General features: G+C 38.8%; 65 protein-coding genes and 1 riboswitch (2 of these 66 cut by a window edge). Of the genes, 44 read left to right on the top strand and 21 right to left on the bottom strand.

Annotated elements, in window-relative coordinates:
• A protein-coding gene (gene yicI, locus IGK77_RS00270; protein WP_074801048.1) for an alpha-xylosidase crosses the window boundary here: on the top strand, nt 1–2,072 show its 3' portion. Its footprint begins 190 nt before the window's first position; 2,072 of the gene's 2,262 nt are visible here — the last part of the coding sequence; the start codon falls outside the window, past its left edge; it ends in the stop codon at nt 2,070–2,072.
• 148 nt (nt 2,073–2,220) lie between these two features.
• Here yicI and IGK77_RS00275 read toward each other — a convergent pair whose 3' ends face one another.
• The 10 genes from IGK77_RS00275 to IGK77_RS00320 all read right to left on the bottom strand — a co-directional run bounded on the left by IGK77_RS00275 (nt 2,221) and on the right by IGK77_RS00320 (nt 10,970).
• Nucleotides 2,221–2,736, bottom strand: coding sequence for a YjbQ family protein (locus IGK77_RS00275; protein WP_019722787.1), 516 nt, complete (start codon nt 2,734–2,736; stop codon nt 2,221–2,223).
• A complete protein-coding gene (locus IGK77_RS00280) occupies nt 2,737–3,432 on the bottom strand; it encodes a triose-phosphate isomerase (protein ID WP_074801045.1) in 696 nt (231 codons plus the stop codon).
• Nucleotides 3,433–3,444: 12 nt separating this feature from the next.
• Nucleotides 3,445–4,278 carry a class II fructose-bisphosphate aldolase gene (locus tag IGK77_RS00285; protein WP_074801042.1) on the bottom strand — a complete coding sequence of 278 codons (834 nt, stop codon included), beginning with the start codon at nt 4,276–4,278 and terminating at the stop codon, nt 3,445–3,447.
• Nucleotides 4,279–4,290: 12 nt separating this feature from the next.
• Nucleotides 4,291–4,575, bottom strand: coding sequence for a PTS sugar transporter subunit IIB (locus IGK77_RS00290; protein ID WP_019722790.1), 285 nt, complete (start codon nt 4,573–4,575; stop codon nt 4,291–4,293).
• A gap of 12 nt (nt 4,576–4,587) precedes the next feature.
• Nucleotides 4,588–5,934: a PTS galactitol transporter subunit IIC gene (locus IGK77_RS00295; protein WP_071867754.1), complete on the bottom strand. Its 1,347-nt coding sequence runs from the start codon at nt 5,932–5,934 to the stop codon at nt 4,588–4,590.
• Nucleotides 5,935–5,946: 12 nt separating this feature from the next.
• Nucleotides 5,947–6,402: a PTS sugar transporter subunit IIA gene (locus tag IGK77_RS00300; protein WP_074801040.1), complete on the bottom strand. Its 456-nt coding sequence runs from the start codon at nt 6,400–6,402 to the stop codon at nt 5,947–5,949.
• On the bottom strand, nt 6,392–8,347 hold the full coding sequence (locus tag IGK77_RS00305; protein ID WP_074801037.1) for a BglG family transcription antiterminator: 1,956 nt from the start codon (nt 8,345–8,347) through the stop codon (nt 6,392–6,394). The genes IGK77_RS00300 and IGK77_RS00305 overlap by 11 nt, the downstream gene beginning before the upstream one ends.
• 762 nt (nt 8,348–9,109) lie before the next feature.
• On the bottom strand, nt 9,110–10,126 hold the full coding sequence (locus IGK77_RS00310; protein ID WP_438712847.1) for an ImmA/IrrE family metallo-endopeptidase: 1,017 nt from the start codon (nt 10,124–10,126) through the stop codon (nt 9,110–9,112).
• A complete protein-coding gene (locus IGK77_RS00315; RefSeq protein ID WP_256209299.1) occupies nt 10,123–10,290 on the bottom strand; it encodes a helix-turn-helix domain-containing protein in 168 nt (55 codons plus the stop codon). The genes IGK77_RS00310 and IGK77_RS00315 overlap by 4 nt, the downstream gene beginning before the upstream one ends.
• Nucleotides 10,291–10,319: 29 nt before the next feature.
• A complete protein-coding gene (locus tag IGK77_RS00320; RefSeq protein ID WP_256209298.1) occupies nt 10,320–10,970 on the bottom strand; it encodes a hypothetical protein in 651 nt (216 codons plus the stop codon).
• Between the two features lie 403 nt (nt 10,971–11,373).
• Here IGK77_RS00320 and IGK77_RS00325 point away from each other — a divergent pair, with 403 nt between their 5' ends.
• Both IGK77_RS00325 and IGK77_RS00330 read left to right on the top strand, forming a co-directional pair.
• The gene (locus IGK77_RS00325; RefSeq protein WP_071867750.1) at nt 11,374–11,745 is read left to right on the top strand and encodes a hypothetical protein; all 372 of its coding nucleotides are present in this window, start codon (nt 11,374–11,376) and stop codon (nt 11,743–11,745) included.
• Between the two features lie 903 nt (nt 11,746–12,648).
• Nucleotides 12,649–13,323 carry a hypothetical protein gene (locus IGK77_RS00330; RefSeq protein ID WP_438712848.1) on the top strand — a complete coding sequence of 225 codons (675 nt, stop codon included), beginning with the start codon at nt 12,649–12,651 and terminating at the stop codon, nt 13,321–13,323.
• A 255-nt stretch (nt 13,324–13,578) separates the two neighbouring features.
• Here the strand turns inward: IGK77_RS00330 and IGK77_RS00335 are convergent, their stop codons facing one another.
• Together IGK77_RS00335 and IGK77_RS00340 are read right to left on the bottom strand one after the other, a co-directional pair.
• Complete coding sequence (locus tag IGK77_RS00335) at nt 13,579–14,487, bottom strand: IS3 family transposase (protein WP_218150058.1); 909 nt, start codon at nt 14,485–14,487, stop codon at nt 13,579–13,581.
• Nucleotides 14,478–15,161, bottom strand: coding sequence for a transposase (locus IGK77_RS00340; protein WP_438712849.1), 684 nt, complete (start codon nt 15,159–15,161; stop codon nt 14,478–14,480). The genes IGK77_RS00335 and IGK77_RS00340 overlap by 10 nt, the downstream gene beginning before the upstream one ends.
• Before the next feature lie 212 nt (nt 15,162–15,373).
• On the opposite strand from IGK77_RS00340, the gene IGK77_RS00345 reads away from it, so the two are divergent.
• Together IGK77_RS00345 and IGK77_RS00350 are read left to right on the top strand one after the other, a co-directional pair.
• Nucleotides 15,374–15,883, top strand: a complete 510-nt coding sequence (locus IGK77_RS00345) for an RNA polymerase sigma factor (protein ID WP_218150062.1) — start codon at nt 15,374–15,376, stop codon at nt 15,881–15,883.
• Between the two features lie 4 nt (nt 15,884–15,887).
• Nucleotides 15,888–16,901 (top strand): DUF4179 domain-containing protein, encoded by a 1,014-nt coding sequence (locus IGK77_RS00350; RefSeq protein ID WP_074799958.1) that lies wholly within the window; start codon nt 15,888–15,890, stop codon nt 16,899–16,901.
• 331 nt (nt 16,902–17,232) lie between these two features.
• Here the strand turns inward: IGK77_RS00350 and guaA are convergent, their stop codons facing one another.
• From guaA to IGK77_RS00375, 5 genes are all read right to left on the bottom strand, one after another.
• Nucleotides 17,233–18,798, bottom strand: a complete 1,566-nt coding sequence (gene guaA, locus IGK77_RS00355; protein WP_071867748.1) for a glutamine-hydrolyzing GMP synthase — start codon at nt 18,796–18,798, stop codon at nt 17,233–17,235.
• A gap of 58 nt (nt 18,799–18,856) precedes the next feature.
• A complete protein-coding gene (gene coaA / locus IGK77_RS00360; protein WP_019723173.1) occupies nt 18,857–19,780 on the bottom strand; it encodes a type I pantothenate kinase in 924 nt (307 codons plus the stop codon).
• Nucleotides 19,781–20,156: 376 nt separating this feature from the next.
• Entirely contained in the window at nt 20,157–21,077 is a 921-nt protein-coding gene (locus IGK77_RS00365) for a LysR family transcriptional regulator (RefSeq protein ID WP_074799962.1), read from the bottom strand.
• Between the two features lie 153 nt (nt 21,078–21,230).
• Nucleotides 21,231–22,031 (bottom strand): ABC transporter ATP-binding protein, encoded by an 801-nt coding sequence (locus IGK77_RS00370; RefSeq protein ID WP_074799965.1) that lies wholly within the window; start codon nt 22,029–22,031, stop codon nt 21,231–21,233.
• 11 nt (nt 22,032–22,042) lie between these two features.
• Nucleotides 22,043–23,797 (bottom strand): ABC transporter permease subunit, encoded by a 1,755-nt coding sequence (locus IGK77_RS00375; RefSeq protein WP_074799968.1) that lies wholly within the window; start codon nt 23,795–23,797, stop codon nt 22,043–22,045.
• 79 nt (nt 23,798–23,876) lie between these two features.
• Nucleotides 23,877–24,044, bottom strand: a riboswitch (M-box (ykoK) riboswitch).
• Nucleotides 24,045–24,374: 330 nt separating this feature from the next.
• Between IGK77_RS00375 and IGK77_RS00380 the strand changes: the two genes are divergently transcribed.
• From IGK77_RS00380 to deoD, 12 genes are all read left to right on the top strand, one after another.
• Nucleotides 24,375–24,980: a class I SAM-dependent methyltransferase gene (locus tag IGK77_RS00380; RefSeq protein WP_071867746.1), complete on the top strand. Its 606-nt coding sequence runs from the start codon at nt 24,375–24,377 to the stop codon at nt 24,978–24,980.
• 503 nt (nt 24,981–25,483) lie between these two features.
• A complete protein-coding gene (locus tag IGK77_RS00385) occupies nt 25,484–26,500 on the top strand; it encodes a LacI family DNA-binding transcriptional regulator (protein ID WP_071867745.1) in 1,017 nt (338 codons plus the stop codon).
• Nucleotides 26,501–26,641: 141 nt separating this feature from the next.
• Complete coding sequence (locus IGK77_RS00390; protein WP_071867744.1) at nt 26,642–27,943, top strand: pyrimidine-nucleoside phosphorylase; 1,302 nt, start codon at nt 26,642–26,644, stop codon at nt 27,941–27,943.
• A gap of 13 nt (nt 27,944–27,956) precedes the next feature.
• Complete coding sequence (gene deoC / locus IGK77_RS00395; protein ID WP_071867743.1) at nt 27,957–28,619, top strand: deoxyribose-phosphate aldolase; 663 nt, start codon at nt 27,957–27,959, stop codon at nt 28,617–28,619.
• 18 nt (nt 28,620–28,637) lie between these two features.
• Nucleotides 28,638–29,036, top strand: a complete 399-nt coding sequence (locus IGK77_RS00400) for a cytidine deaminase (RefSeq protein ID WP_074799972.1) — start codon at nt 28,638–28,640, stop codon at nt 29,034–29,036.
• Nucleotides 29,037–29,099: 63 nt separating this feature from the next.
• The gene (locus tag IGK77_RS00405; RefSeq protein WP_071867741.1) at nt 29,100–30,185 is read left to right on the top strand and encodes a BMP family lipoprotein; all 1,086 of its coding nucleotides are present in this window, start codon (nt 29,100–29,102) and stop codon (nt 30,183–30,185) included.
• A gap of 248 nt (nt 30,186–30,433) precedes the next feature.
• Nucleotides 30,434–31,996 (top strand): ABC transporter ATP-binding protein, encoded by a 1,563-nt coding sequence (locus IGK77_RS00410; RefSeq protein WP_071867740.1) that lies wholly within the window; start codon nt 30,434–30,436, stop codon nt 31,994–31,996.
• The gene (locus tag IGK77_RS00415; RefSeq protein WP_071867739.1) at nt 31,989–33,122 is read left to right on the top strand and encodes an ABC transporter permease; all 1,134 of its coding nucleotides are present in this window, start codon (nt 31,989–31,991) and stop codon (nt 33,120–33,122) included. Before IGK77_RS00410 ends, IGK77_RS00415 begins: the two co-directional genes overlap by 8 nt.
• Nucleotides 33,122–34,078 carry an ABC transporter permease gene (locus tag IGK77_RS00420; protein ID WP_010734484.1) on the top strand — a complete coding sequence of 319 codons (957 nt, stop codon included), beginning with the start codon at nt 33,122–33,124 and terminating at the stop codon, nt 34,076–34,078. Before IGK77_RS00415 ends, IGK77_RS00420 begins: the two co-directional genes overlap by 1 nt.
• Before the next feature lie 94 nt (nt 34,079–34,172).
• Nucleotides 34,173–35,339 carry a phosphopentomutase gene (gene deoB, locus IGK77_RS00425; protein WP_074799973.1) on the top strand — a complete coding sequence of 389 codons (1,167 nt, stop codon included), beginning with the start codon at nt 34,173–34,175 and terminating at the stop codon, nt 35,337–35,339.
• An 85-nt stretch (nt 35,340–35,424) separates the two neighbouring features.
• The gene (locus tag IGK77_RS00430) at nt 35,425–36,240 is read left to right on the top strand and encodes a purine-nucleoside phosphorylase (protein ID WP_074799976.1); all 816 of its coding nucleotides are present in this window, start codon (nt 35,425–35,427) and stop codon (nt 36,238–36,240) included.
• A 23-nt stretch (nt 36,241–36,263) separates the two neighbouring features.
• Nucleotides 36,264–36,971: a purine-nucleoside phosphorylase gene (deoD, locus tag IGK77_RS00435; RefSeq protein WP_019723069.1), complete on the top strand. Its 708-nt coding sequence runs from the start codon at nt 36,264–36,266 to the stop codon at nt 36,969–36,971.
• A 368-nt stretch (nt 36,972–37,339) separates the two neighbouring features.
• Here deoD and IGK77_RS00440 read toward each other — a convergent pair whose 3' ends face one another.
• Nucleotides 37,340–38,197 (bottom strand): carbohydrate binding domain-containing protein, encoded by an 858-nt coding sequence (locus IGK77_RS00440; RefSeq protein ID WP_074799980.1) that lies wholly within the window; start codon nt 38,195–38,197, stop codon nt 37,340–37,342.
• Between the two features lie 919 nt (nt 38,198–39,116).
• Between IGK77_RS00440 and IGK77_RS00445 the strand changes: the two genes are divergently transcribed.
• Nucleotides 39,117–39,467: a lysostaphin resistance A-like protein gene (locus IGK77_RS00445; protein ID WP_368073470.1), complete on the top strand. Its 351-nt coding sequence runs from the start codon at nt 39,117–39,119 to the stop codon at nt 39,465–39,467.
• A 468-nt stretch (nt 39,468–39,935) separates the two neighbouring features.
• Here IGK77_RS00445 and IGK77_RS00450 read toward each other — a convergent pair whose 3' ends face one another.
• The 3 genes from IGK77_RS00450 to rpiA all read right to left on the bottom strand — a co-directional run bounded on the left by IGK77_RS00450 (nt 39,936) and on the right by rpiA (nt 42,278).
• A complete protein-coding gene (locus IGK77_RS00450; RefSeq protein WP_010734478.1) occupies nt 39,936–40,622 on the bottom strand; it encodes a 2,3-diphosphoglycerate-dependent phosphoglycerate mutase in 687 nt (228 codons plus the stop codon).
• Between the two features lie 276 nt (nt 40,623–40,898).
• Nucleotides 40,899–41,483 (bottom strand): recombinase family protein, encoded by a 585-nt coding sequence (locus IGK77_RS00455; RefSeq protein ID WP_019723066.1) that lies wholly within the window; start codon nt 41,481–41,483, stop codon nt 40,899–40,901.
• A gap of 111 nt (nt 41,484–41,594) precedes the next feature.
• Nucleotides 41,595–42,278 carry a ribose-5-phosphate isomerase RpiA gene (rpiA, locus tag IGK77_RS00460; protein ID WP_071867735.1) on the bottom strand — a complete coding sequence of 228 codons (684 nt, stop codon included), beginning with the start codon at nt 42,276–42,278 and terminating at the stop codon, nt 41,595–41,597.
• 306 nt (nt 42,279–42,584) lie between these two features.
• On the opposite strand from rpiA, the gene rpsL reads away from it, so the two are divergent.
• The 26 genes from rpsL to secY form a co-directional block, all read left to right on the top strand.
• Nucleotides 42,585–42,998, top strand: a complete 414-nt coding sequence (gene rpsL, locus IGK77_RS00465; protein WP_010734475.1) for a 30S ribosomal protein S12 — start codon at nt 42,585–42,587, stop codon at nt 42,996–42,998.
• Between the two features lie 91 nt (nt 42,999–43,089).
• Entirely contained in the window at nt 43,090–43,560 is a 471-nt protein-coding gene (rpsG, locus tag IGK77_RS00470; protein ID WP_010734474.1) for a 30S ribosomal protein S7, read from the top strand.
• A 78-nt stretch (nt 43,561–43,638) separates the two neighbouring features.
• Nucleotides 43,639–45,723: an elongation factor G gene (gene fusA, locus IGK77_RS00475; RefSeq protein ID WP_010734473.1), complete on the top strand. Its 2,085-nt coding sequence runs from the start codon at nt 43,639–43,641 to the stop codon at nt 45,721–45,723.
• A gap of 172 nt (nt 45,724–45,895) precedes the next feature.
• Nucleotides 45,896–47,083 carry an elongation factor Tu gene (tuf, locus tag IGK77_RS00480; RefSeq protein ID WP_010734472.1) on the top strand — a complete coding sequence of 396 codons (1,188 nt, stop codon included), beginning with the start codon at nt 45,896–45,898 and terminating at the stop codon, nt 47,081–47,083.
• Between the two features lie 495 nt (nt 47,084–47,578).
• Complete coding sequence (gene rpsJ, locus IGK77_RS00485; RefSeq protein ID WP_010734471.1) at nt 47,579–47,887, top strand: 30S ribosomal protein S10; 309 nt, start codon at nt 47,579–47,581, stop codon at nt 47,885–47,887.
• A 31-nt stretch (nt 47,888–47,918) separates the two neighbouring features.
• The gene (gene rplC / locus IGK77_RS00490) at nt 47,919–48,548 is read left to right on the top strand and encodes a 50S ribosomal protein L3 (protein WP_010734470.1); all 630 of its coding nucleotides are present in this window, start codon (nt 47,919–47,921) and stop codon (nt 48,546–48,548) included.
• A gap of 27 nt (nt 48,549–48,575) precedes the next feature.
• Nucleotides 48,576–49,199: a 50S ribosomal protein L4 gene (rplD, locus tag IGK77_RS00495; RefSeq protein ID WP_074799997.1), complete on the top strand. Its 624-nt coding sequence runs from the start codon at nt 48,576–48,578 to the stop codon at nt 49,197–49,199.
• Nucleotides 49,199–49,489 (top strand): 50S ribosomal protein L23, encoded by a 291-nt coding sequence (gene rplW / locus IGK77_RS00500; RefSeq protein WP_002290449.1) that lies wholly within the window; start codon nt 49,199–49,201, stop codon nt 49,487–49,489. The genes rplD and rplW overlap by 1 nt, the downstream gene beginning before the upstream one ends.
• A gap of 38 nt (nt 49,490–49,527) precedes the next feature.
• Nucleotides 49,528–50,358: a 50S ribosomal protein L2 gene (gene rplB / locus IGK77_RS00505; RefSeq protein ID WP_010734468.1), complete on the top strand. Its 831-nt coding sequence runs from the start codon at nt 49,528–49,530 to the stop codon at nt 50,356–50,358.
• 42 nt (nt 50,359–50,400) lie between these two features.
• A complete protein-coding gene (rpsS, locus tag IGK77_RS00510; RefSeq protein WP_010734467.1) occupies nt 50,401–50,679 on the top strand; it encodes a 30S ribosomal protein S19 in 279 nt (92 codons plus the stop codon).
• Between the two features lie 22 nt (nt 50,680–50,701).
• The gene (gene rplV, locus IGK77_RS00515; RefSeq protein ID WP_010734466.1) at nt 50,702–51,049 is read left to right on the top strand and encodes a 50S ribosomal protein L22; all 348 of its coding nucleotides are present in this window, start codon (nt 50,702–50,704) and stop codon (nt 51,047–51,049) included.
• Nucleotides 51,050–51,062: 13 nt separating this feature from the next.
• Nucleotides 51,063–51,719, top strand: coding sequence for a 30S ribosomal protein S3 (gene rpsC, locus IGK77_RS00520; RefSeq protein ID WP_010734465.1), 657 nt, complete (start codon nt 51,063–51,065; stop codon nt 51,717–51,719).
• A gap of 2 nt (nt 51,720–51,721) precedes the next feature.
• Entirely contained in the window at nt 51,722–52,156 is a 435-nt protein-coding gene (gene rplP, locus IGK77_RS00525; RefSeq protein ID WP_010734464.1) for a 50S ribosomal protein L16, read from the top strand.
• Nucleotides 52,146–52,334 carry a 50S ribosomal protein L29 gene (rpmC, locus tag IGK77_RS00530; protein ID WP_002288664.1) on the top strand — a complete coding sequence of 63 codons (189 nt, stop codon included), beginning with the start codon at nt 52,146–52,148 and terminating at the stop codon, nt 52,332–52,334. The genes rplP and rpmC overlap by 11 nt, the downstream gene beginning before the upstream one ends.
• Before the next feature lie 24 nt (nt 52,335–52,358).
• Nucleotides 52,359–52,625 carry a 30S ribosomal protein S17 gene (rpsQ, locus tag IGK77_RS00535; protein ID WP_010734463.1) on the top strand — a complete coding sequence of 89 codons (267 nt, stop codon included), beginning with the start codon at nt 52,359–52,361 and terminating at the stop codon, nt 52,623–52,625.
• A gap of 57 nt (nt 52,626–52,682) precedes the next feature.
• Complete coding sequence (gene rplN, locus IGK77_RS00540; protein ID WP_010734462.1) at nt 52,683–53,051, top strand: 50S ribosomal protein L14; 369 nt, start codon at nt 52,683–52,685, stop codon at nt 53,049–53,051.
• A 36-nt stretch (nt 53,052–53,087) separates the two neighbouring features.
• Nucleotides 53,088–53,396, top strand: coding sequence for a 50S ribosomal protein L24 (rplX, locus tag IGK77_RS00545; protein WP_010734461.1), 309 nt, complete (start codon nt 53,088–53,090; stop codon nt 53,394–53,396).
• Between the two features lie 28 nt (nt 53,397–53,424).
• Entirely contained in the window at nt 53,425–53,964 is a 540-nt protein-coding gene (gene rplE, locus IGK77_RS00550; protein WP_010734460.1) for a 50S ribosomal protein L5, read from the top strand.
• An 18-nt stretch (nt 53,965–53,982) separates the two neighbouring features.
• Nucleotides 53,983–54,168, top strand: a complete 186-nt coding sequence (locus tag IGK77_RS00555; protein WP_002356214.1) for a type Z 30S ribosomal protein S14 — start codon at nt 53,983–53,985, stop codon at nt 54,166–54,168.
• A 36-nt stretch (nt 54,169–54,204) separates the two neighbouring features.
• A complete protein-coding gene (gene rpsH, locus IGK77_RS00560; protein ID WP_010734459.1) occupies nt 54,205–54,603 on the top strand; it encodes a 30S ribosomal protein S8 in 399 nt (132 codons plus the stop codon).
• A gap of 31 nt (nt 54,604–54,634) precedes the next feature.
• Nucleotides 54,635–55,171, top strand: coding sequence for a 50S ribosomal protein L6 (gene rplF, locus IGK77_RS00565; RefSeq protein WP_010734458.1), 537 nt, complete (start codon nt 54,635–54,637; stop codon nt 55,169–55,171).
• A gap of 164 nt (nt 55,172–55,335) precedes the next feature.
• The gene (rplR, locus tag IGK77_RS00570) at nt 55,336–55,692 is read left to right on the top strand and encodes a 50S ribosomal protein L18 (protein ID WP_010734457.1); all 357 of its coding nucleotides are present in this window, start codon (nt 55,336–55,338) and stop codon (nt 55,690–55,692) included.
• Nucleotides 55,693–55,712: 20 nt separating this feature from the next.
• Nucleotides 55,713–56,213 (top strand): 30S ribosomal protein S5, encoded by a 501-nt coding sequence (gene rpsE / locus IGK77_RS00575; protein ID WP_010734456.1) that lies wholly within the window; start codon nt 55,713–55,715, stop codon nt 56,211–56,213.
• A 14-nt stretch (nt 56,214–56,227) separates the two neighbouring features.
• Nucleotides 56,228–56,407: a 50S ribosomal protein L30 gene (rpmD, locus tag IGK77_RS00580; RefSeq protein WP_010734455.1), complete on the top strand. Its 180-nt coding sequence runs from the start codon at nt 56,228–56,230 to the stop codon at nt 56,405–56,407.
• A 48-nt stretch (nt 56,408–56,455) separates the two neighbouring features.
• A complete protein-coding gene (gene rplO / locus IGK77_RS00585; protein ID WP_010734454.1) occupies nt 56,456–56,896 on the top strand; it encodes a 50S ribosomal protein L15 in 441 nt (146 codons plus the stop codon).
• Nucleotides 56,896–57,671, top strand: partial view of a preprotein translocase subunit SecY gene (gene secY / locus IGK77_RS00590; RefSeq protein WP_023518901.1) — the 5' portion only. Its footprint extends 520 nt past the window's final position; the window shows 776 of its 1,296 coding nt (coding positions 1–776); it begins with the start codon at nt 56,896–56,898; its stop codon lies beyond the right edge, outside the window. Before rplO ends, secY begins: the two co-directional genes overlap by 1 nt.

Here is a 57,671-nt window from a genome sequence, read left to right on the forward strand (position 1 = left end):
TCATCAAAGTACAACTGGTGCATCATGACAAAGCACAAGCAGGTCCACATTTTCAACTAAACAGGCAATCATCTTCTGTCATGATCGATACAGAAAATGAAGAATTTTATACGTTTCAATCAGGAAAATTAGTCGCACGAGTGCCGAAAAACGCCGCATTCCAGATTGATTTTCTCGCGGAAGAAAAACGTTTGACATCTTCTTTACCAAAAGCACAGGCATTGGTAAAAAGTAGTGACGGCCAGTGTTATATGCGGGAACAGTTGGCATTAGATCCGTATGAATATGTCTATGGCTTAGGTGAACGATTCACTCCATTCATCAAAAATGGGCAAATCATTGATTGTTGGAATCAAGATGGCGGCACTGGTAGTGAACAAGCGTATAAAAATATTCCCTTTTATTTAACGAATCAAGGCTATGGTGTCTTTGTCAATCATCCTGAAAATGTCTCGTTTGAAGTCGGTTCGGAGAATGTTTCACGAACGCAATTCAGTGTTACGGGGGAACGATTGGAATACTATGTCATCTATGGACCCGATATGAAAACGATCTTAAGAAAATACACTGATTTAACTGGCAAACCTGCCTTGCCACCTGCATGGTCGTTTGGTTTGTGGTTATCAACTTCCTTTACGACGGACTATCGTGAAGAAACAGTCATGCGATTTATTGAAGAAATGCAGACACGAGAAATTCCGTTTGATGTCTTTCATTTTGATTGTTTTTGGATGAAAGAATTCGAGTGGTGTGGTTTTGAATGGAATCGCGAGCTATTTCCAGATCCGCAACAACTGATTGAAAAAATCCACCAGAAGGGCTTGAAGGTCTGCGTATGGATCAACCCGTATATCGGACAAAAAGCGGCAGCCTTTCAAGAGTGTAAAGAGAAAGGCTATTTCATCAAAGATAAAGGTGGCGAAGTTTGGCAATGGGATCTTTGGCAAGCGGGTCAAGGAATCATTGATTTTACAAATCCAGAAGCACGTCAATGGTATAAAGAAAGACTGAAGGAACTCATAGAAATCGGTGTCGATTCCTTCAAGACGGATTTTGGTGAACGTATACCTACGGATGTGAGTTATTACGATGGTTCTGACCCGCAAAAAATGCACAACTATTATGCGTATCTTTATAACGAAGTCGTCTTTGAATTATTAGCGGAATTACGCCCAGGCGAAGCAGTCGTATTTGCTCGTTCTGCTTCGGTTGGTTCACAAAAATTCCCGGTTCATTGGGGAGGGGACAACTTATCGGAATATCCGTCCATGGCGGAATCATTAAGGGGTGGACTCTCATTTGTATTATCCGGTTTTGGCTTCTGGAGTCATGATATTGGTGGATTTGAAGAGAATGCGACAGCGGATATTTATAAACGTTGGACACAATTCGGATTATTGTCTACTCATAGTCGCTACCACGGCAATATTGAGTATCGAGTGCCATGGAACTTTGGGGAAGAAGCTGTGTTGGTCAGTCAACGATTTTCCAAATTAAAAAATCGCTTGATGCCTTATATCTATGAGCAAGCGGTAGAAACAGCGCAAACGGGCATCCCGATGATGCGTCCAGTGATGCTGGAATTTCCAGAAGACTATACGTCGCATACAATCGACAAACAGTATATGTTCGGTGAACGGTTGTTGATTGCACCGATTTTCAACGAGCAGGGAAAGGTCACTTTTTATTTACCAGAAGGGCGTTGGACGAATTATTTAGATAATCGTGTATATGAAGGACAACAATGGCACACACAGACCTATGATTACTTCCACTTACCCCTCATGGTCCGTCCTAATTCATTGATCATTGAAGGTTCCGTAGATACGACCGCTGCTTACGACTATACAAAAGACTTGACTGTGCACGTTTTTGAGCTGACTGGAAAAGTGACACAACGAGTGGTAGATCAACAGGGGGTTCCGGTTGGTACGATCACTGTTACCCCTGAAGATAATAGCTATCAGGTCAAGATAGAAGGGTTATCACATGTTCAAGTTGTGCTTAGAAATCGGAAAGTACAAGGATGGACGGAACATCCACTAGGCTGTTCCATCTTCGTTGAACACTAGAAGAGTTGTTTGATTTCAGACAAACAAAAAGACGAAACGACACCTTCACATCAACCAATGGGAGTAGGTAGAGTGTGCGTGTTGTTTCGTCTGTTTAGTCTAGCCATCAATGGTGGTTCCGAATGAATGGGAAATCGAAAGAGAGAATTTACTCTCCCATCACCATGACGTGACAGGTTCGATTTCGTACACGGTTTTGGTCAAAGTCAACGAAGTAAATATAGCCAACAGACCCAATCTCTAATTTTCCTTCGCTCAAAATAAAGCTTTCGCTTGCACCGAAAAAGGAAGAGCGGATGTGGGCATCGCCATTTAAAATCGTTGCAGGATCGGTTGGATAGTTAGGATCATCCAGACCCATCAGGAATTCTAAATGCTTCGGTCCTGGATAACGATAATTTGTGTTCTCAGATAGTTCTCTCGGAATGATTTTATCTAAAATACGATTTAGGTCTACTTGTAGAAATTCATCGCCATTAAAATCGGTATCGTGCATGTACTCTTCAAAAATCACTGAGCAAGTCGTATGAGGAGATTGAACGAGACAAATACCATTCGTGATCTGACTTTTCTCAACAATTGCTTTTACTTGTTCAGTAATATTATGATAAGACACACGATTACCGTTTGAAGTCAAAGTTAATTGGTCTTTTGCAAATTTCATCTATTTAAGCTCCTTTTTCAGTTCAGCTACTTTCTGGATCATATTCGTCAATGTTTGAGCAGGGTCGTCAGCTGCTACGATGCCGCTCGTTCCCCCAGTGCCATCTGCGCCAGATAATAACGCCTTTTCTACATCTTCCACAGTAGAGATTCCCGCAGCTTGTAAGATTTGGATAGTTGGATTAATCGCACGAACAGCCTCATTGGTTGCCTTCATATAAGAGATATCGCTTGATTGCCCAGTACCAATCAACTCAGTTGGTTCGCACACCATCACATCAGGATGAAGTGTTGCCACTGCTTGTGCTTCTGCAATGGAATCTGCACAAACGATTGTAAGGATACCTAGCTCATCCGCACGTTTCACAGCTTTTGTCAGTTCGTTCACAGTCATTGGATGTTCCGCATGATTTAAAAATGTAGCGGTAACACCTGCTTCAGCAAGTGCTTCAGGAAGAATATAGCCCATGCCGCGGCCTACTTGAAGTCCGTCTAAATGTTGGACAGTAATGAATAAATGATCGGTTTCGTTTTTGATTCGTGCAGCATCGACATGCTGGACAGTGAATAAAATGTCAATATCGTGTGTACCAGATAGTTCATCTGCTACCTTGGCTAAGGCAAGTGCTTGGTCGCCATATAAATAAGCTTTTGGATTAACAACAAAGAATGGGGTACGTAAGGTTCTTTTTTGCATAATTACACTCCTTTATTCATGAGAAGCTGTGTGGAAGACATTAAAATAATGCTCTAGAGTTTTAGCGATTGCTTCGTTTGCATCATGGATCAAATCAAAGTAATTTTCTGGTTGCTCTTCACGGATCTTATCCATTGCTGCCGTGATAAAGTCGGTGAAGATATTGATTTTACGAATGCCGTTGAGCGCACATTTCTCAAGATTTTCATCGCCAGAAGAAGAACCACCGTGTAATACTAAAGGAATAGCTAGTGCCTCATAAAGCTGCTGTAGAACATCAAAGTTGATTTTAGGTGTACCTGTATAGTGACCGTGGGCGGTACCGATAGATACTGCCAATGAGTCTACGCCAGTTGCTTCTGCAAATTTCACAGCTTCACTAAATTCTGTATAGATGGAGTCACTCTCCTCTGATTCTAAGCTATCTCCAGCGCCGACGTGACCGATCTCTGCCTCAACAACCACACCGAAAGGATGAGCATAATCAGCGATCGCTTTTGATCGGCGAACGTTCTCTTCGAATGAATCTTCTGATGCGTCGATCATGACCGAAGTAAATCCTAGATCGATTGCTTGCTTGATGATTGCTTCGTCTTGACCATGATCTAAATGTAAGGCGACAGGTGAAGTACTTTTTTCTGCTAAGAATTTACCAATCAAAGCGGCTTCTTCTAACGACATCATATTCATATGAGACTGGGCAAACGCCAAGATCAATGGTTTCTTTAATCGTTCAGCTGTTTTTACGTACGTTCTTGCGCTATCTAAATCGAAGAAATTGGCAGCAGGGATCGCGTAATTGTTTTTATCTGCCTGTTCAAATAATTCTTTTGTGGTAACCAGCATGTGGATTCTCCTTTATTCGTTGATTTTCTTCTCGATTTCAGCATACATCGCTTCGGTACCGATACCTGTCAACAAAGGCAGACCCATAATGACACGATCTTTGATTGAATCTGGCACGACTGTCGTACTGACAACAATGTCATATTCATCGATTTTATTCATTTCGTCGGCTACTTTTGATTGATACAACTTTACTTGCTCCGTTAGCCCTTTTTCTTTTAACCATTCTTTTACTTTGTTCGTTACAACGGTAGAAGTTGCAACACCTGTACCACACATAATCAATAATTTTTTCATTCTAGTTTCCTCCTATTCAGCTGTTTTAGCTGCTTGCTTTTTTGGTAAAATTTTGTTGACGTAGATCAATCCGAAAAGAACAACTGCACCGATGATCGCTAAACCACCCCAGCTTAAAACTTTTGTTAGTCCGACATACATCCAAGTGGTCCAAAGACCACCTTCTGCCATCGCAGTAATCGTTGAGTTTCCTTGTAAATCAAAGTTTGCCGAACGAGCAGCTGTTGTGACTAGTGGGGCAACCCAAGATGTGATGTAAAGAATACTTACCATATAGAGTGTTCCAGCGATTACTGTTCGAATAATGTTTCCTGCAAAGACTGCAGCCATCAAACAGATCAAGAATGGAATCGTTGCTAAGTCACCAAAAGGCAAAGTTGTATTGCCGGGTAGGATAACCGCTAATAAGATCGTAATCGGCACGAGTAATAAGGAAGAAGAAAGAACAGCTGGATGACCTACAGATAACGCAGCATCCATTCCGATATAAAGTTCTCTTCCTGGGAAACGTTTTTTGACAAATTCATTGGCAGCTTCTGATATTGGAGTAAGCCCTTCCATTAATAAAGCAACCATTTTAGGCATGATCACCATAACTGCTCCTGTTTGAACCGCCAATTGACCAGTACCTGCAACATCATAGCCAGCTAAAATCCCCATCACCAAACCAATCAGAAAGCCCATTACAGTTGAATCACCAAAAACACCGAATTTCTTTTGAATCGTTTCTGGGTCAGCTTTCCAATCTTTCAATCCTGGGATACGGTCAAAAATCCAGTTCATTGGTAATGCAAAGACAAATCCTGGAGCTGCTGTTCCATGAGGGAACGTAATATTCGGGAATCCATAAAATTTGTTGATAATCGGACCTAAAATATCGCCCATCAAAAGGATCATCATCAAATAAATCACCGTTGCAGCGATTCCCATAGCGAAATCACCGGTCAAAGCAAAAATAAGTGAAGAAATAAATGCAGCATGCCAGATATTCCAGATATCAACATTCAATACTTTCGTCAAGCCGAGTAAAATCAGTACGATATTCAATACCACACCGATTGGAATAGCGAGACTCCCCAAAATCGTTCCATAAGAAATCGCTGCGGCTGCTGGCCAACCGACATCGATCGTGGTCAAGTTTAACCCTAAACGCTCAACCATGTGCTGTGCCGCTGGTCCCAAGCTGTTTCCTAGTAAGTCAATTACTAGATTCAATCCGACAAAACCAACACCAACTGTCAACGCCGAAGTAAATGCTTTTCCTGGTTTTGTTCCTAAAATGATTCCGAAAATAAAGATAAGGATAGGAAGGACAACAATCGAACCTAAATCAACAAACCACTGTAATGCGTCTAACATAAATGTTCCTCCTTAATGTAAGCCATATTTTTTGATAATCGCTAGATATTCTGTTTCTGTAGTGAGTGTTAAGAGTTCCTCTAAAACGCCAGGTTTCTGGAACATCTCAATCAATTGTTGCAACATTTCCAACTGTTCATGAGGTTCTTTCAACGCAAGCATAAACAACAATGAAACATCTATTTCTTTATCATTGGTGCCCATTTCAATAAATGGTAATGGTTTTTTGAGTGACATGAATGCCACTTGTGATTCATTGACATACTGGCTATCTGTATGTGGAATCGCAACGCCTATACCGTTGATGGCTAAACCTGTCGGAAATACTTCCTCACGTCGAATAATATTTTGATAGAAATCATCCGTGACACATTGTTTCTTTCGTAGTTCTTCTGATAGCTTTTGCAACGCTTCTTCTTTCGTTACGAATGATTGATTCAATAACGCAAGTTGATGATCAAAAAACAAGCTCATTCCCTCCTCTTATAAGTCTGTGATAAAGTTCATCTGGTGTTTGACTCGCTACAATCCACTGGATTTCTTCTGAGGAATTGAACAAGTCATAAATTGAAGCGATCAATTCTTTTGCTTCGGTCATATTTTCTTCAGCGATTGCTAATAAAACAATCAATTGGATCTTCGTATCTCCCCAAGCAATCGGTGAAGCAAGTGTGACAAATGCCAATTTTGTTTCTTTCACTGTATGTGGATCAGCATGAGGGATGGCCACCCCGGTTTTTAGTCCTGTACTACCTAATTCTTCTCGATCAAATAAAGAGCGTTTAAAACCGTGGCTAACTAAGTCTTTTTCCAAGTAATCATCGGCTAAAAAAGACAAGATCGCTTCTTTTGTTGAAAAGGGCTTTTGTATATAAATGAAATCTGGATCAAGATATTTTTTTAGTAAAGTGGGCGATTGATATTTTTTTGAATGGAATTTTTTTTCATTTTCATTCAAATTAGAAATTCTTGCTGAGATGTTTGTGATTTCCTCGGTAGTTGGTAAAGCAGACACGTACATAACAGGCGGTTCTACTTCTTCTAAAGGGATTGTTGAAATGATTAGATCAACCATTTCCAAAGAAGTATGAGAGAGTTTGTTTGATTGAATGATTTCTAAAACCGTATTCGCCGAAATGGTCTGCTTGATCCGATTGAAAATCAATTCTGAAGTGGCAAGGCCAGAGCGACAAACGATGAGGATATGATTTGTCATCTTTCGCTTTTCAAAAGCCAGTTGGAAATGAATCGTGAGAAAAGAGACTTCATCCTCTGTTAAAGAACAGCGGAATTCTTTCTCTAACTCGCTAATCGCATACTTGGTCAATGTGAACATCGTCGAATATTGTGTTTTGATACTTTTAAGCAAAGGGTTCTTGATCAACATACCAGTTTTCAGACGATGGATCATGGGTACGATATGTGAGAGCAAGGCTTGTAACAACAGTTCATCTTGTGTCAGATTAATTTTCAATAAAGTCGACATTTTATCAATGATTTGTTTTGTGGAAACTGTGATTACTGAATCAGGCTTATCCGTACTTTGGACATAAGGTTCGATCCCATGCGCAAGTAAAAGCGAACAGATATATTGGATATCTGACTCCTGTAATGAAATAGACAAGGATTCATTGACCATTTCGGCAAATGAACGGGCAATCATATACAGTTTCATTCGTTTCAATTCATCAAAGACTAGCTGTTCTTGCTTTTCGATGTGATGATCTAAAAGAAGCCTAGATAAAAAAATCTGTAAGGATAAAGATAATGATTCTACAAAATAGTTATTAATTTGCCGTCCAATTTGCTGGATCATCCCATAAATAAACTGTTCTGTCAGGTCAATAATTCGCTCATCAAACAGCGAAGGAATAGAAGTATGTTGACTTCCTTCAGTTTCCATATATGGTTCTAAGAATGATTTGAAAACATTTTGTTGAACAGACTCATCTGCGATCAATTGCAATCCATGTGACGTTACTTTTCCTGTGATCTGTTTCGATTGGCAAAATCTTACGATGTCATCTACATCATTTTTGATCGATTGCTGGCTCACAAAAAAGTATTCAGCAAACTCATGATAACGTATGGTTTTTTCTGAAAAAAAATAGTTCCCAAATATGAATAAGCGACGGTATTCTGGCGAGTACTCATCAAGACTGAGTTGCTCATATACCAACAAAGAACGTGCATTTTGTTTCGCTGATTCAGTACCTTCTAAGCGAATACCCTTGCGAGGTAGCTTAGTGATCACGGCACCAGTTTCTTTTATTTTTTCTTCCAAACTTGTTAAGTCGTTGTAAACTGTCTTAGGAGAGACATACAACTGTTTTTGGAAAAATGCTGCTGGTTGATATTTTTGTTGGTCTAAAAGTAGACGTAGCAACAGCTTTTCCCTTTTGCTTAAACTCATCAAACCCACCTCCGGAAGCGCTTCCTTAATTCTATCTTAATGAAATTTTGTTATGTAGTAAATGATAATTAATTACCACATTAATGTGGTAGTCCTTGGTATAACAATGTTTTTTCGATTTCAACGGACAGTTTATGAGTGGGACAAGGTAATGATAAAAGGGAGGAGTGAGTAAAAGAGAAGGTATTGTTTCAATATTGATTTTTAGTTGTCATTGTTTGGCTTAAATAAATGCTAATAGAATCCAAGTGTATGAAAAACGAAGGCTTTAGAATGAAAAAGAGAATCGGCAAAGTGAGAAAATCAGTACTAATTTTTACTAAGAGAATTTGGACAAATCGATGTACTTATTCAAGTGGATTTTATTTTGAGCGTTCTGATTTCATACCTAAAGCTATGCGAGCGGAGCTAGAAAACATAAAGAGGAGATAGCTATTATTTTAGAGAGTGATTATCCGTACAGAAGTAGTGGTCTTTTTATGAATGATAAAGAAATCAGCGTAGAGTTGCTAAAAGAGACAATTATCAGTGTCAAACTTTGGGAAGAATCAATGTAACAGTTGGAATCAAAGAGATATTTAATAGAATTGGTACTTAAAGTAGCATAAAAAATAGTCTAGATGACCTATTTAGAATTGAAGTGAGCATTCAAAATAAGCCATCAAAGCTAAAAAGTATTTTTGGCTTTGATGGCTTATTATTGAAAAAATTACTTTTGGTAAATTTCATGAGGTAAAAAATTGCTAGAAAGTTTAACTGTTCCTATTTTCGATTAGGTGAAAAATGGATGATATTCGAATGATAATAGTCTGTTCGAACCGTATCATTGAATTTTGTTAAAAAGTCTTCATCAACACTGAGTAGGTTAGCTAGAAAAGAAAGCTCAATATTGTATTTATCCAAAAAATCAGTTAATAAAAGAAGTTGATTTTCAAAAACAAAGTGAAGAAGTGCGCGTATTTTACCAGGTTGAACAATTGGAATATCTTCATCTAGAGGTTCTTTATCGCGCATATTGTATTTATTGAGTGAAGCATAAAAATATCTGTTTTCCTCGAAACTAAGTAAGCCCAACTTATACGCACGGTACTCTAAAGCAATGATTGAAACCATATATTTCATTTTCATTTCCACATAAGAGTATGGGTACGATTTCTTCTTGATTTGCTTAAAATCATTGATAAATTCTTGTTCTGGAAGTAAGAAATAAGAGGCGAAGTCATTTGCTTCTTTTTCAATGACCTTATGTTCCTCTTTAGAAAGACTATCCATATCAATCAATCGATGCATTAAAAGGTGTCCTAGTTCATGTGCTAAATCAAAATTTCTTCTGACAGAGGATTTTTTTCGATTTCCTAAAATGATAAAGGGGCGGTTTTCTTTCGTCCAAACACTATAGGCATCAATCTCTGCGCCCATATTTTTTTCAAGAATCGAAATTCCAGACATTTCTAATTTATACAATAATTCTTTATTGTTCTTTATATTTAATTCAATTCTAGCTTTTTCTGCTAGATGTTGAATGATCATTTTTTTATCAGTAGTTTTAGAAGCGTTATAATAATCCTTTTCAGATGCTTGTCTTAAGTGATAGATTGTTTTTGGCGGTTCTTCCACATTCGCTTCAAATACTAAAATAAAATGGCTAACAAAATCTAAATACGTTGTTTCCATCTTTGCTTTTTTTCTAGCTTCACGATCTTCTGCTCTATAGGCGATCCGTTCAATTGTGGCTATGTTTTTGATAAAAGCTTCAGTATAAAAGAATTGCGGTTTCACAAAAAAATTTGTTTAAATTTATTTACGATCTCAAATTTAGGAACCGTATATCCATTTTCATACTGCCATATCGCTTGCTCGCTGACATTGACCAAATCAGCGAGCTCTTTTCTGGAGAGACCTTTTAACTCTCGAACAGCTTGTAATTTCTCTCCGAAAAACATGGTTAACACATCCTAACTTTTTAATTTCATTAATTTTCTTTTTCCTCTATCTCTACAGCGACAGAGAGCCCAAAAGCATTTGGTTCTCCGGAAAAGATTGTTTGATCGGTCGTTTTTTCTTCTTTGATGATCGCTACATCTTCATATGTAATCTCATAAGGGCTAGTAGCCATATAAGTGGATAAATCTTTTATCGAAACCAAACTCATTGTTTCACTATTGGGCATCATTAAGTGGATAGAGTCAATTATTTTGGTGTCGTCATTGATTTCGTATGTAACTATGTAAAAACGAGAACAAGCATGTTCAACCGCTAAAGAGCGACCTTCTTGGATCGCTTTTATTTCTTCGGGATAATTTAATTCTAATTCGATTTGCTCGTTTTTTTCTAAAAGCGTCAATCCTGTTTCTTTGAATGCGGGAAGATTAAGATCGGCTAAGTCTGTTAGGTAGTTTTTTTCTTTTTTTATCACGCCATCAAATGTTTGGCGGATTCGCCGAGAGTTCTTGACGATCAACATAAAAGTATCGGCTTCTTCATTTAGGGTGAACTGTAAATATTCCCAGGTATAGCCAGCTTTTTCAACTGTAAAATCAATGCCAACACTTTGTCCGATTTTTGCTACTTGATCATCAATATGATTCCCTTTCGTCCAAGCGTATGCACCGCTAACCAACATTTCCTTCTTCTTTGCTTTACGTTCATCAAGATAGTGTAATTATCCTTTCAAAGTGCCATCGACGATTGCTTGATAAATGCCTTCATTTAGCTGGAATACGTTCATAAAACCTCCCATTTTTCAATTGATATGAGTATTATACAATAATTCAAAAAGTAAAAACATTGATTTTTCATTTTTTTTAAAGTGAATGGGGAATATGACGAACAATTCTTTTTTTAGGTTATTTCTCGAAGTTAAGAACTTTTGTCACAACCTCATGTACAATTATGACTTCAAAAAGGTATTTTTTGACTAATATCGAAAACCATCGACAGAAAATGGTATAAGTGATGTATATCCACTTGTAAGAAAGTTAAATAGTTAGCCTATGCAAAACATCTATTTTGGAGTTGATGCGAACATGAAAATCATATTAAGTAATATATTAAGAAACGTGTTACTTGCTTCATATGTGAGTTTAATTGCTGTTGGAATTGCAAAAATATTTTCAAAACAAGAATTTGTTATATTGTACCCAAGTACTATTGGATTGATTTTAGGACTAGCTACATTAGGTGAACGAAGTATTGAACAAAAACTTGGCAAGCTCAAAGTGTTTTTACTGATGTTTCTTCTGTCATATACATTTGAAAAGACATTGGAATACCTGGATAGTATAAAAATCAGTATACCGCTTCATGAGTATCTATGGATAATGTTCGCAGCCTCTTTAGGGATGTGTTTCTATTATCTAAGGAATTACTTTGTAAAGCAGAGCAAAAATTTTAACTAATTTTAGAGCGAACTAGTCAAAGATGTTATAAAAAATAGCTGTTTCTGGAATAGTATATATTCGGTTTTGATGGCATAAAATGATTATTGCTCCAGAGGCACCTTTATTAGATCATCAACAATAGAGCTGGAGTAACGAGTACCGCCGCGATCACTGTTAGAGAGAAAGAAAAAAATGGAACTACAAGCAAGGATAATAATGTTGCACATTCTCAAAATACAAACAATAAAACAAGCAACAAAAATAATAATAAAAACTTACTCCACACTGGAGAGCAAACAAACCACATATGACAACTGGTTGGAGTAGTAACATTTCTTGTTTCATTAATCTATTTAACAAGAAGAAAGAAAGTCCAATAAGATGATCTAAGTAGATAGAATATTCAATCAGCTGCTAATAGACTAAAGTTGATTTCTATTTTTTGATCCTTCCTACTTTATTTGTAGGAAGGATTTTTTTGTATCTACTTGAAGAGTTTTAAAAATAGAAACCAGTTAATTGATTTTACAACACAGTAAAACAAATTAAAAATATAAATTTTAGTTATTTTATTATCTTCTAAGAGGGGCAAAAGTCTGTAAGAATTGCCAATATTTTTTATAGTCCTTGTGTTCAAATGTTTTGTTTATAAACATTTGAAATTTTGTGCAATTCAATTTGCATACGCAGATTCACAATTCTCATACCAAATGCCATTAAACACTTATTCACACAAAAAATATTCCTAATACTATGGTTAATGATAGTTTCTTATAAGCTTATCTTAAGTAATAGTTATTAAAAATATTTATTTTAAAAAAACATTAATAATTTTAAAATGAGTAACGGAAAAACTTATAATATGTATTAAGTAAGCGTTTACTAAATTATAAAAATTATTATGAGCTAGGAGAGGAATCTATGAAATGGAATAAGTTATTATTAGTAGCAACACTTATAACAGTAGGATTATTTATTGGAACTGGGAATGAGACTCATGCAGCGGAAAGGAAAGATAAGCCATTATCTGGTTCTGTTACTGAACAAGAAATCCAAAATAGATATTCAGATAATGCAAAAATTTTAATCCTTCCTGAAGGAGGATTTCTGCACGGTGAAATGATAGAAACGTCTATCAAAACTGGTAAAGTTGTAGCAAGTTATAACAGCGAAACTGATCCCAATGCTATAACATGGGGAGAAATAAAAGACAAATTAACTGATCAACTGTCTAAAAATCCAAATAATCCAGGCTTACTAGCAGGACAATTAAGGGAGGCTACACCACCCTCCACTGTAAGAGGATTAGCATATGGAGCAAGCTATAGTTCAAATCTATTTTCAGGAAGTGGTTGGAGATTTGCTGGTTACTTATTTAAAGCAATAAACTCTGTAGGTCCTTTATTGCGTTGGGAATCTCACAATGATAATGGAGTAATTGGGACGGAGACACAAGCATGGAATACACTTGATTCTGGGTATGCTGAAGGAACGCTAATTAATAAAAATGCCTATCTTTATTTAAATGGGACGAAATGTTACTATAACCATAATCCACAAAATGGTACCTATTACTGGGTAGGAAATGTTGATTAATGTGCCTATAAAAGTTATTTAAGTCTATTGGTAAATAATATTTATTCAGAGAAAATTTAAATATGATTGAAGACTGAGAGCTTAGATTGGTTGGCTCCCCGTCAAGTGGACATGGAAATATAATAAAATTTTTAGAGAGCTGTTTGCTAACTTTGTGGCAAACAGTTCTTTTGATTTTCATTGTTTAAACCTGATTGGTGTATTTCTTAGATGTGAGAAACAAAGGACATTTCACACATCTAAGAAATACGATTATTACGCTGCCATTAAAAGCTGTTGGTGAACTTGTAATGGAGTTTTAGATTTCAAGCATCGTTGATAACGGCCATTGTTATAGTAGTTGATGTAATCTTCGATCATCGATACGAGATCTTCGCGACTTGTAAATTTACGACGATAGTATTTTTCACGTTTCAATGTTCCCCAGAACCCTTCCATTGGCCCATTATCAATACAATGGGCAACACGAGACATGCTTTGTTTCATCCCTTGATTTTTGATTTTAGTTCTCATGTTTTTACTGGTGTACTGAAACCCTCGATCGCTATGTAATAGCGGATGAGCCTTAGGCTCAAGTCGAATCGCTTCGTCAAAGGTATCAAAAACCAACTTATTATCATTTCTATCGCTAATGATAAAAGAGACAATACGTCGATCTGCTAAGTCTAGAATGGCACTAAGGTAAATTTTCTTTACTTGGTTTTCTAGAGTGTACTTGAATTCACTGACATCAGTTAGCCATTTTTCATTTGGTTTATCTGCATGGAAATCTCTATTTAGATAGTTCTTGGCAATATGATAAGGATTATTGAAAGCTTTAGTAATTCCGTTTGGATGGTGTTTGACGGTAGATTTAATTTGAAGATTACGACAAATACGTAAGACTCTTTTGTCATTGACATGCAAACCAAAATCTTGAACCAAGTCGTCTCGGATTCTCCGATACCCCTTGTCATTATCTGCTTCATAGATGTATCTTACTAGGTCTGCCAAGTGTTCGTTAAAGATAGTTTGAGCTGATTTTGGTTGCTTTAACCAACGGTAATACGCTGATCTGGAGACGTTAAAAAAATCACACATTAATTTTATCGAATAATTTTTGAGATCGTGGAGTTCCTTAATTGCTTGGTATTCAAAGATATGACGGTTGAGGTCTAGTCCCACTTCCTTTCTAACTCCCTTACTTTTTTTAAGAGGTCATTTTCCATTTCTAATCGTTTGATTTTGCGTTCTTGTTCAGCCAGTCGATCACGCATTTCTTCTTCAGGTGTCCGACTGGGTTCTGTTCCAGCTCGATGTCCTCGGCGATCTTTTAGGCCGGCTTCGCCCATTTCTTCAAATTTTAGTACCCAATTACGTACCTGTTGGTACGATACCTGGTACTTGATAGCCGTTTTTCCATAGTTATGATCATGCACAATACAATAGTGGACAATTTCCACCCGTTCTTTGAAGGTTGTTTTTCTTGATTGACTCATTTGACTTCCACCGCTTCCTGTTTTGAAGTTTCTATGAGTATTATATATCTTTATCCAATCTCGTAGTTGTTTAGACTGTCTTAGTCCATATTTCTTAGTAATTTCCGACAGACTCCCCAAACCATTTAGGTAATCATTTACAGCCTGAATCTTTGTTTCAATCGTATAATGTGTATTCTTCCGTCTTGCTAATAAGCCAGTAGGTCCCCCATTCTCATAAAGCATAATCCAGTTTTTTAAAGCAGCCCAACTAATGCCTGCAGTGCGAGCTAAGCTGATAATACTGGCTTCACCATTCAAATAGCGCTCTACTAGTTCAACTCGTTTTTCTGGAGTGAGTTTCATCTTTCTTTTTGGCATACAAAATACCCCCTACACAGGACTTTTATATTTCAGTGTCCTATATAGGGGGAGCATATCATATCAGATACCTCTCAGTCTTTTTGTTATTCGATCCAACTTTTATTCAGCTGATTTGACAAGGTATCCATTGTTTAAGAAAAATTTTTTGAAAGGGAACTTTTTGCATGTTTTTTTGCTCTAATAGAGTAGATAAAGGTGGTGAATTTCTATTGTCAAGTGAAAAATGGCTAGTTAAAAGAGCTCAAAAAGGGGATGGGGAAGCCTTTGTAAAGTTAATAGAGCAGTATGAAAATGTTCTTTATGGGATAGCCAAAAGATATTTAGGTATAGAAGATGCAGCCGATGTTTTACAAGATACTATTTTAATTGCTTTTGAAGAAATTGGGAATTTGAAACAGCCTCAATATTTTCATACGTGGATAACAAAAATATTAATTAATCAGAGTTATAACCTGATTAAGAAAAATAATAAATTTTCCTATAACTATTCTGACCATCATCAAAAATTATTAGTAGAAGATTGTGAAGAAGGATTGGAACTTGAAAACTTTATTTCAAAGCTAGATCCGGTGTATAGAGTACCGATTTTACTTTATTATTACAGCGGTTTTTCATACAAAGAGATTAGTATTATTATTGGAGAACCATTAGGGACTGTGAAATCAAGAATTTTTAGAGGTAAAGCCTGGTTGAAAAAAGAATACACGAAAGGTGATTAAAAATATGAATGAAGATTTTGAAAAAGAATTAGCTAATCTAAAAAATAATGAAGAAAAAATACCTAGGGAAGTAAAAGAAAAAATAGATGTCGCGTACCAAAAAATCAAAACAAGTAGAAATAAGAAAAGAAGACTTGGAACAATACTAATAGCTAGTATAGCTGCGTTGGTTTTGATAGTTGTTTGCATCTCCCCAATAACACAAGCTGTTGGAAATTATTTGAAATTTGGGCAATTTACATCAAAAAAGTTAGTGGAAGAAGAATTTGTTCATCAACTAAATAGTGTTGTTAAAGACAACGAAATTGAAATCAAATTAGAAAAAGCTTACATAGACCAGAAACAATTAGGACTATATTTCATTATCAATCTTCCTGAAAAATCCAAGCTTGTGTCCTCAAGAATAGATTACTATAACCTAGGATTTTCGATCAAAGAAGATGGTAAAGTACTGTTTACAAACAACTCTACAGAAGATTCTCAAGTTGACTCGTATACATTTAATCAATATTTCGATGATTCCACAAATACTTTAGAAATTTCTTATCTAATAAATAGTTTCGAAAATGATTTTGATACTATGGAGGAACTGTCAGTTGAAATTAACAAAATAAGTGGAGTAAATCAAGGTGAAAAAGGAGCTGGGAAAGGATTTTCTAAGGTTGAAATATTAACTACGGAAGGTAATTGGCCTTTACCTGTAAATGTACAAGAAATGAAAAATTTTCAACCAATTGGTTTTACAGGTAATGTAATAGAAACTGGCAATAAAGCCTTTGGCAAAGCTTATCCTACAATGTTTGTTGTAGAAGCTGATCAGTTGAATGGTGCAAAAAATAGTATGGACATAAAACTCACCTATGAAAGTGAAGGTAAACTGAAAGAATCTAACTTATTGGAAAGTCGTTTATCTAATGAGGGTAAAGTACTTTGGTATTTTGATTTTATTGGATACGATGAGCAAGGTGTATTAAATGTCCAAATTGATGGTAAAGATGTCATTGTATTAAAAAAATAGGTGAATGAATTAGCCTTACTTTTTTACAAAGCTATATTTTTCAATAAAAACAGTGTTTTAAAAAGATAGATTATTGGTCTCATTTTTCAATGGACTTCAATTTGTGTGTTGAGTAGAACCTTTCCCATAAAATAAAGCAAGACAAAAGCTATAAAGACATATCTTTATGGTATAAACTTCTTGTTCAGAAATTTAGCTATGACACAACTATAAATAGTACATCAAAGAAACAAAGTTATTAAATGTACCTCTTTTTGTATTCCTTTAGTTACAAAACAAAAAAACCGTGGATCCCTTCATTAACAAAGGATTCACGGTTATTTTGATTATTCTATTCCCACTCCACAGTTGCTGGTGGTTTAGAGGTAATATCGTACACGATACGGTTCACGTGTGCGACTTCATTGACGATACGTACAGAGATTTTTTGTAGCACATCCCATGGGATACGTGCAAAGTCAGCTGTCATGCCATCGATCGATGTGACCGCACGGATACCGACTGTGTAGTCATACGTACGACCGTCGCCCATGACACCAACAGAACGGATACCAGGTAAAACAGTGAAGTATTGCCAGATGTCGCGGTCAAGACCGGCAGCGGCGATTTCTTCGCGTAAGATCATATCTGATTCACGGACGATCTCCAATTTTTCTTCAGTGATCTCACCTAAGACACGGATACCAAGACCTGGTCCAGGGAAAGGTTGGCGCCAAACGATTGAATCAGGCATACCAAGCTGTGTACCTAGTTCGCGGACTTCGTCTTTGAATAGTGTGTTCAATGGTTCGATCAATTCAAATTGCATGTCCTCAGGCAAGCCACCTACGTTGTGGTGTGATTTGATCGTTTGGGCAGTTTCTGTTCCACTTTCGATTACGTCGGTGTAAAGTGTTCCTTGTGCTAAGAAAGACACACCTTCTTCGCCGGCAAGCTTTGTTGCTTCGTCGTCAAATAAGTATACGAATTCGTTACCGATGATTTTACGTTTTTGTTCAGGATCAGAGACACCTGCAAGTTTATTTAAGAAACGTTCTCTTGCATCTACTTTGATGATGTTCAAGCCGAATTTTCCGCCTAAGCTTTCCATGACTTGATCCGCTTCGCCTTTACGCAATAGACCATGGTCAACGAAAATCGATGTTAATTGATCACCGATCGCTTTTTGTAAAAGGACACCAACGACACTTGAATCCACTCCGCCAGATAAACCAAGTAAGACTTTTTTATCGCCAACTTGTTCACGGATTTTTTCGATCTGCATGTCGATGAAATTGTTCATTGTCCAATTGCCTTCACAGTGACAGATGTCAAAAGCAAAATGACGTAATAATTCGATCCCATATTCTGAATGACGGACTTCTGCGTGGAATTGAATACCGTAGAAGTTACGTTCTTTGTCTTGGATCGATGCAATTGGGCAATCGCTACTTGTAGCAACAGTTTCAAAACCTTCTGGTACTTTGGTTACTAGATCCCCATGGCTCATCCAAACGGTTTGTTGTTTTGGTGTTTGGCTGAATAGTGCCGCATCATCGGCTGTTACTTCAAGCAATGCTTTGCCGTATTCACGGTTTTTCGCAGGCTCAACAGAACCGCCAAGTTTGTACGTGATCAATTGCATACCATAACAAATACCCAACACTGGAATTCCTAAATTGAAGATTTCAGGATCAATGCCAAAAGCATTCTCATCATAGACACTGTTTGGTCCTCCAGAAAGGATGATCCCTTTCGGATTCATGGCTTTCACTTCTTCAGCTGTAATACGGTGGCTCAATAATTCAGAAAAAACACCTAAATCACGGATGCGTCGTGTAATCAATTGATTATATTGACTACCGTAATCTAGTACGATGATTTTTTCAACGTTTGTCATATCGGCAACGTTCGTCACATTTATTACCCCTATCCCTTTAAAATTTATCTCAAAATAGTTGAACTATTTTAAAATGCTAATATTTTCGCATGAAAATCGAATCGATAATATGATTTTCAGTTTTATGGAGAATTATATCGGCTCTTCCACGAGTAGGCAAGATATATTCGTTTAAATTCTTCAAATTCACATTTTTCCATACATCTCTTGCCATTTTAAACGCATCTTCACGATTACCAATGGCAAATTGGTAGTAATAGTTTTGTGGATGTTGAAAAGCTGTATCAAGTAACGCGCCAAAGCGATCCAAATACCATTTTTCGATCAATTCAGAATCTGCATCAACGTAGACAGAGAAATCAAAAAAGTCACTGACGTAAATTTGTTGATTAGCTGGTAGTTGAAGCGTGTTGATTCCTTCGACGATCAAAATGTCCGGTTGTTGGATCAGTTCATATTCATCGGGAATAATATCATAGACATCGTGAGAGTAGACTGGAACTTTGGTTGTTTCTTGACCGGATTTCACTTGATTAAGAAAATCGATCAACCTTTCCATGTCATAGCTTTCCGGAAATCCTTTCCGGTCCATGATACCACGTTCTTTTAAGACTTTATTCGGATATAAAAAACCATCTGTGGTGATTAGCTGGACATTTCTTCGTTTGAATGTCCGAGACAAAATCATTTGCAATAAGCGCGCGGTGGTGCTTTTACCGACTGCGACACTTCCGGCAATCCCGATAATAAACGGTGGGACTTGAGTGTATTTATGAAGGAATAACCCTTTGCTCAGAGAGAGGGATTCAAACTCTTTCATATGCAGAAAAATCAAGTGCGCAAGTGGTACATAAATGTCGCGAACATCTTGCATGGAAATACGGTCATTCAAACTTTTTATACTATCTAGTTCATCTTGTGTCAATGGAGCTTGACCATTTCGGTAAAATTCGCGCCACTCTTCTCTTGCCACACGGTAATAATTCATTGGATCATTCATACATAGCCTCCTGGATTCTCCCATCAATGGACCTATTTTAACATAAATGCGTGTCAAACCCTACCACTTAGGCGAGAAACTAAATGGTTTTTTCTCATATCAAAGGATGGAAGAATAGGCGTTCTTTCTTTTTTGATAACTGAAAAGAGGCGAAGAGAATAGAGGATTGTATAAGAAAAAAGTAACAGTTTAACTCAAAGTTAGCTGAAATAGTAGGAATAGAAGTAACATTCTGGGAAATAAAACGACACCCACCAAAAATTGAAGAACAAATTCAGTGGATGCCGCCTTACTTTTCGAAGATAAATCTCTCTGGGATCTCTTATCGGTGTTCATTTACGACATTGAAATACTTGTTTTATTTTGATTTCAGTATTTATCGTTTTGGCAAGTAATAGGTGCCAGTATCAGCAGAGCCCATCATTTGTGTAGTGTGACATGTTTGATTGAAAATCGCTTGGATTTCTTTTTCAACCTCTGGATAGAAGTAAAAGTTTTCTGATTCACTGTTTTTATAAAGATAAAAATGAATGGTTGGAAATGTTGGCAGCGAGACAAAACAAACAGGTTCAATAGCTAAAAGTTCTTGCGCAAAGGTATTGGCTAATAGCATTCCTTTTCCTTCTGTAATCATTTTCGTTGCTCCTAAACTATCTGGACAGACGACATATTTTGGTTCATTGGTCAGCTGTTTGACTACTTTTTTTGTAATCACTTGATGTTCGACATGGTCGAGTAAAAAGATAAAAGGTAACTCTTCTAGTACTTCCGCGGATAATATCCCATCTGGTTTTACAAAATAGCTACTGATTGCAACTTTAAGTTCCAAAGTGGCTAACCTTGTTTGAATGAATTTGGGGTGATCTAAGGTAGCAGAAGTAATGGCAAAGTCGATTTCTTTCTGACTTAGTTTATTTAACAGATCCAATGAAGGAATATAACGGTAGTCGATCGTAAAGTTTTGATGCCGGCTTGGATATTTGTTTGCTTCAAAGATAAACGAAGCATCGCTTGTGCCGACACGCAAAGAAGGATAGTCTACTGATTCATTTAATGAGATATTCAATTTCTTCGCTTCCGCCAAAATCAATTCTACGGAAGGAAGGATTGCTTTTCCATGGGTACTCAATATGATCTTTTTCCCGTGACGCTCAAACAGATCTGTCCCGATTTCTTGTTCTAAACTTTTTAACGAACTACTTAACGAAGAAATACTAACATGGAGCTCTTTTGAAGCTTGTGAGAGACTATTGAAACGGGCAATCATATAGAAATATTCTAATTTTTCGATCGACATACAGCTATGCCTCCTTTATCATTCTATTCTCCTCTTAAATTTCTCATGAGCCTCTTAAAAAAACAATAGTTATGTTGAGGCGCACGTAGAGATTAAACAATCCTTAATAAATTGTGAAATAAATCACTATTCAATCCGATAGTTGAAGAGTTTCTACAGTTTTACTGTTTGTTGATTAGTTTGGATCCGAGTTAACAACTCTTCAGTTATTTCTTCCACCGCATTGACGATATTCTTGATCGAACGTTTATCTCGTGGAATATCGACTTTGTAGATTTTACCGATTCGGCCAGGATTTGCATCCATCAAGATGATTCGATCAGATAATTGAACCGCTTGTTGTACGTCATGAGTGATCATCACGATTGATTTTGTAGCGATTTGATTGCCTAACCAAATCGTTAATAAATCTTCTGAAAGTTGTTTCGCTGTTACGACATCCAACGCAGAAAATGGCTCATCTAATAGCAGTAAACTAGGTTCAGTTGCTAATGCACGAGCAAAACCGACACGTTGTTTCATGCCCCCTGATAACTCACGAGGGTAGGCTTTTTCATATCCTGTTAAGCCGATAAGTTCAATCAAGTTATTGACACGGAGCATCACTTGTTCTCTGGAGAGTTCTTTATCGTTTTCTAAACCAAATGCGATATTTTTTTCAACTGTCAACCAAGGGAATAAGGCGAAGTTCTGAAAGACCATACTCATATTGGCATCTGGCTGTTCGATACGTTTATTTTCAAAGATGATCCGTCCCCTCGTTGGTTTTGATAATCCTGCAATACTACGTAGTAAGGTTGATTTTCCGGCACCAGATTGTCCAACGATACTGACGAATTCATTCGTCTTTATAGTGAAATTGATGTCCTCCAAGACAGTCAACGGTTTTTTATTTTTGTCTAAATCAAAGGTTTTTGAGACAGTTTCGATGCGCAATAATTTATTGTTCTCCATCTTTTTTCCTCCTAATAATGGAATTTTTCCCGAGCAAATTTGTAAAGCGGTTGCCAGATAAAGATGATACAAAGTCCGACAACGAAGCACATAGCTAACATGCCTAGAGCAGATTTATCTTTGATGCCTTCATTTGCAGAGATATATTGACCTAAGCCAGTAACTTCGATTGTTTCTTTTCCCCACTGGATACTCTCGGCAGCAATATTGGCATTCCAAGCGGCTCCAGCAGCATTGATGATTGCTGTGATCAGGTAAGGAAGAATCGATGGGATCAGGTAACGTGTCCACCAGCGCCATTTTGAAAGCGGAAAGATTTTTGTGACGTCTTTGATGTCATCGGGGATTGCTAAATAGCCACCAATCACATTGAAGAAAAAGTACCATTGACAACCCACCATGACCAAAGGAATGATCCACCATTCCAACTGTCGAAAGCCCATGGCAATCACAATGATCAAAAAGGGCGTATAGACGCTCGATGGGACCGATCCAATTACCTGTCCAATTGGTTGGACCCAACTTAATCGCCGATTGTCACTTGCAACCCAGATGGCTAATGGTGTAAAAATCAAGCCAGCTATGAGCATAGCCAAAGAGACTCTGATGGTTGTATAAAAGGTCAAGCGTGGAATCATAGCGAAGTCTGCATGAGGCAAGAATTGATACAATTTAATGGCAGAGACTACTCCAATGATTGCTAGGCAAACATACCAGAGGGCAGAAAAAAAGTGACGAAACTTTCCTAAAAAGCCAAAAAATCGATCGCATTTCAAGGCATACCAAACCTTGGGTAATGTATAAAGCCAGAATACTTTGAACTTTTCCCAGTTACCTAAGAACCATGATTTTAATGAAGCATAATCCACCACATCATAAATGATGGATCTTGGTGGTTGATAGCCACCATTTCCTGTGTCGTATTTGTAATAATAGCTGGCTTTGATCAATGGTTGGAAAACGAGGAAATTTAAAACAACGACATTGACCAGCAAGGCAATGACTGCCCATAGACATGCGATGAAATCCGCACGATCTAAAGCGATCTGGATATATGAGCCAATTCCTGGTAACACTAATGTGGTATCTTTAGGAAAAGCCACAGCAGCTTGTTCACTGGCAACTAAAGCGAACCAAGCTGCCGTTTGTGAGATAACGATGTTCCATAAAAGACCAGGGATCGAATAAATAAATTCTAATCGCCAGAATCGTTCCCACGCATTGTATTTAAACTGTTTCGTGACATCTAATAAATCAGAAGGAACGACCTCCATCGTCTGGTATAACGTCAACATGATGTTCCATGCTTGTCCAGTAAAAACAGCAAAGACGGCGACAGCTTCCGCACCCATGACACTTCCTGGAAACAAACCAAGTAACCAGCCAGTGGTAAAGGTTAAGAACCCAAGTAGAGGAACGGATTCTAACAGATTGACAAGGGGTAAGATCATGCGACGGGCCGTTTTATAACGTGCGGCCAAAACGCCAAAGATGAGTGTAAAGAGTAAGGACCAAAACATCCCGACGATCATCCGAAACTGCGTACGGACAGAAAAGTATAACAAATTTTTGATTGAAAGAAAGTCATCGGGTTGTTGCGGAGTACTGAGTGTATCTTGACTAGGCAGTGACATCAAAGGCTGGCGCATTTTGATAAAAGAAAAAATCAAAATACCCAAAAAGAGCAAGATGATGCCTAGTAAGACACTATTACCTAGAGCGGTTTTCCACCGGTTTCTTGGTGGTGCAATTTTTGCTGACAACATAAAAAAGCCTCCTTAATACATAAAGGGCGGCGTACTCAAATAAACATTGGAAAGTGTAATTTGCAATTGTGGTGCGCAATTGTAATCACGTTAATTGAGCTTTGGCTTTCTGAGACGTAAGAAACAAGTTCTAGTTATCTTGGAAAAGCCTTAATTCGACAATCCCTGCTTTACTCGTTACTGTCTCTCGACATTTCCGAGCGATAACCTATGTTCTTCAGAGTAACCTCACCTAATATGATTATTTTTTCAATCACATCATAAAGGTCAGCGGAAGTAAGAGTCAATAATACTCCTTCTTTTAATCGGGTGATCATCTCGCGATTTGTCATCATAAAGGCGGTGATATCAAAGGTTATGCTCGTCCTATTTACCCTGTTCCTACTTTCACGAAACAGATTACGCAAATACCGAAAAAGGGTAAATAGAGAAATACTAAGGAATGCGATTTTTCTTTCTGTAGTGCATTAAATCGCTTGATTCTGTAAAAGAAAACCGAAGACATACAGTTTCACTTGCACCTTCTCATGGAACACGTTAGACTATGAACAACTAACAGATAAGAAGGATGGAAACTATGACGAATCATTATTATTCCGAACACCCAGAGACAGCTCATGAGTTTGACGAATGGTCATTTGAGCTAAGAGGGAAAACCTTTCAGTTCGTGACGGACTCCGGCGTGTTTTCACGTGAAACAGTTGATTATGGCTCACGTGTATTGATCGATGCCTTTGAATGGACACAGTTACCAGAAGGCAAAATTTTGGATGTTGGCTGTGGCTATGGTCCAATCGGGCTTTCGCTTGCCTATGCGAGTGAACGTTTCGTGGAAATGGTAGACATCAATGCCAGAGCGGTTGATTTAGCGCAAGGAAATGCGAAGCGAAATCAAATCAAGAATGTAGCGATTCATCAGTCAAACATTTATGAAGAGGTGACAGAAACAGATTACGCTGCAATCGTCAGCAATCCGCCGATCCGAGCAGGCAAAAAAGTCGTACATGAAATCTTGACAGGTGCGTATCCTCGTTTACGTACGGGCGGTACTTTAACGATCGTCATACAAAAAAAACAAGGGGCACCTAGCGCACAAAAGAAAATGCAAGAAACATTTGGAAACGCAGAAATCGTGATCAAAGATAAAGGCTATTATATTATCCGAAGTGTGAAGGAAGACTAAAAACAACTGAATATAAGCAACGAAACAGTTGAAGAAATGAGTAAGGATTTCTTTAACTGTTTTTGTTTGTACAAGAAGTTGATCAATGGATGTGAAAGGAAAATGATAGTGCCAATAAAGTAATAAATAAGTAATGCAAGATAGAAAAATAACATATTCTTTAATGCTTTTACATATCTAAAATAACAGTAAAAAAGCACATCGAGTTTTTTTAAAAGTCTATAAAATCAGAGCAATTTAAATATACTAGCGTGGGTCGGTCGAGTTGTAGAGTATAGATGTTACTACACCAAATAAACGGATAGTCATCGGTGATAGGTAAATAAAGTAGGATAAGGGGAAGTGAGAGTGAACCACGAAACATAAGACATTGTTATAAAATTTATCTAGTGAATCTCTATATGAGACTGATTTACTTTTGACCAAGCCTCATTTCCTCTATCCATTTTGAAAACCATTTGGTACACTGTTAGGGAATTTACATATATAAAGGGGGAACAAAAGTGAAACTGACAATTCGAGATATTGCTGAGATGGCGGGTGTTTCAGTGACGACTGTGTCACAGATTTTAAATAATAAAGGCAGCCGTTTTAGTGAAAAGACACGAAAAAAAGTGTTGTCGATCGTAAATGAACATCATTACAAGCCAGATTATTTTGCTTCTAATGTGATCAATCGTCACTCAAAAACGATTGGTATGATCGTGCCAGATGTGACGGATTTCTTCTTTTCAAAAGTGATCGAAGGGGTTGAAAGTTATTTAAATCCCTTAGGATATGTCATCATTCTTTGTAACTCTAGACATAGTCAAGACAATGAACTGAAGTATTTAAGGGAACTTTCTCATCGATCCGTGGATGGTTTATTGTTAGCAACGCCGAATGTATTGCCTCAAGAGTATGCCCTTGATAGTGGTTTTTATAACAACATGCCGATCATCCTGATCGATCGTGGGTTGAATCGTCGGGATAACGGTCGCTTGATCGTGAAGGAATATGAAGGCGCTTATCAAGCTGTCTCGTTATTGATCAAAAATGGTCATACTAAAATTGGTATGCTAAAAGAGACAACTGGCTATTATCAGTTAGAAGAGCGATTCAATGGTTATCGTCATGCATTAAAAGATCATGGATTAGCGTTCAACGGTAAGTTTGTAGAAGAAGGAGATCTGACTGTTCAAGGAGGGTACGAAGCAAGTAAACGCTTGTTACGGCACAAAGATGTGACGGCGGTGTTTTGTGGCAATGATGCCATGGCAATTGGTTGTTACCAAGCAATCGATGAAATGGGCAAGCGTATTCCAGAGGATATTTCGGTCATCGGCTTTGATGGATTAAAATTGTCTGAGTATATGATCCCTAAGTTGACAACGGTCAAACAACCGAGTTTCGATATTGGTTTTTATGCAGCTCGCTTTTTGATTGATACGATTGAATTTCCACAAAGAAAAGTTCCGAACAAAGTCTTTGAAACAAAATTAATTATTCGTGAGAGCGTAAAAACATTGACAAAGGTCTAATAGGGCGTTATATTGCTTATGTAAGTGTTTACAAAGCTGGTAAGATACATTGCGGGAAAATAGTAAACCGGTTTACTAAAGTGGTTTACCTTTTTCAAAATTCCTGTATAATACCGAATGAAGAACGAGGAGGATTACGGCATGCGGATGGTCGATTTGATCGAAAAAAAGAGAGATGGACACCAATTATCAAAGGAAGAGATTACGTACATTGTCACGAACTACACAAATGATAACATTCCTGATTACCAAATCAGCGCATTATTGATGGCTATCTTCTATCAGGATATGACCGATGAAGAAATCACTGATCTAACGTTGGCAATCGCTCATTCTGGCGATGTGATCGATTTGAGTTCCTTAGATGGGATCAAAGTCGACAAGCATTCTACCGGAGGGGTAGGGGATACAACTACCTTGATTTTAGCACCTTTAGTAGCAAGTGTAGGCGCAACTGTGGCAAAAATGTCAGGGCGTGGTCTTGGTTACACAGGTGGTACATTAGATAAGTTAGAGGCTATTCCTGGATTTCGGATCGAACTATCAGATGAAGAATTCATCCGCACCGTGAACGAAAGTAAAGTAGCGGTGATCGGCCAATCGGGCAATCTCGCTCCAGCAGATAAAAAATTGTATGCCTTGCGTGATGTGACGGCAACGGTCAACTCGATCCCATTGATTGCTAGTTCGATCATGAGTAAGAAAATCGCCGCAGGAGCGGATGCGATCGTGCTAGATGTGACGACGGGTGACGGTGCCTTCATGAAAAATATCGAAGATGCAAGACGTCTAGCGAAGACCATGACACGGATCGGCAAATTAGCCGGTCGCCAAACAGTAGCAGTGATTTCTGATATGTCTGAACCGTTGGGTGAAGCAATCGGCAACAGCTTAGAAGTCGTTGAAGCCATTGAAACACTTCAAGGGAACGGACCGGAAGATTTAGTTGAAATGTGCTATGCTTTAGGTAGTCAAATGGTCGTTTTAGCCGAAAAAGCGGCATCGATCGAAGAAGCGCGCGAAATGCTAAAAGAAGCCCTCGAATCTGGGCGAGCGCTAGCCAAATTCAAAGAAATGATCCAAAACCAAGGGGGCGACTCGACGATCGTCGATGAACCTGCGCGGTTGTTAACTGCTCGTTATATTTATGAACTGCCAGCGAAGACAACAGGTGTCGTGACAAAAATCGTTGCGAACGAATTAGGAATCGCAGCAATGATGCTTGGTGCAGGACGTAAAACGAAAGAAGATTCGATCGATCATGCTGTTGGTTTGCGATTGAATAAGAAAATCGGTGATAAAGTAGAAACTGGCGAATCGCTATTGACGATCTATAGTAATGAAGAAGACATTTCGCCAGTGATCGACTTGTTATATAAAAATATTGAAATCGGTGATACGGCTGAACAGCCTATCTTGATTCATGACATCATTACAGAGTAAAAGGAGAAGAGACATGGAATTAAATCGAATGATCGACCACACAATTCTAAAAGCAGATGCAACAAAAGCAGATGTGATGCGCATTATTGAGGAAGCAAAAAAACATCATTTCTATTCAGTATGTATCAATCCAACATGGGTTGCCTTGGCGAAAGAGGAATTACAAGGTGAGCCAGTCGCTGTTTGTACCGTTATTGGTTTCCCATTAGGAGCAAATACAGCCGCAACAAAGGCATTTGAAACAACGAATGCGATCGAAAATGGCGCAGATGAAGTGGATATGGTCATCAATATCGGTGCCTTGAAATCTGAACAAGACGATGTCGTGAAAAAAGATATCGAAGCCGTAGTCGAAGCTGCAAAAGATCGTGCGTTAGTTAAAGTAATTATTGAAACAGCCTTGTTAGAACAGGCGGAAATCATCAAAGCTTGCGAATTAGCGAAAGCTGCAGGAGCTGATTTTGTGAAAACATCTACTGGGTTCTCAACAGGTGGCGCGAAAGTGGAAGATATTCGCTTGATGCGTGAAACGGTTGGTCCAGAAATGGGCGTCAAAGCTTCAGGAGGTATCCACAATGAAGCAGAAGCCATTGCGATGATCGAAGCCGGTGCAACACGAATCGGTACAAGTGCTGGTGTGTCAATCATGTCCGGTTCAACTGGCGAAGGCTATTAATATTCTAAGGAGAAAAAGATGTCAGAAATCAAACAAGAATGGATCGCTATCGCTATCGACGCTTTGGATAAAGCGTATGTGCCTTATTCCAAATTTCCAGTAGGTGCTTGTTTAGTGACAGCATCTGGGAAAACCTATCAAGGATTGAATATCGAAAATGCGTCATTTGGCTTAACGAATTGCGCAGAACGTACTGCGTTTTTTAAAGCAGTATCTGAAAAAGAAATGGACTTTACACATCTAGTCGTTGCAGGTCATACACCTGAGCCGATTTCTCCATGTGGTGCTTGTCGCCAAGTAATGGCAGAATTTTGTGACCCAGAGATGCCAGTCACGTTGGTTGGCGACAATGGTGTGGCGAAAACGATGACGGTAAGAGAGTTATTACCTTACGCATTTTCAGAAAAAGATTTATAAATTATGTTCAATTCAGTCAGCTGACTGTTGAAAAAACAACTACTTTTAGGGGGCTTTACAGAAATGAAAAAAGCAAAATTATTTGGTTTAGGTGCTATCGCACTATCAGCAGGCTTACTTTTAAGCGCATGCGGTAACGGCGGTTCAGATTCTACTGATTCAACCGGTGGAAACAGTGCATCAGGAACAGCAACTGCAGCATTGATTACAGATACAGGTGGCGTCGACGACCGTTCATTCAACCAGTCAGCTTGGGAAGGGTTAGAAGATTGGGGTAAAGAGCAAGGCTTGTCACGTGGAAACGATGGCTTCCAATATTTCCAATCTGCCAATGAATCAGACTATATCCCAAATATCGATCAAGCGTTAAACGCTGGCTTCAAAACAATTTTTGGGATTGGGTTTAAATTGAAACCTGCAATCGAAGAACAAGCAACAAGTAACCCTGAAACAAACTTTGCAATCATTGATGATGTGATCGAAGGAAAAGACAACGTCGTTTCAGCAACATTCAAAGATAACGAAGCTTCTTATCTTGCTGGAGTTGCAGCAGCTTACACAACTGAAACAAATGTGGTTGGATTTATCGGTGGTGTTAAAGGTGAAGTAATCGACCGTTTTGAAGCTGGTTTTAATGCCGGAGTTAAAGCAGGTGCTGAAGCGTTGAACAAAGAAATCGAAGTATTGAACCAATATGCAGGTGATTTCTCAGCTCCAGATAAAGGACGTTCAATCGCACAAGGTATGTACGCACAAAATGCTGACATCATTTTCCATGCTTCAGGTGGTACAGGTAACGGTGTCTTCCAAGAAGCAAAATCATTAAATGAATCAGGCGACAAAACAGTTTGGGTAATCGGTGTTGACCGTGACCAATCTGACGAAGGAAACTACACATTGAATGGTGAAGACAAAAACTTCACATTGACATCAACACTTAAAGGTGTAGGAACAGTTGTAAAAGATTTAGCTCAACAATCAGCAGACGGTAACTTCCCTGGTGGCGAACACACTGTTTATGGTTTGAAAGAAGATGGTGTTGGTATCACTGAAGGCCAACTTTCTGATGAAGCGAAAAAAGCAGTAGATGAAGCAAAAGAAAAAATCATTTCAGGTGATATCGAAGTTCCTGAAACTCCTGAAAGCTAATAAATACCATTTCTATAGCCTTGTTGGACAATTGTTTAACAGGGCTATCGTTTAGTTATCTACTTAATGTTGTTTTTTTATGCAAGTTGCTAGGTACCCCGATTTGGATAAGGGAACAACTTGTAACAAGTAGCTTAGCTCCTTGGATTTTGGTTACTCGATGAGCGACGTTTTGTGAACGATCGTCATCGTCCCTTTTATTTTTTAAACAATGTCGTCTGGATATAAATTGTTAGGATGTGAAAAATGTGGATCAAGAAAATATTGTCATCGAAATGCGAAATATCACGAAACAATTCGGTACTTTCAAAGCAAATGACAACATCAACCTTCAAGTGAAAGCAGGAGAAATCCATGCCTTGCTTGGTGAAAATGGTGCAGGTAAATCAACGTTAATGAATGTTTTATCCGGTCTTTTAGAGCCAACATCAGGTGAGATTTTGATGCACGGCAAAGAAGTAAACATCACGAGCCCGACGAAAGCCAATCAATTAGGGATCGGAATGGTGCATCAACACTTTATGTTAGTCGATGCATTCACAGTAACAGAAAATATCGTACTAGGTAGTGAGCCAAGTACAGGCGGTATCTTGAACCGCAAGAAAGCCCGTGAAGAAATCAAACGATTATCTGAACAATACGGCTTAGCAGTGAATCCGGATGCGTACGTTCGTGATATTTCTGTCGGTATGGAACAACGTGTGGAGATTTTAAAAACACTCTATCGTGGGGCAGATGTCTTGATCTTTGATGAGCCAACAGCCGTACTGACGCCGCAAGAAATCGATGAATTGATCGTGATCATGAAAGAGTTAGTCAAAGAAGGAAAGTCGATCATTTTGATCACACATAAATTAGATGAGATCAAAGCAGTTGCCGATCGTTGTACGGTCATTCGCCGTGGTCAAGGAATCGGAACGGTCAATGTGAAAGATGTTTCTTCGCAACAGTTAGCCGATATGATGGTCGGAAGAACCGTCTCATTCAAAACAATGAAAAAAGAAGCACGTCCACAAGAAGTGGTGCTTTCTGTTGAAAATCTTGTAGTTAAAGAAAACCGCGGATTAGAAGCAGTGAAAGATTTGAGTCTGGAAGTCCGAGCAGGTGAAGTCTTAGGTATTGCTGGAATCGATGGAAATGGACAATCGGAGTTGATCCAAGCGTTAACTGGTTTACGTAGAGTAGAAAGTGGAACGATTCGTTTGAAAGACGAAGAGATCACGAATAAAAAACCACGTAAAATCACTGAATCTGGGCTAGGACATGTGCCAGAAGATCGACATAAATATGGCTTGGTCCTTGATATGACTTTATCTGAAAATATTGCCATGCAAACCTACTATCAAAAACCGTATAGTAAAAATGGTCTGTTGAATTATGGTGTGATGAATGAACATGCGAGAGATTTAATCGATGAGTATGATGTGCGGACAACGAACGAATTAGTTCCAGCGAAAGCTTTATCTGGTGGGAACCAACAAAAAGCCATCATTGCACGTGAGATCGATCGTGACCCTGATCTACTGATCGTTGCGAATCCAACACGTGGATTAGATGTTGGTGCGATCGAGTTTATCCATAAACGTTTGATTGAGCAACGTGATAAGTTCAAAGCAGTTTTATTGGTTAGTTTTGAATTAGAAGAAATTTTAAATGTGTCCGATCGTATTGCGGTAATCCATCAAGGAAAAATCGTGGGGATCGTTGATCCAAAAGAAACATCTGAAAACGAGCTAGGTCTATTGATGGCGGGTTATACTTTAGAAGAAGCACGTAGAGAGTTAGAAAAGGTTGGTGACACACATGAATGATCGTAGCGAAAGGTTCCGTAATCTGCTAGTGCCTATATTTTCGGTTATTTTAGGGTTGATTCTAGGTGCTATTTTGATGGTTGCCTTTGGTTACCATCCAATCCAAGGATATTCTTCCATGTTGAATGCTTCGTTAGGTTCACAACGAAGTATCGGTGAAACATTAAGACAAGCAACACCTTTGATTTTTACAGCCTTAGGTTTTTCTGTTGCAAATTCAGCCGGATTCTTTAATATCGGGCTTTCTGGACAAGCACTTTGTGGTTGGATCATAAGCATTTGGACCGCATTAGCTTTTCCAGATCTACCAAAAATCATTCTCTTGCCAATGTGCGTGATTTTAGGTGCACTTGCAGGGGCAATGGCCGCAGCTATTCCAGGATTGTTACGTGCGTTCTTTGGAACAAGTGAAGTTATCGTAACAATCATGATGAATTATATTTTGCTCTATTTAAGTACGTATACACTTCATGAAATAATGCCTGAATCTTATCGTTCAAGTTTAGACTCTTCAAATATGATCAGTGAGAATGCTTCCTTACGTATTCCTTGGCTAACGCAGATGTTTGGAGGCTCTCGTGTGAATGGCGGACTCTTCTTGGCACTGATTGCGTTAGTGGTTGTATGGATCGTCATGAAGAAAACAACCTTAGGCTTTGAGATCCGTTCTGTTGGATTGAATCCATACGCCTCTGAATATGCGGGAATGAGTAGTAAACGAACAATTGTCTTATCCATGGTTATCTCTGGTGGACTAGCTGGACTAGGTGGTGTGGTCGAAGGACTAGGAACATACCAAAACTTCTTCGTTCAAACAACTTCATTATCCATCGGGTTTGACGGTATGGCCGTGTCATTATTAGGTTCTGGTTCTGCCATTGGGATTTTGTTATCTGCGCTATTATTCAGTGTCCTAAAAATCGGTGGATTAGGGATGCAGACCGGTGCTGGGGTACCGTTTGAAATCGTCAATGTATCGATTGCCTTGATCATCTTCTTCGTGGGGATCAACTTCTTGATTCGTTTCCTTATGGCGAAATTCTTCCAAGGGAAAAAACAAGAGGAAATCGTCGCAACGATTGAAACGAAACCAAATCATCAAAATCAAGAAGGAGGAGAGCTGTAATGTCAACAGTAGAACTGATTTCCTTGATCCTTACATCAACACTTGTTTATTCAACACCGTTGATTTTAACCTCCTTAGGCGGAACGTTTTCTGAACGAAGCGGGATCGTCAACGTTGGGTTAGAAGGCATCATGGTGATGGGGGCGTTTAGTGCGGTCGTCTTCAACTTGACGATGAGTGACACATTAGGCTCAATGACTCCTTGGATTGCTATTTTAGTCGGTGGTGTGGTTGGTGTTCTCTTTTCCTTGATCCATGCAGTCGCAACGATCAGCTTGCGCGCAGACCATATCATCAGCGGAACGGTCATCAATTTGATGGCACCTGCTTTAGGTGTATTTTTGATCAAAGCATGGTATGGTAAAGGACAAACAGACAATATCTCACAAAACTTAGGTTACTTTTCATTTCCTGGATTATCTGAGATTCCAGTGATTGGTCAAATTTTCTTTAGAAATACATTTTTACCAGCGTATTGTGCGATTTTAATTGCTGTTATCGCATGGTTCGTCATCTTCAAAACTAAATTTGGTTTACGTTTACGTTCTGTTGGGGAAAATCCTCAAGCTGCAGATACACTAGGGATCAATGTATATGCGATGCGCTATTCAGGTGTCTTGATTTCTGGTCTTCTTGGAGGAATGGGTGGAGCTGTTTTTGCTCAATCGATCTCTGGGAACTTTTCAGCAGGAACGATTGTCGGTCAAGGGTTCATCTCAATGGCTGCAATGATTTTTGGTAAGTGGAATCCACTAGGTGCGATGGGTGCATCCTTATTCTTTGGTTTTGCACAAAGTTTGAGTATCATCGGCGCGCAATTACCAGTGATTTCTTCAATCCCACCAGTTTTACTACAGATTGCGCCTTATCTATTAACAATTATCGTTTTAGTGGCGTTCTTAGGTAAAGCATCTGGACCAAAAGCCAACGGTAAGAATTATATAAAATCCAAATAATCGTTTAGTGATTAAAAAGGGCGGGTTACGGGAAGTTTTTTTCGGCTCGCCCTTTTTACTTTATAAAGAAAATAAATAGAAAGAAGGAATACTCATGTTTAAACGCGTACATTTGATCGTCATGGATTCAGTCGGAATCGGAGAAGCACCTGATGCTGAAAAATTCGGAGATAAAGGTTCGGATACATTAGGTCATATTGCTAAAGAAGCTGGGTTGACGATACCGAATTTGGAGCAACTTGGATTAGGAACGATTCGTCCTTTAGAAGGGGTCGAAGCAGTGCAAGATCATCAAGGGTATGCGACAAAATTGGAAGAAGTTTCTGTCGGCAAAGATACAATGACAGGACATTGGGAAATCATGGGCTTGAATATCAAAACACCATTTCGTGTTTTTCCAAACGGCTTCCCTGATGAATTATTGAAGAAAATCGAAGACTTCTCTGGACGTAAAATTGTTTGTAACGAACCTTATAGCGGAACAGCAGTCATTGACGACTTTGGTGAACATCAAATGAAAACCGGCGACTTGATCGTTTATACGTCAGCTGATCCAGTGTTACAAATTGCTGCACATGAGGAAATTATTCCTTTAGAAGAACTTTATCGGATTTGCGAATATGTTCGTGAAATTACAAAAGATGATCCTTATATGATCGGTCGGATCATTGCCCGTCCATATCTTGGTGAGCCAGGTAACTTTACGCGAACAAGCAACCGTCACGATTACGCATTAGATCCATTTGGACATACGGTTTTAGACTCATTGAAAGAAGCCGGCAAAGATGTTATTGCAGTCGGTAAGATCAATGATATTTTCAATGGTCAAGGCATCACCGATTCTGTTCGTACGAAAAGCAATATGGACGGTGTGGATCAATTATTGAATGTCATGAAACAAGACTTCACTGGGTTGAGTTTTACAAACTTAGTCGATTTTGATGCGTTATACGGTCATCGTCGTGATGTGGTTGGTTATGCGCGTGCCATTGAAGATTTTGATTTGCGTATTCCAGAATTATTAGATGCAATGGCTGATGATGATCTATTATTGATCACCGCTGACCATGGGAATGATCCAACTTTCACTGGTACCGACCATACTCGCGAATATGTGCCATTACTTGCTTATAGTAAACAAATGAGTGGGCAAGGTAGTTTATCACAAGGTTATTATGCGGATATCTCTGCAACGATTGCCGAAAACTTTGACGTAGCAGCTACTGAAAATGGCGAAAGCTTTTTAAAACTATTGAAATAACGACGTGCATCATCCATCAATGAATCATCATTGGCTTTATTATGTAAGATAGAATAATCAAAATTTTATATATAGGAGAAAAACAATGAAATTAAATGAGATGTTACAAGAGACGACTGCGTTTATCAAAAGCAAAGGTGTCGGAACGATCGATTTTGGCATGATCTTAGGTTCAGGTTTAGGTGAATTAGCAGAGGAGATCGAAGAAGCAATCGTGATTCCTTATGATAAGATTCCGTTCTTCCCAACTTCGACAGTTGTTGGACATGCAGGTCAACTTGTTTACGGAACGCTTTCAGGCAAAAAAGTATTGGCGATGCAAGGACGTTTCCATTTTTATGAAGGTCATTCGATGCAAACAGTCACTTATCCTGTACGAGTGATGGCTGCGTTAGGCGCGCATTCAGTTGTTGTGACCAATGCGTGTGGTGGCGTGAATAAATCATTTGCACCAGGTGATTTGATGCTGATCACGGATCATATCAACTTTACAGGTCAAAATCCATTGATTGGACCTAATGATGAAGAAATGGGTCCTCGTTTCCCTGATATGAGTGAAGCTTACACAAAAGCGTATCGTGAAATGGCAAAAGCAGTAGCAACATCATTAGACGTAGAATTAAAAGAAGGCGTGTATATGGGCTATTCCGGTCCAACTTATGAAACACCCGCTGAGATTCGTATGTCTCGCGTGATGGGAGCAGATGCAGTGGGCATGTCGACTGTACCAGAAGTCATTGTTGCAGCTCATAGCGGGTTGAAGGTCTTAGGAATCTCTTGTATCACCAACTTGGCTGCTGGTATGCAAGCAAACTTGAATCACGAAGAAGTCGTTGAAACAACTGAGAGAGTCAAACAAACATTTAAATCATTGATCAAAGAAACACTTTCTTTACTATAAAAAATTGATTGAGAGGTCTGGAAATGAGTGTTCATATTGAAGCAAAACCAGGAGAGATCGCAGACAAGATTTTACTTCCTGGCGATCCACTGAGAGCGAAGTATATTGCAGAAACTTTTTTAGAGAATCCCGTTTGCTATAACCAAGTACGCGGTATGCTTGGTTATACTGGAACGTATAAAGGCGAAAGAGTCTCTGTTCAAGGAACAGGAATGGGGATGCCTTCAGCGATGATCTATGCGCATGAGTTGGTCAATTCTTATGACGTAAAAAAATTGATTCGTGTTGGCACGTGCGGTGCCTTGTCAAAAGACGTACACGTTCGCGACTTGGTGTTAGCGCAAGGAGCTGCGACTAGTTCTTCCATGATTGAGAAGGATTTCAACGCGTTCCACTTTCCACCAATCTGTGATTTTGACTTGTTGTTAAAAGCATACGAAGTAGCGAAAGAAAAGGGTTTTACTACACACGTCGGCAATGTACTATCAGAAGATTCTTTCTACAAAGACGATTTGACAGAAACATTCAAGTTAGCAGAACTTGGTGTGATGGGCGTGGAAATGGAAGCTGCTGCGTTGTATTATCTAGGTGCAAAATACCACGTGCAGACACTAGCAATCATGACGGTCAGTGACCATCTGATCACGGGTGAAGAAACAACTGCCAGCGAACGTCAGACAACATTCAATGACATGATTGAAGTAGGATTGGAAACGGCGATTCAAGGATAAAGTAATAATTAAACAGCAAGAAAGTGTGACTGCCTAAACTTCTATTAATAGAAAATTGGCAGTCACATTTTTTCGCAGAAACTATCTCACATAACCTGAAATCAATGGCAACCGTTGTTTCAGTTACTTCGAGAGTCCTTCTAAAGTCAACCATTTGAATGTCTAAAATGTGAATCGACATCCCTTCAATTGCAGACGAATGGCACAATCTTAATCAAATAAAAAAGAACAGAAAGAAGCGAGTTACGCTCTTTCTGTTCCGAACTAGGCCACCAACAGGATGTGACAAATGAGTCTCATATTGATGGTGGCTTCCCATGATCCTTCAATTGCTCATGTGGTATGGTAACATCAACTAAAAATTTATTTTAAACCAAATCTGCTTCAAGAGTATATGATTCAATCATTACTCTTCCTGGCACGTAAATTCCTGGGGTTCCTGGTGCTCTATAAACTCGGATAACTTGTCCTCTTCTCCCAGCAATAGCTCGTCGTACTTGAACCGTATTACCAATTCCTCTAGTAGAGGCTCCGAAAGTTCTACCGTTGAAAGTTTCAAATAGATACTGTCCATCAAGAGTAACAACGAATCTTTGTGTACTATCGTAAAGTTCAGATGCTAATGTGAAATAAATATGAGGCACATTGTTTTCTAGTCCAGTTGATAATAACCGAGTTTCTGTTACGCCTGTTTCCACTTGGATATTGTCATATTTCGCCCAACCAGTCCATGTAGAGGCAAAGCGCACAAGGTATGTATTTTCAGCGTCTGGAGTCGTAAAGGTAAGTTTGCCACGTTCCCAGTCCTCATTATTATGTTCAACGCGCTCTAATACATCAAAACCGACACCATGATTCATGATCCCTAATTCAACACGTCCTGGTGCTGATTCGCTTGCTGCAACATCATAACTGAATGTATACGTTGTATTTGGTTTTAGAGTGACATACTGATGAACGTTTTCACCATTTGTTGCTAAAGCAAAGTTATTTCCATTAACGGTTTGAAGTGTGGGATTATTTGAATCTGGGTCACTAACGATCCAACGATCAAACCCGTCATTAAAGTCACCATTATGGATATACAATTGTTGCTCAATGGCCTGTTTGCTTGTACTAACGATGTCAGTTGTTGATAGACTTGTTGCGAATGTCGAAACTGGCCCTCCTAGACTTAAAACTACCATTCCTGCTGCCATCATTTTCTTGAAATTGTTTGTAATCATCTTGTATCTCCTCACTATATATATTTTTTTATTTTGTATTTTCTATGTAAGATTCAAATGCGATCATCTCTTTGTATCTTACAAATTAATCATAACCGAGAAAATAGCGACTGTGTAAACGCTTTTTTCTCGATAACGTTGATTATTAGAAAAAAATGATAAAATAAAAAGAGTTATAAGGTTGATTTTTATCTAAATTTCATTTATTAGTAACATAAGAAAAGATGGAGAGTTGTGGTGATAGCTCATACAAATGAAAATTTTCTCTTGGAAACAGGATAAAAGAATGAAATTCAAATAAGTTTCTACAAAAAATGTTCGCTCCACAACTGAATGATTGTCTGACATCTTGCTATGCAAAAAAAGGAAGAGGTATAATGAAAAGCAATAGGTCATGCTTTGAGATAATTGAGAAAGTGATGATGAAAATAATAAAGAGTACTTTTACATGGCAAATTGATAAATTGGAAGGGAGATACCAAAAGATATTGTTTATTTAATAAACATAAGCATTGTATGTTGGGAATGCGATAAGAAAGAGAATTACAGTGTTTTAACTATCTAAGCGAATACTGCTTGCTTTTTCAGGAGTCGGTGAGAAGGGGGACAAGATGATTCATAGTTCTATTAATTGGTGGTCAAGGTGAAGATAGATCATATGCGGCTAACTCTAATAAAAAGTATCATCCTAACTGTCTGGATAACCATTTTTTGTATAACAAACTTTGGAATAATAAGAAGTAAGACCATTCTCATACTATTAGAAAATAACCAATTGGGTCTAAATCTGATAATGATTTTATTTATTTACTTACTTTGCATGCCCGAATTAAATCGAGCATTACAAGGTATGAATCTGTCAATGATGAAACAAGTAGGATTCACTTTGCTACTTTTGTTAGTGACGAATTTTATATATATGGTACTTGTATTTGGCAGTTTTGAAGTAGTCTCACAAAATTACGATAGTGTTGTTCTATTTTCTGTCATAGTGATTGCCCCAATAAGAGAAGAATTAGTGTACCGTTACCTATTTTTGAGTATAACTGATTCTAATTGGTTAAAATTAGTGTATGGGCTGGTTTCAACAGGATTCTTTTTCTATGGGCATAGCTTTACATATGGTGGAAATCTATACGCAATGACTCAAGTTCTATTTTTGACTTTAGCTACAACCTATCTATACGTGAAAACCAACAATATATTACCTGCTATTATGTTACATAGCTCATATAATCTATTTCTCCTCTCGCTATCTATTGCCCAATAAAAAGCCCAACCTAGAAAGAATAGCTAGGCTGGACTGTTAGTAAAATGTCTTACATAACGAATAAGGTATACAGAACTAATTGGAGTCTACTATATTTTGTCTCCTTGCCTCGCTTTATCTTGTAATAGTAATAGCTGTATGGTGCGAAGAGATAAACTACCACTATTAAAATCGTTCCTAAGATCATAGCTTTTGAAAAAGGAGTTGCTCAGAATTTGTCCATTGTTCATGCGCAATTGGTGTGACAGGGAATAAACCAAACGTTCTTTTTTCTCTCCATGCTACGCCTTCCCTCTTAATTTATTCAAACAGTACTTACTATTATGATCATTAGTTATTATGTAAATTGATGTCACTCGCATTAGATAGCTAAGACTGCCGTCTATCCAATATCTAAAAAAACAGCCCCTTCATCTCTTACAATAAGTAGGAAAGGATGGGGCTGTCTTGTTTATAATAGAGTGTCTATTATAAGTAGTATTTTTTGATGACAGTCAAGTCGTCGTTTAATTCATAAACAAGTGGTTGACCTGTTGGAATTTCAAGATCCATGATGTCTTCATCAGAGATTCCTTCGATGTGTTTTGCTAATGCACGTAAAGAGTTACCATGTGCAGCAACTAAGACAGTTTTGTTGTCTAACAAAGCTGGTGCAATTTCGTCTTGCCAGAATGGCAATGCGCGTTCTAAAGTAACTTTCAAGTTTTCTCCACCAGGTACGTCGCGTTTGTCTAACATTGCATAACGACGATCGTTTGCTGCTGAACCTTCATCAGTTGCTTCCATTAATGGAGGAAGAGTGTCATATGAACGACGCCAGATGTGAACTTGTTCGTCACCGTATTTTTCTGCTGTTTCTTTTTTATTTAATCCTTGTAATTTACCATAATGACGTTCGTTCAAGCGCCATGATTTGATTTGTGGTACCCAAAGTTGATCTGAGTATTCTAAAATCAAGTTACAAGTTTTGATGGCACGAGTTAATACAGAAGTATAAGCAACATCAAATTCGATTCCAGCTTCTTTGATTTTACGTCCGCCTTCTTTTGCTTCTTCGATTCCTTCTGGTGCTAGGTTTACATCTGCCCAACCAGTAAATTGGTTCAATGCATTCCATTCGCTAAGACCGTGACGAGAAAAAACTAATTTTGGCATGTTTAACTCTCCTTTAAAATAAGTGTTATTTCTGAAAATTTCAGTTCTGCCTTATTGTACAATGTTTTTCATAAGATTTCCATTGTAAAATGAAAGCTGTTTGTTTAAAAGACCACAGACGAACTAAAAAAAAGGCTGTAAACAAGCGTTATTACAGAGCTTTCACTCAAAAAACTTGTTTGACAACCTTTTTATCTATTAAGTAAAATAATTTCTGTTTGTTAAGTGTGGGTTCTTTCGATCAATTATTGAAATCAACGGGTTTATACTTGCTAATTAATTGAATAATTGCTGAAGCTCTTTTTCAGGTAGGTTGATATATTTGTAGCAAGTACCGACTGAAACTCCACATTTTGAAGAAATAAATTGGATCGTTTCTTTCTTTTCATAGTAGAGACGACGAATTTTTTTGATTGTTTTGGCATCGATTTTTGGTCGTCCGCCGATTTTTCCTTTTTTACGTGCTTCATCTAATCCGATCAGCGTGCGTTCTTTGATCAATGCACACTCCATCTCAGCTAATCCTTCCATTAATTGGAAGTAGACCGTCCCCATAGGTTCGCGAGTATCGATTTTTTCTGTGATGCTGACTAGATGTAACCCACGGTCTTTAAATAATTTCGTGAATTCTGTTAGTTGTCTTGTCGATTTTCCTAGATGATGAAGCTGGCAAATCACTAATGTATCGCCTTGCTCCATTTTTTCGATGACTTTTTCTAAACAAATGGCGTCAGATAAACTGTCTTTTTGACCATACGTTTCGTGAAAAATTTCGTGACAACCAAAATCAGAGAGTTTTTGCATTTGAGCCGTCAAATCGACATCATTGATAGTTGTACGTGCATAACCGATAATCTTCATGGTGATTCCTTTCTAGCAAAGTTTTCTAAGTGTTTGAGACAAGTAAAAATGTAGCATAAAGTAACTGAAAAAGATAGTTTTTTTAGGCATTTTCAACGAATCTCTTTCGCATTATTTTTGAAAGGGAGTATCGAGTACAGACACGCCATTTTCAGAGGCAACGACAACCTTTGAAACCATATTTAAAAACAAGCCGTGTTCGACGACACCGACTAATTGATCCAAATAAGTCGCTAATTTTTCGGGATCCTCGATTCGTTCTAAATGAAGGTCAATAATATAATGCCCACTATCTGTTACGACGGTCTCCCCAGTTTCTGTGTGACGTAATACAGGCTGATAGTTTTTTTCTTCAAAAAGACGCATCAGTTGTTGAGAACCATAAGGGATGACTTCGACAGGGAGTGGAAAGCGCCCTAGTTGATCCACCATTTTTGATCCATCGACGATCCAGATCGTTTGTTTTGAATAAGATGCAACAATCTTTTCAAATAAAAGAGCAGCACCGCCACCTTTGATTCCCTGAAAATCGGCACTGATTTCATCGGCACCATCGATCGTCAAATCGACGACTGGGACTTCATCAATACTTTTCAAAGGGATACCTAAGCTTTCTGCTTGTGCTTTTGTACCGCTAGAAGTAGTGACACCAGTGATTTTCAATCCTTCTTCGCGCATGCGTCGGCCAATTTCTTCTACCATATAATAGGCAGTAGAACCAGTTCCAAGTCCAACGATCATGCCATCTTCAACAAATTCTGCCGCTTTAATGCCTACTAATTGCTTTAAGTTCATTTCTATCCCTCCAGCATTTTTATAGCTCTTTAACTGCTATTTTATCTTGATTTAATCGAAAAAGATAGGGAGCATAACACAATTTTTATAGGATCGAAAAAAATGTATATGTTTGGTTGACATTCTTTTTTATCCGTGATATTCTAACCAAGGTGCTTTATCTACAGGTCTCTGTTAAGAGACGTGCTGACTGTTTATCAAAGCATATTTGATAAAGATGCATAACTGCATTTATTTTTTATCGCAAAAAAAGAACCACCTGGATGTGTGGAACTAGATGTGAATCGTGGGAAGGAGGAACTAGGAATGCCTACAATTAACCAATTAGTACGTAAACCTCGTAAATCAAAGGTGGAAAAATCTAATTCACCTGCTTTGAACAAAGGATATAACAGCTTTAAGAAAACTCAAACAAACGTGAACTCTCCTCAAAAACGTGGGGTAGCTACACGTGTGGGAACAATGACACCTAAAAAACCGAACTCAGCTTTACGTAAATATGCTCGTGTTCGTTTGTCAAACTTAATTGAAGTTACTGCTTATATCCCAGGGATTGGTCACAATTTACAAGAGCATAGCGTGGTACTATTACGCGGTGGACGTGTAAAAGACTTACCAGGGGTACGTTATCATATCGTTCGTGGTGCACTAGATACTGCTGGTGTGAACGACCGTAAACAAAGCCGTTCTAAATACGGTACGAAAAGACCTAAAGCTTAATTTTAATTATTTACTACAAATGAAAATCGAACCTACTATATAATAGTCGTTCGATCAACTATGAAGAATATTTCGGAAGGAGGAGTTACGGATGCCACGTAAAGGTCCTGTTGCAAAACGTGATGTTTTACCAGATCCTATTTATAACTCAAAATTAGTAACTCGCTTGATCAACCGTGTAATGGTTGATGGAAAACGCGGTGTTGCTGCTAATATTATCTATAATGCCTTTGATTTGATCAAAGAATCTACAGGTAACGATCCATTAGAAGTGTTTGAACAAGCAATGAACAATGTTATGCCTGTTCTTGAAGTTAAAGCACGTCGTGTTGGGGGTTCAAACTATCAAGTACCAGTTGAAGTTCGCCCTGAACGTCGTACGACTTTAGCGCTACGTTGGGTAGTTAACTACGCTCGCTTGCGCGGTGAACACACAATGGAAGAACGCTTAGCGAAAGAAATCATGGACGCTGCAAACAATACTGGAGCTTCTGTTAAAAAACGCGAAGACACACACAAAATGGCAGACGCGAACCGCGCATTTGCTCATTATCGTTGGTAAGATCCTCTCTGTCTGTCGGCTAACCCCACAGCAGAAAGTCAATTTACAATCGATTTAAACAAAGAGAGGAGTAAGAAAATGGCAAGAGAATTTTCGCTAGAAAAAACTCGTAATATTGGTATCATGGCTCACGTTGATGCAGGTAAAACTACAACAACAGAGCGTATCTTGTACTATACTGGTAAAATCCATAAAATCGGTGAAACTCACGAAGGAGCTTCACAGATGGACTGGATGGAACAAGAACAAGAACGTGGTATCACGATTACATCTGCTGCCACTACTGCGCAGTGGAAAGGTTACCGCGTAAATATCATCGATACACCAGGACACGTAGACTTCACAATTGAAGTTCAACGTTCTCTACGTGTATTGGATGGTGCTGTAACTGTACTTGATGCACAATCAGGTGTTGAACCTCAAACTGAAACTGTTTGGCGTCAAGCAACTGAGTACCGAGTACCTCGTATCGTATTCTGTAACAAAATGGATAAAATCGGTGCAGACTTCTTATACTCAGTAAAATCATTGCACGATCGCTTACAAGCGAACGCGCATCCAATCCAATTGCCAATCGGTTCTGAAGATAACTTCACAGGTATCATTGACTTGGTAACGATGAAAGCAGAGATCTACACAAACGATCTAGGCACAGACATCCAAGAAACTGAAATCCCTGAAGAATATGCAGAACAAGCACAAGAATGGCGTGAAAAATTAGTCGAAGCTGTTGCTGAAACAGACGAAGAACTAATGATGAAATATCTTGAAGGTGAAGAAATCACTCAAGAAGAATTGATTGCCGGTATCCGCCGTGCAACAATCAACGTTGAGTTCTTCCCTGTGTTAGCTGGTTCAGCATTCAAGAATAAAGGGGTCCAATTGATGTTGGATGCTGTTCTTGATTACTTGCCATCACCACTAGATATCGAAGCAATCAAAGGTATTGACTCAAAAACAGACGAAGAAACAACTCGTCCTGCAGATGACGAAGCTCCTTTTGCTTCATTAGCATTTAAAGTAATGACTGACCCATTCGTAGGTCGTCTAACTTTCTTCCGTGTCTACTCTGGTGTCCTTGAAAGTGGTTCATACGTATTGAACGCATCAAAAGGCAAAAAAGAGCGTATCGGTCGTATTCTACAAATGCACGCAAACACACGTCAAGAAATCGACAAAGTGTATTCAGGTGATATCGCCGCTGCTGTTGGATTGAAAGATACTACAACAGGGGACACATTGTGTGCGTTAGATGCACCAGTTATCCTTGAATCAATCGAATTCCCAGAACCAGTTATCCAAGTCGCTGTTGAGCCTAAATCAAAAGCTGACCAAGATAAAATGGGTGTTGCGTTGCAAAAACTTGCAGAAGAAGATCCTTCATTCCGTGTTGAAACAAACGTTGAAACAGGTGAAACAGTTATCTCAGGTATGGGTGAGTTGCACTTGGACGTATTAGTAGACCGTATGAAACGCGAATTTAAAGTTGAAGCAAACGTTGGTGCGCCTCAAGTTTCTTACCGCGAAACATTCCGTGAAGCAACAAAAGCGGAAGGTAAATTCGTACGTCAGTCTGGTGGTAAAGGTCAATACGGTCACGTATGGGTTGAATTTACACCAAACGAAGAAGGAAAAGGCTTCGAATTCGAAAACGCAATCGTTGGTGGTGTGGTTCCACGTGAATACATCCCAGCAGTTGAAAAAGGATTAGAAGAATCAATGAATAACGGTGTTCTTGCTGGATACCCATTAGTGGATATCAAAGCAAAACTTTACGATGGTTCATACCATGACGTCGATTCAAATGAAACAGCGTTCCGTGTTGCTGCATCAATGGCTCTAAGAGCTGCTGCAAAACACGCACGTCCTGTGATCCTTGAACCAATGATGAAAGTTACGATTACTGTACCAGAAGATTACTTAGGTGATATCATGGGACACGTAACAAGCCGACGCGGACGTGTTGAAGGAATGGAAGCACACGGTAATTCACAAATCGTTAATGCAATCGTTCCATTGGCAGAAATGTTCGGATACGCGACTACATTGCGTTCAGCAACTCAAGGTCGTGGTACATTCATGATGGTATTTGACCACTACGAAGACGTACCGAAATCTGTTCAAGAAGAAATCATTAAGAAAAACGGCGGAAAAGCTGAATAATTTCTTAAAGCAAGGTAGTCTCGTGAAGAGATTTATCTAGAGACTGTATTTTTTATGCAGTTTCGTGTAAAATAACTTTTGATGATACGGGCATGTGATCGGCAATTTTGTCTATCACATACCTATCAGACAAATAAAAATTAAACTGTAATTTTAGGGAGGATATTTTAAAATGGCAAAAGAAAAATTTGACCGTTCGAAACCACACGTTAACATTGGTACTATCGGACACGTTGACCATGGTAAAACAACTTTAACAGCTGCAATCACAACTGTACTATCTAAGAAAAACGGCGGCCAAGCAATGGCTTACGATCAAATCGATGGTGCTCCTGAAGAACGCGAACGCGGAATCACTATTTCAACAGCTCACGTTGAGTACGAAACTGACGCACGTCACTATGCTCACGTTGACTGCCCAGGACACGCGGACTACGTTAAAAACATGATCACTGGTGCTGCTCAAATGGACGGAGCAATCTTAGTTGTTTCTGCTGCTGACGGCCCTATGCCTCAAACTCGTGAACACATCCTATTATCTCGTCAAGTTGGTGTACCATACATCGTTGTATTCTTGAACAAAGTAGATATGGTTGATGACGAAGAATTACTTGAATTAGTTGAAATGGAAGTTCGTGACCTATTAACAGAATACGAATTCCCTGGTGACGATGTTCCTGTAATCGCTGGTTCAGCTTTAAGAGCTTTAGAAGGCGACGCTTCATACGAAGAAAAAATTCTTGAATTGATGGCTGCAGTTGACGAATATATCCCAACTCCAGAACGTGATAACGACAAACCATTCATGATGCCAGTTGAGGACGTATTCTCAATCACTGGTCGTGGTACTGTTGCTACAGGACGTGTTGAACGTGGACAAGTTCGTGTTGGTGACGTTATCGATATCGTTGGTATCGCAGAAGAAACAGCTCAAACAACTGTAACTGGTGTTGAAATGTTCCGTAAATTATTAGACTACGCTGAAGCAGGCGATAACATTGGTGCGTTACTACGTGGTGTTTCACGTGAAGACATCCAACGTGGTCAAGTTTTAGCTAAACCAGGTACAATCACACCTCATACAAAATTCTCTGCAGAAGTATACGTGTTGACTAAAGAAGAAGGTGGACGTCATACTCCATTCTTCACTAACTACCGTCCACAATTCTACTTCCGTACGACTGACGTAACTGGTGTTGTTGAATTACCAGAAGGAACTGAAATGGTTATGCCTGGCGACAACGTAACAATGGAAGTTGAATTAATCCACCCAATCGCTATCGAAAACGGTACTAAATTCTCAATCCGTGAAGGCGGACGTACAGTTGGTGCCGGTGTCGTTACAGAAATCAAAGCTTAATTCATTTTAAGCCTAACAAAGTAACATTTATTCGGACGTTGAAGTTCGAGGTAAGGATCTTGATCCTTTGCCTCGAACTTTTTTTATTTGAGCAAACGATTCGTTAGGAGAGAGGCTATGAAATTGGGGGATATCCAAAAATATTCTTAATATGTAGTGAATTTTCTTTTTTATCTAAATAGGTGAATGAAAATCGGAAGGAAAACAACAAATCCTCCTATAAATAGAGAAGAATTTCTCGTTTTTTAGCTAAATGAAAACTTATGAAAATAAATTGTTTTTTACAGCAAAAAAACCTTGCGTTGTGAATTTAGATATATTATAATGACAAAGGTGCGTTTACCTTAGGTGAATGGCACAGACGAAATCAAAATGATTTTGTCGGCTAAGAAACGAGAGGTTGCGACACGCCCGGACGCTTTGCCACGAACGAGCGTGACGGAAATTTTCGTGGAGCTATGTCTACTTTTCAAAATAGGCGAAGGAGGGAACAAGATGGCAAAACAAAAAATTCGTATCCGTTTAAAAGCGTATGAACACCGTATTTTAGATCAATCAGCGGATAAAATCGTGGAAACTGCAAAAAGAACTGGAGCTGGCGTTTCTGGTCCAATTCCATTACCAACTGAACGCAGTCTTTACACAGTTATTCGTGCGACTCACAAATACAAAGATTCACGCGAACAATTCGAAATGCGTACACACAAACGTCTTATCGACATTGTGAACCCAACACCAAAAACAGTTGATGCTTTAATGAAGCTTGACTTACCATCAGGTGTTAACATCGAAATCAAACTATAAAAACTAAACTAATAATAATGGAGGTGTACTCATGACCAAAGGAATCTTAGGGAAAAAAGTGGGAATGACACAAATCTTCACTGAATCTGGCGAATTAATTCCAGTTACTGTTGTAGAAGCTACGCCAAACGTAGTACTACAAGTAAAAACAATGGAAACTGATGGCTACGAAGCTATTCAAGTTGGTTACCAAGACAAACGTGAAGTTTTATCAAACAAACCTGCGAAAGGTCATGTTGCAAAAGCAAACACGGCTCCTAAGCGCTTCATTCGTGAATTCAAAAATGTTGAGCTAGGAGAATATGAAGTAGGAAAAGAAATTACAGTTGATGTTTTCCAAGCAGGAGACATTATTGATGTAACAGGTACTACGAAAGGTAAAGGATTCCAAGGGGTTATCAAACGTCACGGCCAAAGCCGCGGACCAATGGCTCACGGTTCTCGCTACCATCGTCGTCCTGGGTCAATGGGTCCAGTTGCACCTAACCGTGTATTCAAAAACAAACGTCTTGCTGGCCGTATGGGTGGCAACCGCGTAACTATCCAAAACTTGGAAGTTGTACGTGTAGATGCTGAAAGAAACGTAATCTTGATCAAAGGTAACGTTCCTGGAGCGAAAAAATCATTAATCACTATCAAATCAGCTGTGAAAGCTAAATAATAGTAGGAAGAAAGGAGGAACTAAGGAATGCCGAATGTAGCATTATTCAAACAAGATGGAAGCCAAAAAGGTGAAATCACTCTTAACGAAGAAATCTTCGGAATTGAACCAAATGAAAGTGTTGTTTACGACGCAATCGTTATGCAACGCGCATCATTAAGACAAGGAACACATGCGGTTAAAAACCGTAGCGCTGTTCGAGGCGGTGGCCGTAAACCATGGCGTCAAAAAGGAACTGGTCGTGCTCGTCAAGGATCAATCCGTTCACCGCAATGGCGTGGAGGTGGCGTAGTCTTCGGACCAACACCACGTTCTTACAGCTACAAACTTCCTAAAAAAGTTCGTCGTTTAGCAATGAAATCTGTATTGTCAGAAAAAGTTGCTGAAAACAACTTGGTAGCAATCGAAGGATTAAGCTTTGATGCACCAAAAACAAAAGAATTCAAAGAAGTTCTTGCTAAATTATCTATTGACTCTAAAGTATTGGTTGTACTAGAACCTGGTAACGACTTTGCAGCTTTATCTGCACGTAACTTATCAAACGTTTCTGTAGTAACTTCTGACAACGTTAGCGTTCTAGATGTTGTATCAAATACAAAAGTTTTAGCAACACAAACTGCTCTTACTCAAATTGAGGAGGTGCTTGCATAATGAACTTACTAGACGTAATCAAACGCCCAGTGATCACTGAGAAATCAATGCTTGCCATGGATGACAAGAAATATACTTTCGAAGTAGACACTCGCGCAAACAAAACTTTAGTAAAACAAGCGGTTGAAGCTGCTTTTGACGTGAAAGTCAAAAACGTGAACATCGTGAACGTACGTGCGAAATTCAAACGTATGGGCAAATATGCAGGATATACAAAAAAACGTCGCAAAGCGATCGTTACATTGACTGAAGATTCAAAAGAAATCCAATTATTCGAAGCTGCTGAATAAGCAACACTCGATAACTGATTAAATTAGGAGGGGAAAACGTGGCGATTAAAAAGTACAAACCTACCACAAATGGCCGTCGTAACATGACAGGTTCTGATTTTGCTGAAATCACAACATCAACACCTGAAAAAACATTGTTACAGCCATTGAAAAACCATGCTGGACGTAATAACAACGGCCGCATCACTGTACGTCATCAAGGTGGCGGACACAAACGCCAATACCGCGTGATCGATTTCAAACGTAACAAAGACAACGTTGTTGCTACTGTTCAAACGATCGAATATGATCCAAACCGTTCAGCTAACATCGCGTTAGTACATTATGAAGATGGAGTGAAAGCTTACATCTTAGCACCAAAAGGACTACAAGTTGGAATGAAACTTGTTTCAGGTCCTGAAGCAGATATCAAAGTCGGAAATGCTCTTCCTTTAGAAAACATTCCAGTTGGTACTGTGATCCACAATATTGAAATGAAACCTGGTAAAGGTGGACAATTGATCCGTTCTGCTGGTACAAGTGCTCAAGTACTTGGTAAAGAAGGCAAATACGTATTGATCCGCTTGAACTCTGGTGAAGTTCGCATGATCTTAGCTGCATGCCGTGCAACAATCGGTTCTGTAGGTAACGAACAACACGAACTTATCAATATTGGTAAAGCTGGCCGCTCTCGTTGGATGCGTAAACGCCCAACTGTACGTGGTAGCGTAATGAACCCTAACGATCACCCACACGGTGGTGGTGAAGGTAAAGCTCCAATCGGACGTAAAGCTCCAGTTTCTCCTTGGGGTCAACCAGCTCTTGGTTACAAAACTCGTAACAAGAAAGCTAAATCAGACAAACTTATCGTTCGTCGTAAAAATAAATAATTACTTTGACCATGTGTCGCACATTTTGAGAGGAGGTTCACCATGGGTCGTAGTTTAAAGAAAGGGCCTTTCGTTGATGAGCATTTAATGAGTAAAGTTGAAGCTCAAGCAGGGGCCGAAAAGAAAAAAGTAATCAAAACTTGGTCTCGTCGTTCGACAATTTTCCCAAGTTTTGTTGGATATACCATCGCAGTATATGATGGACGTAAACACGTACCAGTTTACATCCAAGAAGATATGGTAGGACACAAATTAGGTGAATTCGCACCAACTAGAACTTATCGTGGGCATGTCGCTGACGACAAAAAAACGAGACGCTAATTCGAGGGGAGGATAAAAGCAAATGGCAGAACAAATCACATCAGCTAAAGCAACTGCAAAAACAGTTCGCACTTCACCTCGTAAAGCGCGTCTAGTAATTGACCTTATCAGAGGTAAAAGTGTTGCGGATGCAATTTCAATTTTGAAATTCACACCAAACAAATCTGCTGGGATCATCGAGAAAGTATTGATGTCAGCAATTGCAAATGCAGAAAACAACTTTGACTTAGATGTTGAGAACTTGGTAGTATCTGAAGCATTTGTTAACGAAGGACCAACAATGAAACGTTTCCGTCCACGTGCAAAAGGTTCAGCTTCACCAATCAACAAACGTACAAGTCATATCACGGTAGTCGTATCAGAAAAATAAGGAGGGATAATCTGTGGGTCAAAAAGTACATCCAATTGGAATGCGTGTAGGCATCATCCGCGACTGGGATGCAAAATGGTTTGCTGAAAAAGAGTATGCAGAGTTCTTACACGAAGATTTAAGAATCCGTAAATTTATTTCAACTAGACTTGCTGATGCTGCTGTATCAACAATTGAAATCGAACGCGCAACTGGCCGCGTAAACATTTCAATCCACACAGCTAAACCAGGTATGGTTATTGGTAAAGGCGGATCTGAAGTCGAAAACCTAAGAAAAGAATTAAACAAATTAACTGGTAAAAGAATCCATATCAACATCGTGGAAATCAAAAAACCAGATTTAGATGCTAAATTAGTAGGTGAAGGAATTGCACGTCAATTAGAAAACCGTGTTGCATTCCGTCGCGCTCAAAAACAAGCGATCCAACGTTCAATGCGTTCTGGCGCTAAAGGGATCAAAACTCAAGTATCTGGACGTCTAAACGGTGCGGATATCGCTCGTTCAGAAGGATACTCAGAAGGAACAGTTCCTCTTCACACTTTGCGTGCGGATATTGATTACGCATGGGAAGAAGCAGATACAACATACGGAAAACTAGGAGTTAAAGTGTGGATCTATCGTGGAGAAATTCTTCCAACTAAAAAAAACACTGAGAAAGGAGGGAAATAAACATGTTAGTACCTAAACGTGTAAAACACCGTCGTGAATTCCGCGGAAAAATGCGTGGTGAAGCAAAAGGCGGAAAAGAAGTAGCATTCGGTGAATACGGCTTACAAGCTGTTGAATCACACTGGATCACAAACCGTCAGATCGAAGCTTCTCGTATTGCTATGACTCGTTACATGAAACGTGGCGGGAAAGTATGGATCAAAATTTTCCCTCATAAATCATATACATCTAAAGCGATCGGCGTTCGTATGGGTAAAGGTAAAGGGGCTCCTGAAGGATGGGTTGCACCAGTAAAACGTGGTAAAATCATGTTTGAAATTGCAGGCGTTTCTGAAGAAGTAGCTCGTGAAGCATTACGTTTAGCTTCTCACAAATTACCAATGAAAACTAAGATCGTAAAACGTGAGGAAATGGGTGGTGAATCGAATGAAGGTTAAAGAAATCAGAGAATTAACCACTGCCGAAATGCTTGATCAAGAAAAACAATTAAAAGAAGAATTGTTTAATCTTAGATTCCAATTAGCAACAGGTCAATTAGAAAACACTGCACGTATTAAAGAAGTACGTAAATCGATTGCACGCATCAAAACAGTTTTGCGTGAACAAGCTAAGTAATTATGGAAGGAGGCCATTAAGCGTATGACTGAAGAAAGAAATCAACGCAAAGTTTATCAAGGTCGCGTGGTATCAGACAAAATGGATAAAACAATTACCGTTGCTGTCGAAACAAAGAAAAACCACCCTATCTACGGTAAACGTATGAACTATTCTAAGAAGTACAAAGTACATGATGAAAACAACACAGCAAAAGTTGGCGACATCGTGAGAATTATGGAAACTCGTCCATTATCAGCTACAAAACGTTTCCGTTTGTTGGAAATAGTCGAAGAAGCAGTTATTATCTAATAACACGAGATTTTCCTATATAGATTGAATGCAAAATCTGAAAGGAGGATACACAACGTGATCCAAGCAGAAAGTCGTTTAAGAATCGCTGATAATTCAGGCGCACGTGAAATTTTGACGATCAAAGTCCTTGGCGGATCTGGTCGCAAAACTGCGAATATCGGTGATGTGATCGTTGCTACGGTTAAACAAGCAACGCCAGGTGGGGTTGTCAAAAAAGGTGACGTCGTTAAAGCCGTTATCGTTCGTACAAAATCAGGAGCTCGTCGTGCAGACGGTTCATATATCAAGTTTGATGAAAATGCTGCAGTGATTATTCGTGATGATAAAAGCCCTCGTGGAACACGTATCTTTGGGCCAGTTGCACGTGAACTACGTGAAAACAACTTCATGAAGATCGTTTCTCTAGCACCAGAAGTTTTATAATCTTGAGACACTTAACAAAGGAGGTGCGAAACAGTTATGTTTGTTAAAAAAGGCGATAAAGTTAAAGTGATCACCGGTAAAGACAAAAACAAAGAAGGCGTTGTATTAGCAGCGTTTCCTAAACAGGATAAAGTGGTTGTCGAAGGTGTGAACATGATCAAAAAACACCAAAAACCTTCTCAAGCTGCTCCTCAAGGTGGAATTGTTGAGATGGAAGCGCCACTTCACGTTTCTAACGTGATGGTCATCGACTCTACTGGTGTAGCTGGCCGAGTTGGCTACAAAGAAGTAGACGGAAAAAAAGTCCGTGTTTCTAAAAAAACCGGTGAAGTTTTAGATAAATAAAAAGTTTAAGGAAGGAGGGTCTTACTGAATGAACCGCCTAAAAGAAAAATATCTTAAAGAAGTAACTCCATCATTGATGGAAAAATTTGACTATAGCTCTGTTATGCAAACACCTAAAGTTGAAAAGATCGTCATCAACATGGGTGTTGGTGATGCGGTATCAAACGCTAAAAACTTAGACAAAGCAGTTGAAGAACTAACTTTGATCACTGGACAAAAACCAATGATCACAAAAGCTAAAAAATCAATCGCTGGATTCCGTTTACGTGAAGGAATGCCAATTGGAGCAAAAGTTACCTTACGCGGAGAAAGAATGTACGAATTTTTAGATAAATTAGTATCAGTTTCTCTACCACGTGTACGTGACTTCCATGGTGTAAGTAAAAAAGCCTTTGATGGTCGTGGAAACTACACTTTAGGTATTAAAGAACAATTGATCTTCCCAGAAGTAGATTATGATTTAGTAGATAAAGTACGTGGTATGGACATCGTCATTGTAACGACAGCGAACACAGATGAAGAATCTCGTGAGTTGTTGACACAATTAGGCATGCCATTCCAAAAATAATTAAAGGAGGCGAACTACGTGGCTAAAAAATCAATGATTGCTAAAAACAAACGTCCTGCAAAACATTCAACACAAGCTTACACTCGTTGCGAACGTTGCGGACGTCCACATTCAGTTTATCGTAAGTTCCATCTTTGCCGTATTTGCTTCCGCGAACTTGCCTATAAAGGTCAAATTCCCGGCGTGAAGAAAGCTAGCTGGTAAAAAAGTAAATTCGCATAAGAAGGAGGTAAAAGTTCAATGGTCATGACAGATCCAATTGCAGATTTTCTAACTCGTATCCGTAATGCAAACATGGTTAAACATGAGGCTTTAGAAGTTCCTGCATCAAAAATTAAACGTGACATCGCTGAAATCTTGAAACGTGAAGGTTTCGTCCGTGATGTTGAATATATCGAAGATGACAAGCAAGGCGTGATCCGTGTTTTCCTAAAATTCGGTAAAAGCGGCGAACGTGTTATTACAAACTTAAAACGTATTTCTAAACCAGGCTTACGTGTTTATGTTAAAGCTGGCGAAGTGCCAAAAGTTTTAAATGGCTTAGGTATCGCTATTATTTCGACTTCTGAAGGTGTTGTCACTGATAAAGAAGCTCGTGAGAAAAACATCGGCGGCGAAGTTATCGCTTACGTATGGTAATCAAGTAGAATCTACAAGGAGGTGTCTTTAAGTGAGCCGTATTGGAAATAAGATCGTTGTGATCCCTGAAGGAGTAACTATCACTCAAGATGGAAACAACGTTACAGTTAAAGGACCAAAAGGGGAATTGACTCGTACATTTTCTGCTGATATCAAAATGAATATCGAAGGAAATGAAGTGACATTCACTCGTCCAAATGACAGTAAAGAAATGAAAACTATCCATGGAACAACTCGTGCTAACTTCAACAACATGGTTGTAGGTGTTAGTGAAGGTTTCCAAAAAGGATTAGAATTAATCGGGGTTGGGTACCGTGCGCAAATGCAAGGAACAAAACTTGTATTGAACGTTGGTTACTCACATCCAGTAGAAATCACACCACCAGCTGGCGTGACTGTTGAAGTACCATCTAACACACAAGTAATTGTGAAGGGTGCGAACAAAGAAGAAGTTGGCGAATTAGCTGCGAACATCCGTGGTACTCGTCCTCCAGAACCTTATAAAGGTAAAGGTATTCGTTATGTTGGCGAATTCGTACGCCGTAAAGAAGGTAAAACTGGTAAATAATCGTTTCGAAAAATTTCATAGAAGCCAGCAGCAGGAAAAAAGGATTTTGCTGAAGTATGCCTTCATTAAGAGAGAGTTTACTTGTGCCGCAGCTTCTATTTTTTCAAAACTGATCATTTCTACTGTCTGACAGTAGAAAAAATAAAAATAAAGAGGTGACAATTGTGATTACAAAACCAGATAAGAACAAAACACGTCAAAAGAGACACCGTCGTGTACGTAACACTATCTCTGGTACTGCTGAGCGCCCACGCTTGAACGTTTTTCGTTCTAACAAAAACATCTACGCGCAACTTATTGATGACGTAGCGGGTGTAACGCTAGCAAGTGCCTCTACCTTGGATAAAGAAATTTCAGGTGGAACAAAAACAGAAGCAGCACAAGCTGTCGGTAAATTAGTTGCTGAACGCGCAACTGAAAAAGGCATTAAAGTCGTAGTCTTTGACCGTGGTGGATACCTTTACCATGGCCGTGTGCAAGCTTTAGCTGAAGCTGCTCGCGAAAATGGACTAGAATTTTAGAAGAAGGAGGAATACCATTCATGGTTTATATCGATCCAAAACATTTGGAATTAGAAGACCGCGTTGTTGCAATTAACCGTGTAACAAAAGTTGTTAAAGGTGGACGTCGTCTACGTTTTGCTGCTTTAGTTGTTGTCGGTGACAAAAACGGACACGTAGGATTTGGTACTGGTAAAGCACAAGAAGTACCTGAAGCGATCCGTAAAGCAATTGAAGATGCGAAGAAAAACTTAGTTGAAGTACCTATGGTTGGTTCAACAATCCCACACGAAGTAATCGGTGCTTTTAGTGGTGGTAGAATCCTAATGAAACCTGCTGTTGAAGGTTCTGGGGTTGCTGCTGGTGGACCAGTTCGTGCCGTATTAGAATTAGCAGGGGTAGCAGATATCACTTCTAAATCTTTAGGCTCAAACACACCAATCAACGTTGTTCGCGCAACTGTTGAAGGTTTGAAACAATTAAAACGTGCTGAAGAAGTTGCAGCTCTACGCGGCAAATCAGTAGAAGAATTAATCGGATAAGGAGGACAAACATAATGGCTGAATTAAAAGTAACTTTAAAACGCAGTATTATCGGACGTCCTCAAAACCAACGCGATACTGTTAAAGCGTTAGGTCTTACAAAGATTAACAGTTCTGTGGTTAAGCCTGCTAATGAAGCAATCAAAGGCATGATCAACACTGTTTCTCACTTAGTGGACGTTGAAGAAGTTTAATTAAACAAATGAAATAAGAACTAGGACAATTAAGGAGGTGCCAAACCTATGAAACTTCATGAATTAAAACCCGCTGAAGGTTCACGCCAAGTACGTAACCGTGTTGGTCGTGGTACTTCTTCAGGTAACGGAAAAACTGCCGGACGTGGTCAAAAAGGACAAAAAGCTCGTTCAGGCGGTGGTGTACGTCTAGGATTCGAAGGGGGACAAACACCATTGTTCCGTCGTTTACCAAAACGTGGATTTACAAATGTTAACCGTAAGGACTACGCAGTCGTTAATTTAGATGTCTTGAATCGCTTTGAAGACGGAGCTGAAGTAACTCCTGTTGCTTTAGTAGAAGCTGGAATCGTGAAAAACGAAAAAGCTGGAATCAAAGTTTTAGCTAACGGAGAATTGAACAAAAAGTTAACTGTGAAAGCAGCTAAATTCTCAAAAGCAGCACAAGAAGCAATCGAAGCGGCTGGTGGCTCTGTTGAGGTGATCTAATGCTTAAACTATTAAAAGACGCTTTTAAGGTCAAAGATATTAGATCGAAAATCCTTTTTACTGTATTTGTTCTCTTTGTTTTTCGTTTAGGGGCACATATCACTGTTCCCGGCGTAAATGCAAGCTCATTACAAGACCTATCTAGCTTACCGTTTTTCAACATGTTGAACTTGGTAAGTGGTAGTGCAATGCAAAACTTCTCGATCTTTTCGATGGGGGTTTCGCCTTACATTACTGCTTCGATCGTGATCCAATTATTACAAATGGATATCGTGCCACGTTTTGTGGAATGGTCGAAACAAGGAGAAGTTGGTCGTAAAAAGTTGAATCAGGCAACAAGATATTTGACGTTAGTATTGGCATTTATCCAATCTGTCGGTATCACAGCAGGGTTTAACCAATATGCTCAATTAGGTTTTGTCAACAATCCAAATGTCTCTACTTATGTAACGATCGGTTTGATCTTAACTGCAGGAACGATGTTTGTTACTTGGTTGGGTGAACAAATCACTGAAAAAGGTATCGGTAACGGTGTGTCAATGATCATCTTTGCAGGGATCATTTCAAGATTACCGGAAAGTGTACGTGAAATTTATGAAGATTACTTCGTAAATATCAATTCTTCCGATATCTGGAGATCTGCGATTTTCGTTGCCATCTTACTAGTTGCGGTTCTAGCAATCGTGACATTCGTAACATTTTTCCAACAAGCTGAACGTAAGATCCCGATTCAGTACACAAAACGTATAGCAGGTGCGCCAACAAGTAGTTATCT

Source organism: Enterococcus sp. DIV0806c (assembly GCF_051710905.1).
In the GTDB taxonomy this organism is placed as follows: domain Bacteria; phylum Bacillota; class Bacilli; order Lactobacillales; family Enterococcaceae; genus Enterococcus_B; species Enterococcus_B mundtii.

Coding starts and splice junctions, on each gene's coding strand:
- IGK77_RS00275 (WP_019722787.1), bottom strand. CDS start 2,736: ATGAAATTTGCAAAAGACCAATTAACTTTGACTTCAAACGGTAATCGT.
- IGK77_RS00280 (WP_074801045.1), bottom strand. CDS start 3,432: ATGCAAAAAAGAACCTTACGTACCCCATTCTTTGTTGTTAATCCAAAA.
- IGK77_RS00285 (WP_074801042.1), bottom strand. CDS start 4,278: ATGCTGGTTACCACAAAAGAATTATTTGAACAGGCAGATAAAAACAAT.
- IGK77_RS00290 (WP_019722790.1), bottom strand. CDS start 4,575: ATGAAAAAATTATTGATTATGTGTGGTACAGGTGTTGCAACTTCTACC.
- IGK77_RS00295 (WP_071867754.1), bottom strand. CDS start 5,934: ATGTTAGACGCATTACAGTGGTTTGTTGATTTAGGTTCGATTGTTGTC.
- IGK77_RS00305 (WP_074801037.1), bottom strand. CDS start 8,347: ATGAGTTTAAGCAAAAGGGAAAAGCTGTTGCTACGTCTACTTTTAGAC.
- IGK77_RS00315 (WP_256209299.1), bottom strand. CDS start 10,290: ATGTTTTTCGGAGAGAAATTACAAGCTGTTCGAGAGTTAAAAGGTCTC.
- IGK77_RS00320 (WP_256209298.1), bottom strand. CDS start 10,970: ATGTTGGTTAGCGGTGCATACGCTTGGACGAAAGGGAATCATATTGAT.
- IGK77_RS00325 (WP_071867750.1), top strand. CDS start 11,374: ATGAAAATCATATTAAGTAATATATTAAGAAACGTGTTACTTGCTTCA.
- IGK77_RS00330 (WP_438712848.1), top strand. CDS start 12,649: ATGAAATGGAATAAGTTATTATTAGTAGCAACACTTATAACAGTAGGA.
- IGK77_RS00340 (WP_438712849.1), bottom strand. CDS start 15,161: ATGCCAAAAAGAAAGATGAAACTCACTCCAGAAAAACGAGTTGAACTA.
- IGK77_RS00350 (WP_074799958.1), top strand. CDS start 15,888: ATGAATGAAGATTTTGAAAAAGAATTAGCTAATCTAAAAAATAATGAA.
- coaA (WP_019723173.1), bottom strand. CDS start 19,780: ATGAATGATCCAATGAATTATTACCGTGTGGCAAGAGAAGAGTGGCGC.
- IGK77_RS00365 (WP_074799962.1), bottom strand. CDS start 21,077: ATGTCGATCGAAAAATTAGAATATTTCTATATGATTGCCCGTTTCAAT.
- IGK77_RS00370 (WP_074799965.1), bottom strand. CDS start 22,031: ATGGAGAACAATAAATTATTGCGCATCGAAACTGTCTCAAAAACCTTT.
- IGK77_RS00375 (WP_074799968.1), bottom strand. CDS start 23,797: ATGTTGTCAGCAAAAATTGCACCACCAAGAAACCGGTGGAAAACCGCT.
- IGK77_RS00380 (WP_071867746.1), top strand. CDS start 24,375: ATGACGAATCATTATTATTCCGAACACCCAGAGACAGCTCATGAGTTT.
- IGK77_RS00390 (WP_071867744.1), top strand. CDS start 26,642: ATGCGGATGGTCGATTTGATCGAAAAAAAGAGAGATGGACACCAATTA.
- deoC (WP_071867743.1), top strand. CDS start 27,957: ATGGAATTAAATCGAATGATCGACCACACAATTCTAAAAGCAGATGCA.
- IGK77_RS00400 (WP_074799972.1), top strand. CDS start 28,638: ATGTCAGAAATCAAACAAGAATGGATCGCTATCGCTATCGACGCTTTG.
- IGK77_RS00405 (WP_071867741.1), top strand. CDS start 29,100: ATGAAAAAAGCAAAATTATTTGGTTTAGGTGCTATCGCACTATCAGCA.
- IGK77_RS00415 (WP_071867739.1), top strand. CDS start 31,989: ATGAATGATCGTAGCGAAAGGTTCCGTAATCTGCTAGTGCCTATATTT.
- IGK77_RS00420 (WP_010734484.1), top strand. CDS start 33,122: ATGTCAACAGTAGAACTGATTTCCTTGATCCTTACATCAACACTTGTT.
- deoB (WP_074799973.1), top strand. CDS start 34,173: ATGTTTAAACGCGTACATTTGATCGTCATGGATTCAGTCGGAATCGGA.
- IGK77_RS00430 (WP_074799976.1), top strand. CDS start 35,425: ATGAAATTAAATGAGATGTTACAAGAGACGACTGCGTTTATCAAAAGC.
- deoD (WP_019723069.1), top strand. CDS start 36,264: ATGAGTGTTCATATTGAAGCAAAACCAGGAGAGATCGCAGACAAGATT.
- IGK77_RS00440 (WP_074799980.1), bottom strand. CDS start 38,197: ATGATTACAAACAATTTCAAGAAAATGATGGCAGCAGGAATGGTAGTT.
- IGK77_RS00445 (WP_368073470.1), top strand. CDS start 39,117: ATGGTACTTGTATTTGGCAGTTTTGAAGTAGTCTCACAAAATTACGAT.
- IGK77_RS00450 (WP_010734478.1), bottom strand. CDS start 40,622: ATGCCAAAATTAGTTTTTTCTCGTCACGGTCTTAGCGAATGGAATGCA.
- IGK77_RS00455 (WP_019723066.1), bottom strand. CDS start 41,483: ATGAAGATTATCGGTTATGCACGTACAACTATCAATGATGTCGATTTG.
- rpiA (WP_071867735.1), bottom strand. CDS start 42,278: ATGAACTTAAAGCAATTAGTAGGCATTAAAGCGGCAGAATTTGTTGAA.
- rpsL (WP_010734475.1), top strand. CDS start 42,585: ATGCCTACAATTAACCAATTAGTACGTAAACCTCGTAAATCAAAGGTG.
- rpsG (WP_010734474.1), top strand. CDS start 43,090: ATGCCACGTAAAGGTCCTGTTGCAAAACGTGATGTTTTACCAGATCCT.
- fusA (WP_010734473.1), top strand. CDS start 43,639: ATGGCAAGAGAATTTTCGCTAGAAAAAACTCGTAATATTGGTATCATG.
- tuf (WP_010734472.1), top strand. CDS start 45,896: ATGGCAAAAGAAAAATTTGACCGTTCGAAACCACACGTTAACATTGGT.
- rpsJ (WP_010734471.1), top strand. CDS start 47,579: ATGGCAAAACAAAAAATTCGTATCCGTTTAAAAGCGTATGAACACCGT.
- rplC (WP_010734470.1), top strand. CDS start 47,919: ATGACCAAAGGAATCTTAGGGAAAAAAGTGGGAATGACACAAATCTTC.
- rplD (WP_074799997.1), top strand. CDS start 48,576: ATGCCGAATGTAGCATTATTCAAACAAGATGGAAGCCAAAAAGGTGAA.
- rplW (WP_002290449.1), top strand. CDS start 49,199: ATGAACTTACTAGACGTAATCAAACGCCCAGTGATCACTGAGAAATCA.
- rpsS (WP_010734467.1), top strand. CDS start 50,401: ATGGGTCGTAGTTTAAAGAAAGGGCCTTTCGTTGATGAGCATTTAATG.
- rplV (WP_010734466.1), top strand. CDS start 50,702: ATGGCAGAACAAATCACATCAGCTAAAGCAACTGCAAAAACAGTTCGC.
- rplP (WP_010734464.1), top strand. CDS start 51,722: ATGTTAGTACCTAAACGTGTAAAACACCGTCGTGAATTCCGCGGAAAA.
- rpmC (WP_002288664.1), top strand. CDS start 52,146: ATGAAGGTTAAAGAAATCAGAGAATTAACCACTGCCGAAATGCTTGAT.
- rpsQ (WP_010734463.1), top strand. CDS start 52,359: ATGACTGAAGAAAGAAATCAACGCAAAGTTTATCAAGGTCGCGTGGTA.
- rplX (WP_010734461.1), top strand. CDS start 53,088: ATGTTTGTTAAAAAAGGCGATAAAGTTAAAGTGATCACCGGTAAAGAC.
- rplE (WP_010734460.1), top strand. CDS start 53,425: ATGAACCGCCTAAAAGAAAAATATCTTAAAGAAGTAACTCCATCATTG.
- rpsH (WP_010734459.1), top strand. CDS start 54,205: ATGGTCATGACAGATCCAATTGCAGATTTTCTAACTCGTATCCGTAAT.
- rpsE (WP_010734456.1), top strand. CDS start 55,713: ATGGTTTATATCGATCCAAAACATTTGGAATTAGAAGACCGCGTTGTT.
- rpmD (WP_010734455.1), top strand. CDS start 56,228: ATGGCTGAATTAAAAGTAACTTTAAAACGCAGTATTATCGGACGTCCT.
- rplO (WP_010734454.1), top strand. CDS start 56,456: ATGAAACTTCATGAATTAAAACCCGCTGAAGGTTCACGCCAAGTACGT.